The sequence below is a fragment of the Meridianimarinicoccus roseus genome (genome assembly GCF_003172915.1).
GTDB classification, from domain to species: Bacteria; Pseudomonadota; Alphaproteobacteria; order Rhodobacterales; family Rhodobacteraceae; genus Meridianimarinicoccus; species Meridianimarinicoccus roseus.
Map to the genome: position 1 here is coordinate 1 of NZ_QGKU01000052.1, position 56,011 is coordinate 56,011.

At 67.1% G+C, this 56,011-nt stretch carries 55 protein-coding genes (1 of these 55 cut by a window edge); 32 read left to right on the top strand and 23 right to left on the bottom strand.

Annotation, left to right across the window (positions count from 1 at the left end):
* The 4 genes from DKT77_RS17215 to dnaE all read right to left on the bottom strand — a co-directional run.
* Positions 1-391 (bottom strand): IS110 family transposase (locus tag DKT77_RS17215; protein ID WP_146205033.1); only part of this gene is annotated, 391 nt, incomplete at its 3' end.
* Between the two features lie 207 nt (positions 392-598).
* Positions 599-1,444: an SDR family NAD(P)-dependent oxidoreductase gene (locus tag DKT77_RS21165; protein ID WP_238547980.1), complete on the bottom strand. Its 846-nt coding sequence runs from the start codon at positions 1,442-1,444 to the stop codon at positions 599-601.
* Entirely contained in the window at positions 1,441-1,902 is a 462-nt protein-coding gene (locus tag DKT77_RS21170) for a Rossmann-fold NAD(P)-binding domain-containing protein (RefSeq protein ID WP_238547981.1), read from the bottom strand. Before DKT77_RS21170 ends, DKT77_RS21165 begins: the two co-directional genes overlap by 4 nt.
* 317 nt (positions 1,903-2,219) lie before the next feature.
* Positions 2,220-5,732, bottom strand: a complete 3,513-nt coding sequence (dnaE, locus tag DKT77_RS17225; RefSeq protein WP_109812914.1) for a DNA polymerase III subunit alpha — start codon at positions 5,730-5,732, stop codon at positions 2,220-2,222.
* A gap of 265 nt (positions 5,733-5,997) precedes the next feature.
* Between dnaE and xdhA the strand changes: the two genes are divergently transcribed.
* The 8 genes from xdhA to DKT77_RS17265 all read left to right on the top strand — a co-directional run bounded on the left by xdhA (position 5,998) and on the right by DKT77_RS17265 (position 16,314).
* On the top strand, positions 5,998-7,452 hold the full coding sequence (xdhA, locus tag DKT77_RS17230) for a xanthine dehydrogenase small subunit (protein ID WP_109812915.1): 1,455 nt from the start codon (positions 5,998-6,000) through the stop codon (positions 7,450-7,452).
* Entirely contained in the window at positions 7,449-9,842 is a 2,394-nt protein-coding gene (gene xdhB, locus DKT77_RS17235) for a xanthine dehydrogenase molybdopterin binding subunit (RefSeq protein WP_109812916.1), read from the top strand. The genes xdhA and xdhB overlap by 4 nt, the downstream gene beginning before the upstream one ends.
* Positions 9,839-10,789 (top strand): xanthine dehydrogenase accessory protein XdhC, encoded by a 951-nt coding sequence (gene xdhC / locus DKT77_RS17240; protein WP_109812917.1) that lies wholly within the window; start codon positions 9,839-9,841, stop codon positions 10,787-10,789. Before xdhB ends, xdhC begins: the two co-directional genes overlap by 4 nt.
* On the top strand, positions 10,786-12,309 hold the full coding sequence (locus tag DKT77_RS17245; protein WP_109812918.1) for an ABC transporter ATP-binding protein: 1,524 nt from the start codon (positions 10,786-10,788) through the stop codon (positions 12,307-12,309). The genes xdhC and DKT77_RS17245 overlap by 4 nt, the downstream gene beginning before the upstream one ends.
* Positions 12,310-12,399: 90 nt before the next feature.
* On the top strand, positions 12,400-13,485 hold the full coding sequence (locus tag DKT77_RS17250) for an ABC transporter permease (protein WP_109812919.1): 1,086 nt from the start codon (positions 12,400-12,402) through the stop codon (positions 13,483-13,485).
* The gene (locus tag DKT77_RS17255) at positions 13,485-14,411 is read left to right on the top strand and encodes an ABC transporter permease (protein WP_109812920.1); all 927 of its coding nucleotides are present in this window, start codon (positions 13,485-13,487) and stop codon (positions 14,409-14,411) included. Before DKT77_RS17250 ends, DKT77_RS17255 begins: the two co-directional genes overlap by 1 nt.
* A gap of 21 nt (positions 14,412-14,432) precedes the next feature.
* Positions 14,433-15,236 carry an ion transporter gene (locus DKT77_RS17260; protein ID WP_109812921.1) on the top strand — a complete coding sequence of 268 codons (804 nt, stop codon included), beginning with the start codon at positions 14,433-14,435 and terminating at the stop codon, positions 15,234-15,236.
* A gap of 1 nt (position 15,237) precedes the next feature.
* Complete coding sequence (locus DKT77_RS17265; protein WP_109812922.1) at positions 15,238-16,314, top strand: BMP family ABC transporter substrate-binding protein; 1,077 nt, start codon at positions 15,238-15,240, stop codon at positions 16,312-16,314.
* 69 nt (positions 16,315-16,383) lie between these two features.
* Here the strand turns inward: DKT77_RS17265 and DKT77_RS17270 are convergent, their stop codons facing one another.
* Positions 16,384-16,860, bottom strand: coding sequence for a CBS domain-containing protein (locus DKT77_RS17270; RefSeq protein WP_109812923.1), 477 nt, complete (start codon positions 16,858-16,860; stop codon positions 16,384-16,386).
* A gap of 212 nt (positions 16,861-17,072) precedes the next feature.
* On the opposite strand from DKT77_RS17270, the gene DKT77_RS17275 reads away from it, so the two are divergent.
* Together DKT77_RS17275 and DKT77_RS17280 are read left to right on the top strand one after the other, a co-directional pair.
* Complete coding sequence (locus DKT77_RS17275; protein ID WP_109812924.1) at positions 17,073-17,420, top strand: carboxymuconolactone decarboxylase family protein; 348 nt, start codon at positions 17,073-17,075, stop codon at positions 17,418-17,420.
* 85 nt (positions 17,421-17,505) lie between these two features.
* On the top strand, positions 17,506-18,216 hold the full coding sequence (locus DKT77_RS17280; protein WP_109812925.1) for a VPLPA-CTERM sorting domain-containing protein: 711 nt from the start codon (positions 17,506-17,508) through the stop codon (positions 18,214-18,216).
* 96 nt (positions 18,217-18,312) lie between these two features.
* On the opposite strand, the gene DKT77_RS17285 is transcribed toward DKT77_RS17280, so the two are convergent.
* From DKT77_RS17285 to DKT77_RS17290, 3 genes are all read right to left on the bottom strand, one after another.
* A complete protein-coding gene (locus DKT77_RS17285; RefSeq protein ID WP_109812926.1) occupies positions 18,313-18,723 on the bottom strand; it encodes a VPLPA-CTERM sorting domain-containing protein in 411 nt (136 codons plus the stop codon).
* Between the two features lie 111 nt (positions 18,724-18,834).
* Positions 18,835-18,969, bottom strand: coding sequence for a hypothetical protein (locus DKT77_RS21390; protein WP_274520100.1), 135 nt, complete (start codon positions 18,967-18,969; stop codon positions 18,835-18,837).
* A 167-nt stretch (positions 18,970-19,136) separates the two neighbouring features.
* The gene (locus tag DKT77_RS17290) at positions 19,137-21,671 is read right to left on the bottom strand and encodes a GcvT family protein (protein ID WP_109812927.1); all 2,535 of its coding nucleotides are present in this window, start codon (positions 21,669-21,671) and stop codon (positions 19,137-19,139) included.
* Positions 21,672-21,912: 241 nt separating this feature from the next.
* Here DKT77_RS17290 and DKT77_RS17295 point away from each other — a divergent pair, with 241 nt between their 5' ends.
* The 3 genes from DKT77_RS17295 to panB all read left to right on the top strand — a co-directional run bounded on the left by DKT77_RS17295 (position 21,913) and on the right by panB (position 24,043).
* Complete coding sequence (locus DKT77_RS17295) at positions 21,913-22,179, top strand: hypothetical protein (protein ID WP_109812928.1); 267 nt, start codon at positions 21,913-21,915, stop codon at positions 22,177-22,179.
* 179 nt (positions 22,180-22,358) lie between these two features.
* A complete protein-coding gene (panC, locus tag DKT77_RS17300; RefSeq protein ID WP_109812929.1) occupies positions 22,359-23,207 on the top strand; it encodes a pantoate--beta-alanine ligase in 849 nt (282 codons plus the stop codon).
* A 26-nt stretch (positions 23,208-23,233) separates the two neighbouring features.
* Positions 23,234-24,043, top strand: a complete 810-nt coding sequence (gene panB / locus DKT77_RS17305) for a 3-methyl-2-oxobutanoate hydroxymethyltransferase (protein ID WP_109812930.1) — start codon at positions 23,234-23,236, stop codon at positions 24,041-24,043.
* Here the strand turns inward: panB and DKT77_RS17310 are convergent.
* The 4 genes from DKT77_RS17310 to DKT77_RS17325 are packed head-to-tail and all read right to left on the bottom strand — an operon-like array spanning position 24,040 to position 26,724.
* Positions 24,040-24,924: a hypothetical protein gene (locus DKT77_RS17310; protein ID WP_109812931.1), complete on the bottom strand. Its 885-nt coding sequence runs from the start codon at positions 24,922-24,924 to the stop codon at positions 24,040-24,042. The genes panB and DKT77_RS17310 overlap by 4 nt on opposite strands.
* A complete protein-coding gene (locus DKT77_RS17315; protein WP_109812932.1) occupies positions 24,921-25,418 on the bottom strand; it encodes an asparaginase domain-containing protein in 498 nt (165 codons plus the stop codon). The genes DKT77_RS17310 and DKT77_RS17315 overlap by 4 nt, the downstream gene beginning before the upstream one ends.
* An 11-nt stretch (positions 25,419-25,429) precedes the next feature.
* Positions 25,430-25,738, bottom strand: coding sequence for a hypothetical protein (locus DKT77_RS17320; protein WP_109812933.1), 309 nt, complete (start codon positions 25,736-25,738; stop codon positions 25,430-25,432).
* A complete protein-coding gene (locus tag DKT77_RS17325; RefSeq protein ID WP_109812934.1) occupies positions 25,738-26,724 on the bottom strand; it encodes a 2-hydroxyacid dehydrogenase in 987 nt (328 codons plus the stop codon). Before DKT77_RS17325 ends, DKT77_RS17320 begins: the two co-directional genes overlap by 1 nt.
* Positions 26,725-26,861: 137 nt before the next feature.
* Here DKT77_RS17325 and DKT77_RS17330 point away from each other — a divergent pair, with 137 nt between their 5' ends.
* Both DKT77_RS17330 and DKT77_RS17335 read left to right on the top strand, forming a co-directional pair.
* Positions 26,862-27,398, top strand: a complete 537-nt coding sequence (locus tag DKT77_RS17330) for an SH3 domain-containing protein (RefSeq protein WP_109812995.1) — start codon at positions 26,862-26,864, stop codon at positions 27,396-27,398.
* A gap of 96 nt (positions 27,399-27,494) precedes the next feature.
* Positions 27,495-28,379 carry a cation diffusion facilitator family transporter gene (locus DKT77_RS17335; protein WP_109812935.1) on the top strand — a complete coding sequence of 295 codons (885 nt, stop codon included), beginning with the start codon at positions 27,495-27,497 and terminating at the stop codon, positions 28,377-28,379.
* Between the two features lie 114 nt (positions 28,380-28,493).
* Here DKT77_RS17335 and DKT77_RS17340 read toward each other — a convergent pair whose 3' ends face one another.
* The 6 genes from DKT77_RS17340 to DKT77_RS17365 are packed head-to-tail and all read right to left on the bottom strand — an operon-like array spanning position 28,494 to position 35,037.
* Positions 28,494-30,521 carry a M3 family metallopeptidase gene (locus DKT77_RS17340; RefSeq protein WP_109812936.1) on the bottom strand — a complete coding sequence of 676 codons (2,028 nt, stop codon included), beginning with the start codon at positions 30,519-30,521 and terminating at the stop codon, positions 28,494-28,496.
* Between the two features lie 31 nt (positions 30,522-30,552).
* Positions 30,553-31,614 (bottom strand): HesA/MoeB/ThiF family protein, encoded by a 1,062-nt coding sequence (locus DKT77_RS17345; RefSeq protein ID WP_109812937.1) that lies wholly within the window; start codon positions 31,612-31,614, stop codon positions 30,553-30,555.
* Positions 31,614-32,084: a dUTP diphosphatase gene (dut, locus tag DKT77_RS17350; RefSeq protein WP_109812938.1), complete on the bottom strand. Its 471-nt coding sequence runs from the start codon at positions 32,082-32,084 to the stop codon at positions 31,614-31,616. Before dut ends, DKT77_RS17345 begins: the two co-directional genes overlap by 1 nt.
* On the bottom strand, positions 32,081-33,277 hold the full coding sequence (gene coaBC, locus DKT77_RS17355; RefSeq protein WP_109812939.1) for a bifunctional phosphopantothenoylcysteine decarboxylase/phosphopantothenate--cysteine ligase CoaBC: 1,197 nt from the start codon (positions 33,275-33,277) through the stop codon (positions 32,081-32,083). Before coaBC ends, dut begins: the two co-directional genes overlap by 4 nt.
* Positions 33,278-33,323: 46 nt before the next feature.
* A complete protein-coding gene (locus DKT77_RS17360; RefSeq protein WP_109812996.1) occupies positions 33,324-34,136 on the bottom strand; it encodes a ChaN family lipoprotein in 813 nt (270 codons plus the stop codon).
* Between the two features lie 22 nt (positions 34,137-34,158).
* Positions 34,159-35,037 carry an RNA polymerase factor sigma-32 gene (locus DKT77_RS17365; RefSeq protein ID WP_109812940.1) on the bottom strand — a complete coding sequence of 293 codons (879 nt, stop codon included), beginning with the start codon at positions 35,035-35,037 and terminating at the stop codon, positions 34,159-34,161.
* A 122-nt stretch (positions 35,038-35,159) separates the two neighbouring features.
* Here DKT77_RS17365 and cobU point away from each other — a divergent pair, with 122 nt between their 5' ends.
* The 3 genes from cobU (at position 35,160) to DKT77_RS17380 (ending at position 37,846) form a co-directional block, all read left to right on the top strand.
* Positions 35,160-35,654 carry a bifunctional adenosylcobinamide kinase/adenosylcobinamide-phosphate guanylyltransferase gene (gene cobU, locus DKT77_RS17370; protein ID WP_338016091.1) on the top strand — a complete coding sequence of 165 codons (495 nt, stop codon included), beginning with the start codon at positions 35,160-35,162 and terminating at the stop codon, positions 35,652-35,654.
* On the top strand, positions 35,651-36,229 hold the full coding sequence (locus DKT77_RS17375) for a histidine phosphatase family protein (RefSeq protein ID WP_109812942.1): 579 nt from the start codon (positions 35,651-35,653) through the stop codon (positions 36,227-36,229). Before cobU ends, DKT77_RS17375 begins: the two co-directional genes overlap by 4 nt.
* A 108-nt stretch (positions 36,230-36,337) precedes the next feature.
* Complete coding sequence (locus tag DKT77_RS17380; protein WP_109812943.1) at positions 36,338-37,846, top strand: YifB family Mg chelatase-like AAA ATPase; 1,509 nt, start codon at positions 36,338-36,340, stop codon at positions 37,844-37,846.
* Here the strand turns inward: DKT77_RS17380 and gshB are convergent.
* The 3 genes from gshB to rsmI all read right to left on the bottom strand — a co-directional run bounded on the left by gshB (position 37,822) and on the right by rsmI (position 40,113).
* Complete coding sequence (gene gshB / locus DKT77_RS17385; RefSeq protein ID WP_109812944.1) at positions 37,822-38,790, bottom strand: glutathione synthase; 969 nt, start codon at positions 38,788-38,790, stop codon at positions 37,822-37,824. The two genes, DKT77_RS17380 and gshB, sit on opposite strands and share 25 nt — an antisense overlap.
* 92 nt (positions 38,791-38,882) lie before the next feature.
* Positions 38,883-39,245, bottom strand: a complete 363-nt coding sequence (locus DKT77_RS17390; RefSeq protein ID WP_109812945.1) for a YraN family protein — start codon at positions 39,243-39,245, stop codon at positions 38,883-38,885.
* Positions 39,238-40,113, bottom strand: a complete 876-nt coding sequence (gene rsmI / locus DKT77_RS17395; protein ID WP_109812946.1) for a 16S rRNA (cytidine(1402)-2'-O)-methyltransferase — start codon at positions 40,111-40,113, stop codon at positions 39,238-39,240. The genes DKT77_RS17390 and rsmI overlap by 8 nt, the downstream gene beginning before the upstream one ends.
* A gap of 134 nt (positions 40,114-40,247) precedes the next feature.
* On the opposite strand from rsmI, the gene DKT77_RS17400 reads away from it, so the two are divergent.
* The 3 genes from DKT77_RS17400 to murJ are packed head-to-tail and all read left to right on the top strand — an operon-like array spanning position 40,248 to position 45,803.
* Positions 40,248-41,414: a penicillin-binding protein activator gene (locus tag DKT77_RS17400; RefSeq protein ID WP_109812947.1), complete on the top strand. Its 1,167-nt coding sequence runs from the start codon at positions 40,248-40,250 to the stop codon at positions 41,412-41,414.
* Positions 41,415-41,451: 37 nt separating this feature from the next.
* Entirely contained in the window at positions 41,452-44,241 is a 2,790-nt protein-coding gene (locus tag DKT77_RS17405) for a [protein-PII] uridylyltransferase (RefSeq protein ID WP_420798330.1), read from the top strand.
* Positions 44,238-45,803, top strand: coding sequence for a murein biosynthesis integral membrane protein MurJ (murJ, locus tag DKT77_RS17410; protein WP_109812948.1), 1,566 nt, complete (start codon positions 44,238-44,240; stop codon positions 45,801-45,803). Before DKT77_RS17405 ends, murJ begins: the two co-directional genes overlap by 4 nt.
* Positions 45,804-45,816: 13 nt before the next feature.
* On the opposite strand, the gene DKT77_RS21175 is transcribed toward murJ, so the two are convergent.
* Positions 45,817-45,954 carry a hypothetical protein gene (locus DKT77_RS21175; protein ID WP_238547983.1) on the bottom strand — a complete coding sequence of 46 codons (138 nt, stop codon included), beginning with the start codon at positions 45,952-45,954 and terminating at the stop codon, positions 45,817-45,819.
* 209 nt (positions 45,955-46,163) lie between these two features.
* Positions 46,164-46,865, bottom strand: a complete 702-nt coding sequence (locus tag DKT77_RS17415; RefSeq protein ID WP_109812949.1) for a rhomboid family intramembrane serine protease — start codon at positions 46,863-46,865, stop codon at positions 46,164-46,166.
* 75 nt (positions 46,866-46,940) lie between these two features.
* Here DKT77_RS17415 and trpS point away from each other — a divergent pair, with 75 nt between their 5' ends.
* From trpS to DKT77_RS17470, 11 genes are all read left to right on the top strand, one after another.
* Complete coding sequence (trpS, locus tag DKT77_RS17420) at positions 46,941-47,993, top strand: tryptophan--tRNA ligase (protein ID WP_109812950.1); 1,053 nt, start codon at positions 46,941-46,943, stop codon at positions 47,991-47,993.
* Positions 47,994-48,092: 99 nt separating this feature from the next.
* Complete coding sequence (locus DKT77_RS17425; protein WP_109812951.1) at positions 48,093-48,578, top strand: VOC family protein; 486 nt, start codon at positions 48,093-48,095, stop codon at positions 48,576-48,578.
* Positions 48,579-48,638: 60 nt separating this feature from the next.
* Positions 48,639-49,094, top strand: a complete 456-nt coding sequence (locus DKT77_RS17430; protein WP_109812952.1) for a universal stress protein — start codon at positions 48,639-48,641, stop codon at positions 49,092-49,094.
* Between the two features lie 77 nt (positions 49,095-49,171).
* Positions 49,172-49,732, top strand: a complete 561-nt coding sequence (locus DKT77_RS17435) for a NifU family protein (protein ID WP_109812953.1) — start codon at positions 49,172-49,174, stop codon at positions 49,730-49,732.
* A 7-nt stretch (positions 49,733-49,739) separates the two neighbouring features.
* Positions 49,740-50,405, top strand: a complete 666-nt coding sequence (tsaB, locus tag DKT77_RS17440) for a tRNA (adenosine(37)-N6)-threonylcarbamoyltransferase complex dimerization subunit type 1 TsaB (RefSeq protein WP_109812954.1) — start codon at positions 49,740-49,742, stop codon at positions 50,403-50,405.
* Entirely contained in the window at positions 50,402-50,833 is a 432-nt protein-coding gene (gene rimI / locus DKT77_RS17445; protein WP_109812955.1) for a ribosomal protein S18-alanine N-acetyltransferase, read from the top strand. Before tsaB ends, rimI begins: the two co-directional genes overlap by 4 nt.
* Before the next feature lie 162 nt (positions 50,834-50,995).
* Positions 50,996-51,991, top strand: coding sequence for a BMP family lipoprotein (locus DKT77_RS17450; RefSeq protein ID WP_109812956.1), 996 nt, complete (start codon positions 50,996-50,998; stop codon positions 51,989-51,991).
* 5 nt (positions 51,992-51,996) lie between these two features.
* On the top strand, positions 51,997-53,577 hold the full coding sequence (locus DKT77_RS17455) for an ABC transporter ATP-binding protein (RefSeq protein WP_109812957.1): 1,581 nt from the start codon (positions 51,997-51,999) through the stop codon (positions 53,575-53,577).
* Position 53,578: 1 nt separating this feature from the next.
* The gene (locus DKT77_RS17460) at positions 53,579-54,670 is read left to right on the top strand and encodes an ABC transporter permease (protein ID WP_109812958.1); all 1,092 of its coding nucleotides are present in this window, start codon (positions 53,579-53,581) and stop codon (positions 54,668-54,670) included.
* A complete protein-coding gene (locus DKT77_RS17465) occupies positions 54,670-55,635 on the top strand; it encodes an ABC transporter permease (RefSeq protein ID WP_109812959.1) in 966 nt (321 codons plus the stop codon). Before DKT77_RS17460 ends, DKT77_RS17465 begins: the two co-directional genes overlap by 1 nt.
* Before the next feature lie 118 nt (positions 55,636-55,753).
* Positions 55,754-56,011 carry the beginning of a sulfite exporter TauE/SafE family protein gene (locus DKT77_RS17470; RefSeq protein ID WP_109812960.1) on the top strand. 657 nt of this gene lie beyond the right edge of the window, so the window shows 258 of its 915 coding nt (coding positions 1-258); it begins with the start codon at positions 55,754-55,756; its stop codon lies off the right edge, out of view.

The window sequence follows — 56,011 nt, forward strand, 5'->3', positions numbered from 1 at the left end:
GGACGAGCAATTCCCGGACGCGGAAGACGCTGGCCGCCCCCTGCGTTTCTTCGCTCTTCACGGGCACGAAGCGCATGTTCGGTCTCTGCGCAGCTTCGCGGATCGCCTCCGCGTCAGCTGCATCGTTCTTTTGCCGGTTGACGAACGGCTTCACGTAGGCAGGCGGGATCAGTCTGATGTCATGGCCGAGCCGTGCCAGCTCCCGCCCCCAGAAATGGGCGCCACCGCAGGCTTCCATCGCCACGAGACAGGGCGGTAACTTGGCGAAGAACTCAATCACTTGAGCTCTTCTGAGCTTCTTTCGTAAAACAGCTCTGCCTTCGCTGTCTGCGCCGTGGACCTGGAACACATTCTTCGCCAGATCCAGTCCGACCGTGATAATCTCCGACATGACCGCCTCCCAATACGGATTGTTGCGATCCCACCTCGGCACATCGATGACGCCGGGGGGCGGTTGCAGCATCAAGGCCGGTCCACACCATGAATGACCCAGAGTGGGTCTTCACGATGCCCAGAGTACCATACCGGCAGCACGTCGATTGCCCGGCTCTCGAACCTCAAGAATGCACCAAGCGCCGTCGCATACGGGGCGTTTCTCTCAGTAGGCCGTCCACCCACCGTCGGAGGCGACAAGCGCCCCGGTCATGTAGCTGGCGTCCCGAGAAGCGACGAAGAGGATGACCGCCGCCTGCTCCCAGACGGTGGAGACACGGCCGATGAGCGCCGAAGACTTCATCGTGGCGCGCGGCGTGTCCGGCTTGTCCTCCGTGTGGCGCGATCTCACGAACTCCATCGCGCGCTCCAGCATCGGCGTGTCCGTCGCGCACATGTTGACCGAGTTGCAGCGAACCCCGTGCGGCGCGTAGTCCATCGCGATGGCGCGGGTGAGCCCGCTGATCGCGTGCTTGCTGGCCACGTAGGCGGGCGTTCCCACGCTCCCCGTCAGGGCCGTGTGGGAGCCCACGTTGACGATGGCGCCGCCGCGCTGCTGCTCGACCATCCGGGAAAGTTCGGCCGCGCAGGCATACATGGTGCCCAGCACGTTGATCTCGATAGTGCCGCGAATATAGGTGTCGTTGGCAAGGTGCAGGGGCGCAGGCTGGCCGTCGCGGCCGCCATCCATCACGCCGGCGTTGTTGATCGCGACGTCGAGCCCGCCATAGGCCTCGACGACCGACTCGACCATGCGCGTGCAGTCGTCCCGGCTGGTGATGTCGGCTCCGATCCCGAGTGCCTGTCCGCCCGCGCCGGATATTTCCGCGGCGGCGGCCGTTGCAGCCTCCTCGTTGATGTCGGCAAGAACCACGGCGGCGCCCTCGCGCGCGGCGCGTGTCGCGCAGGCAAGGCCCATGCCCCCGCCACCGCCGGTCACAAGCATCACCTGACCGGCGAAGCGATCAGGAACGAACGTCGCGGGGTCGGTGGGAACATGGAACTGGGTCATGTAGGCTTCGTGAGTGAGGCGGGACCCTGACCGCCATGCTTGCGCGTGGCGTCGACGGTGTCCCGGATGGCTCTCGCGATGTCGTCGGGCGGGTATCCGAGCGCGGTCATCGCTGGGCCTGGGTCGAGAAACAGGTCCTGCTCCTGCCAGAGGGCGACATCGAGCGGATCGTAACCGGTCTCGATCCCCGCGTCGGCGAGACGGCGCCGCTGTGCTTCGGCCGCTGCGTGCGCAGCGCTTGTGTCCGCCGGGACGAAGTCGGGCGTGACCCCGAGCGCATCGGCGAACATGCCGTAGATCTCTCGGTACGAGAGGTTTTCGCCCCCGATCGGCCAGGCGGCATGCGGTCCGGAGCGCTCGACCGCGCCCGCCGCCGCCGCGCCGACCTGCTCTGCCGTAACGCAGGCCGTTCCGCCCGAAGGGACCTGCACCGGGCCCTCGGCCGCGACCTTGTCCATCGTGAAGCCCCACAGCGTGCCCCGCCATGTCAGCATCCTGGAGATGAACGGCGACAGCTATCGCCTCGCTCAAAGCATGGCCCGGCAGAACTACTGAACCAAGACCGAGTTTGGTCCTCGCGGACCAAGGCGCCTTGGCAACCGACTGCTATGTGCGGAGCGCATTTGCCAAGGCACCGATCACGCCCAGACCGGACGACTTTTGCTCCGCCCCGTGGCCGGATCTTGCGCCGACGTTGACAGAGGCCCACAAATGTCACGATTTCCGTCCACTGGAATAGATGAGCTTGAGCGCGCAGTCGGGACGAAAGGGTTTCCTACATGTCCTCGACCATGACGACGCCGTGAAGCGACTTCACCGCGCTTCGGATCTGGGGCGTGATCGCACATGGGTGTGGCAGCGGGATATCCACCTCGGCCAGATCGCCATCATTGACCAGAAGGCACAGGCTGACGGGCGCGCGCGCGCGGCGCGGGCTGTCCTTCGTCACCCGGTCGAGCAGAGACACTACCGGTCCGACATCGGCATGCGGGTCGAAATAGATCTTCAGGCCGGCCACGCCCGCCCCGGCAACGACATCGTCCACAGGGGTCACACCCTTGCACAGCAGCTTGAGCTGGTCGCTCTCGATTGTCGCTTCCACGCTTAGAACGACGTTGCAGCCCGGATCCAGATTCTCCCGCGCTGCCTCCAGCGTCTCGGAGAAGACGGTGACCTCGTACAGGCCCGACGGGTCCGAAAGACTGACGAAGGCATAGCGGTTGCCGCGCGCCGACTTGCGTTCCTGACGCGCAGCCACGGCCCCGGCCAACTTGGCAACCAGTGGAGCGCGCCGGGCGGCCTGCTCCACCTCTGCCAGCGTCTTCACGCCCGACCGTTTCAGCGCCGCCATGTAGTCGTCCAGCGGATGGCCGGACAGGTAGAAGCCGATCGCCATGTGTTCCTCGCCCAGTCGTTCCATCGGCAGCCAGTCGTCCACCTGCGGCAGCCGCGGTTCGGGCAGATCGTCCCCCGCCTCGCCGAACAGCGACACCTGCGCCGAAGCGCGCTGGTCGTGGATGGCGGCAGAATAGGCCATCAGCGCATCCATCGCACCGAAGACACGGCGGCGGTTGCGGTCCAGTTCGTCGAAGGCACCGGCGCGGGCCAGCATTTCAAGCGGGCGCTTGCCGATCCGCTTCAGGTCCACTCGCCTTGCGAAATCAAACAGCGTCACGAAGGGTTTGCCGCCCTCGGCGGCGCGGGCGTCCTCGATCAGGCGCATCGCCTCGATCCCGACATTCTTGAGCGCGCCCAGCCCGTAGACAAGCCGTCCCTCGGACACGGTGAAGCGCGAGGCGGAGCGGTTCACGCAGGGCGGTACGACCTCGATCCCCAGCCCGCGGCGAACCTCTTCGGCGAAGACGGCCAGCTTGTCGGTGAGGTGGATGTCGCAATTCATCACGCCGGCCATGAATTCCACCGGGTGGTTCGCCTTCAGCCATGCGGTCTGGTAGCTGACCACGGCATAGGCGGCGGCGTGCGACTTGTTGAAGCCGTAATTGGCGAACTTGTCGAGAAGGTTCCACACCTCCAGCGCCTTGTCCTTGTCCACCCCGTTCTTCGCGGCTCCCGCAAGAAACTTGGGTCGTTCGGCGTCCATTGCCTCCTGGATCTTCTTGCCCATGGCGCGGCGCAGAAGATCGGCGCCGCCCAGCGTGTAGCCCGCCATTTCCTGCGCGATCTGCATCACCTGTTCCTGGTAGACGATGATGCCCTGCGTCTCGTCCAGGATGTGGTCGATGCTGGGATGGATCGAGGCGCGCTCCCGCAGCCCGTTCTTGACCTCGCAGAAGGTCGGGATGTTCTCCATCGGGCCGGGACGGTAAAGCGCGACAAGGGCGATGATGTCCTCGATGCATGTCGGCTTCATGCGGCGCAGTGCGTCCATCATGCCCGAGCTTTCCACCTGGAACACCGCCACAGTCTTTGCGCTTGCGTAAAGCCGGTAGGTCTTTTCGTCGTCCAGGGGGATCTGGCCGATGTCGTTCTCCGCCCCCTCGAACGGCTCGTAGATCACCGTGCCGTCGGCGGCGACGTGCAGCGGGCGCCCCGCGCCGTGGATCAGTTCGATCGCGTTCTGGATTACCGTCAACGTTTTCAGGCCGAGGAAGTCGAACTTCACCAGCCCCGCCTGTTCGACCCATTTCATGTTGAACTGCGTTGCGGGCATGTCCGACCGTGGATCCTGGTAAAGCGGGACAAGCTCGTCGATCGGCCGATCGCCGATAACCACGCCGGCGGCATGGGTGGACGCGTTGCGCAGCAGCCCCTCGACCTGTTGGCCGTAGGTCAGCAGGCGGTTCACAACTTCCTCGCGGCGGGCTTCCTCGCGCAGGCGCGGTTCGTCCGCCAGCGCCTTCTCGATGCTGACAGGCTTCACACCCTCCACCGGAATCATCTTGGACAAGCGGTCCACCTGCCCGTAGGGCATCTGCAGCACGCGCCCGATATCGCGCACCGCCGCCTTGGACAGAAGCGCACCGAAGGTGATGATCTGCCCCACCCGGTCGCGGCCATACTTCTCCTGCACGTAGTGGATCACCTCCTCGCGGCGGTCCATGCAGAAGTCGATGTCGAAATCGGGCATCGATACGCGATCGGGGTTCAGGAACCGCTCGAACAGCAGCGAGTAACGCAGCGGGTCAAGGTCGGTGATCGTCAGTGCATAGGCGACAAGACTCCCAGCGCCGGACCCGCGCCCCGGCCCTACCGGAATGTCGTGCTCCTTCGCCCACTTGATGAAATCGGCGACGATCAGGAAGTAGCCCGGAAAGCCCATCCCCTCGATGATGCCCAGCTCGAACTCCAGCCGCGCCTCGTAATCCGGGACGGGCGCGGCATGGGGGATCACCGCCAACCGCGCGGCCAGCCCCGCGCGGGCCTGATTGCGCAGTTCTTCCACCTCGTTTTCGGCGAAGCGGGGCAGGATCGGGTCATGCGTCTTGGCACGGAAGGCACAGCGGCGTGCGATCTCGACCGTGTTTTCCAGCGCTTCGGGCAGATCGGCGAACAGCGTCGCCATCTCTTCGGGCGATTTCAGGTAATGCTGCGGGGTCAGCCGCCGCCGCGGTTGCGACTGGTCGACATAGGCCCCTTCGGCGATGCAGATCAGCGCGTCATGCGCTTCGTACATCTTCGCTTCGGGGAAATAGACGTCGTTCGTGGCCACCAGCGGCAAGCCCATCGCATACGCCATTTCCACGTGTCCCCGTTCGGTCGCCGTCTCGGCCTCTGGGGCGCCGTCCTCGCCGGGGTGGCGCTGCAACTCGATGTAAAGCCGCGCCGGGTAGATCTCGGACAGGCGCTGCACCAGCGCCTCGGCGCGGGCCCGGTGGCCACTGCGCAGCAGACGCCCGACCGGCCCGTCTGGCCCGCCAGTCAGCGCGATCAGCCCGTCCGAATGGGCCGCCAGGTCTTCGGACGTGACCTGCGGCAACTCCCCCGCCTTGCCAAGATAGAGCGCGGAGTTAAGCTTCAGCAGGTTGCGATAACCCACCTCGTTTTGCGCCAGCAGCACCAGCGGCGCGGGCGGCAGCGCCCGGCCTCCCGGTTCGGGCGGCGCATAGGCTAGGTCAAACTGGCAGCCGATGATCGGCTGGACCCCGGCCTTGGCCGCCCCGACCGAGAATTCAAGCGCGCCGAACATGTTGTTGGTGTCGGTCACGGCGACGGCCGGCATGCCCAGCCCCGCGATGAGACCGGGCAGCGATTTCAGTCGCACCGCTCCTTCCAGCAGGGAGTATTCGGTGTGCAGGCGCAGGTGGATGAATCGCGGTGTCTCGGGCATAGCACCACCATATCTTGGGGTGCGCCGCCGCAAAAGGCGTAATCAGGGCCGCCAGCACCCCGGAGCGCCGAAGCCTGCGCGGGCGAAACTGCCCGGCACGCGGGCAAGCGCGCGGGCGATGCCCGTTTTCGGGGCAGCTTCCCCTTGCCAAACGCGCAAATCGCCTGTCTTCTTGACCGCGCAAAAGGTCCGGGCTGGTCTACGCCGCATCGACCAGTCCCCTATGGGATCCACGAAACGGGTAAGGCGGCGAGATTTCTGCACCATGGTGGAGTTCACTCTGAACGGGGAGTCTGTGCGCATCGAGGGCGAGCCGCCCACGCGCACTCTTCTGGACTGGCTGCGCGAGGCGCGGGGCCTGACGGGAACCAAGGAAGGCTGCAACGAAGGCGATTGCGGGGCCTGCACGGTGATGGTCACAGACCGGACCGGCGCCCGTGCGCTAAACGCCTGCATCCTGTTTCTGCCGCAATTGGACGGCAAGGCCGTGCGGACGGTCGAAGGGCTGACTTCACCCGATGGTGCGCTGCACCCTGTGCAGCAGGCGATGATCGAACACCACGGCGCGCAATGCGGATTTTGCACGCCCGGCTTCGTGATGTCGATGGCGGTGGCGCATGCGAACGGCGCGCGGGACCACGACACGCAGCTTGCCGGCAATCTTTGCCGCTGCACGGGCTATGCGCCGATCGCGCGGGCGGCGGATGCCGCGGCGCTGATGCCTGTCCCGACGCATATCGCCGCCGAATGCGCACGCTTCCGCGCCCCGGACCTCGCCTCGCGCGGGGCCGCGGCAACCGGCACCGAAGGCGGCCACCCGGCGGCGGGCGCACCGGCGGCCACGGGCGGCGCGGCGGACGCCGCCGCTCCGGCCTGCCCCGGCAGCGCAGACGCGCTGGCCGACTGGTACCTCGCGAACCCTGGCGGCACACTGATCGCCGGTGCCACCGATGTCGGGCTTTGGGTGACCAAGCAGTTCCGCGACCTGGGGCCTGTCGCCTTCCTGAACGGCTGCGAGGATCTGCGCGGTATCACCGTCTCGGACGACACGATCCGGATCGGCGCGATGGCCACGCTCAGCGACCTTCTCCCTGTGATGGAGGCCCACCATCCCTCTTTCGCCGCCCTGATCCGCCGCTACGGATCGGTGCAGGTGCGCAACGCCGCCACCATCGGCGGCAACATCGCCAACGGCTCGCCGATCGGCGACAGCCCACCCGCGCTGATCGCGCTTGGCGCGACGCTGCATCTGCGCCGCGGCGGCGTCCGCCGCGCCCTGCCGCTTGAGGAATTCTTTCTCGACTACGGAAAGCAGGACCGCGCTCCCGGCGAATTCGTCGAGGCGGTGACGATCCCGCGCCAGCCGGACCGGCTGCGCTGCTACAAGATTTCCAAGCGGTTCGATCAGGACATCTCGGCGCTGTGCGGCTGCTTCCGCATCACCGTCGACGACGGCATCGTCACCGACGCGCGTATCGCCTTCGGCGGCATGGCCGGCATCCCCAAGCGCGCCGCAGCCGTCGAAGCCGCCCTGACCGGCCGCCCCTGGACCGACGCGAAGGTCGAAGCCGCCCTGCCCGCCTTCGCCAAGGATTTCCAGCCGCTCAGCGACATGCGGGCCAGCGCCGCCTACCGGCTTGAAAGCGCCCGCAACCTGCTGCGCCGCTGCCTTGCGGAGGATCGCGGCACCGCCGTCTCGGCGCTGGAGGTGACGCCATGAACGCAGATCCGAAGCTCCCGGCGCAGGCATCGCACGGCCCCGGCGCGGCGCTGCCCCATGACGCGGCCCGCCTGCACGTCACCGGCCAGGCCCGCTACGTGGACGACATCCCGCTGCCCGCGGGCGCGCTCCACCTTGCCTTCGGGCTCAGCGACATCGCCGCCGGGCGGTTGACGGGGCTGGACCTTGCGGCAGTGCGGGCCGCGCCCGGCGTGGTCGGGGCGTGGTCGGCAGCGGATCTGGGTTGCAACCCGGATTGCTCGCCCTCCAACCATGACGAACCCCTGTTGTCCGACGGCACGATCCACTATCTCGGACAGCCGCTGTTCCTCGTGGCCGCGCACAGCCACCTTGCCGCACGCCAGGCCGCCCGCGCCGCCAGTGCCGTGACCGACGCGGTCACCCCGATCCTCGGCATCGACGATGCGCTGGCCGCGGGCACCCGGTTCGAGGACGGCCCGCGGATCTATGGCCGCGGCGATCCGGCGGCCGCCATAGCCGCAGCCGCGCACCGGGTCGAAGGCCGGATCGAGATCGGCGGGCAGGAGCATTTCTACCTCGAAGGCCAGGCCGCCGCCGCTGTACCGCAGGAAGGTGGCGACATGCTGGTGCATGCCTCTACCCAGCACCCGACCGAGATCCAGCACAAAGTCGCCCACGCACTCGGTGTGCCGATGCATGCCGTGCGGGTCGAAACCCGGCGCATGGGCGGCGGGTTCGGCGGCAAGGAAAGCCAGGGCAACGCGCTGGCGATCGCCTGCGCGCTGGTCGCGGCGCGCACCGGCCGCCCGGCCAAGATGCGCTACGACCGCGATGACGACATGATGATCACCGGCAAACGCCACGATTTCCGGATCGACTACCACGCGGGCTTCGACGATGCCGGGCGGATCACGGGCATCGAATTCGTGCAATATGCGCGATGCGGCTGGGCGATGGACCTGTCTCTTCCGGTGGCCGATCGCGCCATGCTGCACGCCGACAATGCCTACTGGCTGCCGGCAGTGCGCATCACCTCGCACCGGCTGCGCACCAACACCCAAAGCGCGACGGCCTTCCGGGGCTTCGGCGGCCCGCAGGGAATGCTGGGCATCGAACGGGTGATGGACCATATCGCCCATGCGCTGGGGCGGGACGCACTGGAGATCCGGCAGGCCAACTTCTACCCCGAGGCAAGCAACGACACCGGACAGTCGGGGCAGTACGCGCGAGCCCGGGAGTCTTCCGATCAGAATACCGGGCGACACACCCCGTACGGGCAGGAGGTCACGGATTTCTGCCTGCACGACCTGACCGGTCGGCTGAAAGAGTCCTGCGACTATGCCGCCCGGCGCGCGGCAGTAGCGGAGTGGAACGCGCAGAATCCGGTTCTCAAGCGCGGGCTTGCCCTGACGCCTGTGAAGTTCGGAATTTCCTTCACGCTGACGCATCTCAATCAGGCGGGCGCCCTGGTGCATGTCTACCAAGACGGGTCCATCGCCATGAACCACGGCGGCACCGAGATGGGACAGGGCCTGTTCCAGAAGGTCGCGCAGGTCGCCGCAGCGCGTTTCGGGGTGAACGTGGGCGCGGTGAAGATCACCGCTACCGACACCGGCAAGGTGCCCAACACCTCGGCCACCGCCGCCTCCAGCGGGTCGGACCTGAACGGCATGGCCGTCGCCGCTGCCTGCGATACGATCCGGGGCCGCATGGCCGCCCATCTGGCCGAGGTGCGGCAGGCCGACCCGGCACAGGTCCGCTTCGAGGCGGGCCGCGTTCATGTCGGCGGCGACGTGATACCTTTCGAGGACGCGGCGGCGGAATGCTACATGGCGCGGATCAGCCTCAGCGCGACGGGCTTCTACCGCACGCCCGACATCCGTTGGGACCGGATCCGGGGCGAAGGACGCCCTTTCTATTATTTCGCCTACGGCGCGGCCTGCACAGAGGTGGTGCTCGACACGCTGACCGGCGAAAACCGCATCCTGCGCACCGACATCCTCCATGACGCGGGCACCTCGCTGAACCCGGCGCTGGACATCGGCCAGATCGAGGGCGGCTACGTGCAGGGCGCGGGCTGGCTGACGATGGAAGAACTTGTCTGGGACGACGCGGGTCGGCTTCGAACGCACGCGCCCTCCACCTACAAGATCCCTGCGATGGGCGATCGGCCCCGCATCTTCAACGTCGCGCTGCACGACGCCGCGAACCGCGCCGACACGATCTACCGCTCCAAGGCGGTGGGGGAGCCGCCCTTCATGCTGGGCATCTCGGCGCTTATGGCGCTTTCTGACGCGGTGGCCGCCTGCGCGCCGGACGGCAGGGGCCGTTACCCCGCACTCGATGCGCCGGCGACGCCCGAACGGCTTCTGACCGCCATCCGGCAGGTGCGGGAGGGCGCGGCATGAGCTTCGATCTGGCCGCCCTGCGCGCCACGGTGGCGGCCCGTGGCCGGGTGGCCCGCGTGGCTGTCGCCGCGGCGCAAGGCTCCGCCCCGCGGGAGCCGGGCGCAGCGATGCTAGTCTGGGACGGCGGGCAAAGCGGCACGATCGGCGGCGGCGCGCTGGAATACGACGCGGCCCGCCTTGCCCGAGAGTCGCTGGCGCAAGGCGGGCGCGACAGCCTGCGCCGTTGCCCGCTCGGTCCGTCGCTGGGGCAGTGCTGCGGCGGCGCGGTGAGTCTCGTGACCGAGATCTTCGATGCCGAGCGGCTGCAGACCATCGACCCGTCCGCGCCCTACCTGCGCCGCTTCGCCGGGCCCGACGCCCCGCCACTGGCGCTTCGGCGGGCGCTTCGGCGCGCGCGCGGCGAAGGGCTGGCCCCCGCCCCGCTTCTGTCGCAAGGCTGGTTCCTCGAACCGCTGCTTGCGCCGACGCGGACAGTCTGGATCTGGGGCGCGGGCCATGTCGGGCGGGCGCTAGTGGGCGTGCTTTCGCCGCTGCCAGACCTTGCGCTGACCTGGGTGGACACAGCCCTGGACCGCTTCCCGGCAGACGTGCCGTCCGGCGTGACGGTGCTGTCCGCGCCCGCACCCGCCACGCTGATGCCGCGCGCGCCGCGCGACGCCGACCACCTGATCCTGACCTATTCCCACGCGCTCGATCTGGAATTGTGCCACGCCGCGCTGTGCCACGGCTTCGCCGGGGCGGGGCTGATCGGGTCGGCCACCAAATGGGCCCGCTTCCGCACTCGGCTGGCCGCGCTCGGCCACACGCCCGACCGGATCGGCCGGATCACCTGCCCGATCGGCGATCCCTCGCTCGGCAAGCACCCGCAGGCCATCGCGCTGGGGGTGGGGGCCGCGTTGCTGGCCCGCGCCGCCCGGGCGCAACAGCCGGAGGAACGTGAGGCATGACCGACACGCTGCTTGCCCTTGACGGGCTGACGAAGGCCTATCCCGGCGTGATCGCCAATGACGGCGTAAGCTTTCGCATAGCGCCGGGCGAGGTCCATGCACTGCTGGGCGAGAACGGCGCCGGGAAGTCCACTCTGGTCAAGATGATCTATGGGCTCGTGAAGCCCGACGCCGGACGGATGGCCTTGCGCGGCGCACCCTATACGCCCGACCGCCCGTCCGAGGCACGGACCAACGGCGTGGCGATGGTGTTCCAGCACTTCTCGCTGTTCGAGGCGCTGGACGTGGCTGAGAACATCGCGCTTGGGATGGAAAATCCGCCACGGCGGCGCGAACTGGCGGCAAGCATCCGTCAGGTCAGCCATGATTACGGCCTGCCGCTCGATCCCGCGCGACTGGTGGGCGAGTTGTCGGCCGGCGAACGCCAGCGGGTGGAGATCATCCGCTGCCTGCTGCAGAACCCGCGCCTTCTGATCATGGACGAACCCACCAGCGTGCTCACCCCGCAGGAGGTAGAGATCCTGTTCGCCACCCTTCGCAAGCTGTCGTCGGAGGGCACCGCGATCCTCTACATCTCCCACAAGCTGGACGAGATCCGCGCGCTTTGCGACGCGGCCACCGTGCTGCGTCGGGGCAAGGTCGTCGGCACCTGCGTGCCGCGCGAGACCACCGCGCGCGAGATGGCCGAACTGATGGTCGGCACCACGCTGCACACGCCCGAACGCCGCCACCGCGAAAATGGCGAAACGCTGCTGGAACTGCGCGGCGTGTCCCTGCCTGCGGCCACGCCCTTCGGAACCAACCTGCACGCGCTGTCCCTCAAGGTGCAGGCCGGCGAGGTGATGGGCATCGGCGGCGTCGCAGGCAACGGACAGGACGAATTCCTTTCCGTGCTGTCGGGCGAAAGCCTGCAGGAGCCGGGGCGGGTATTCGTGGACGGCGTGGATATCGGCGCGCTTCCCCCGCAGACCCGACGCAGCCTTGGCGTGCTGGCCGCGCCCGAAGAACGGTTGGGCCATGCCGCCGCACCCGACATGACGCTGGTGGAAAACGCACTGCTGACCGGGTCGGTGCGCGAGAAACTCGCACCGCACGGGCTGGTCAACTGGGCCGCAACGCGCGCCTTCGCCGCCCGGATCATAGAAGCCTTCGACGTGCGTACGCCCAATGCCGACGTGGCCGCACGGGCCTTGTCTGGCGGCAACCTGCAGAAATTCGTGATCGGCCGCGAGATCCTTCAGGCGCCCCGCGTTCTGGTGGTGAACCAGCCGACATGGGGCGTGGACGCGGCGGCGGCGGCGACGATCCGGCAGGCGCTTCTGGACCTCGCAGGACAAGGCGCCGCCGTGATCGTCATCAGCCAGGACCTTGACGAGTTGATGGAGATCGCCGACCGCTTCGCCGCGCTCAACGCCGGACGGCTGACCGATCCGCGCGCCACCGCCGGGCTGAGTCTTGATGAGATCGGCCTGATGATGGGCGGCGCGCATGACATGGAGGTGGCCCATGCCGCACAGTGACCCCACCCCGAAGGCGCGGTGCGCCGGGCCGTCCGTCCCGTTGCATCGGCGCACGGACCATGCACACGCCGCCCATAAGGCCCGGCGCGCATGATCCGGCTGGAAAAGCGCCCCACCCCGTCGCAGGCATGGACCGTGCTGACCCCGCCGGTCGCCGTGCTGGCCACGATGGTGGCGGGCGGGCTGATGTTCGCCGCGCTTGGCAAGGACCCGTTCGAGGCGATCCGGACGATCTTCTACGACCCGCTGTTCAACGACCAGTTCGCCGCCTATTCGCGCCCCCAGCTTCTGGTCAAGGCCGGGCCGCTGATCCTGATCGCCATCGGCCTCAGCCTCGGGTTTCGCGCGGGCGTGTGGAACATCGGTGCGGAAGGGCAATATATCGTCGGCGCGCTTTGCGGGGCCGGCGTGGGGCTTGCGATGTATCCGTCGGGCAGCGTTCTGGTCTTCCCGGCAATGGTGATGGCGGGCGCGCTTGGGGGCTGGGCCTGGGCGATGATCCCGGCGATCCTGAAGACGCGGTTCAATACAAACGAAATCCTTGTGTCGCTGCTGCTTGTCTATGTGGCCGAACAACTCCTCGCCTCTGCGGCGCTGGGACTGCTGCGTAACCCCGAAGGCGGCGGCTTTCCCGGATCGCGCAACTTCCAGCAATGGCCCGCCGCGGCGAACCCGGAACTGATCACCGGGACGGGGATGCACTGGGGCGTGGTGGCCGCCTTCGTCGCCGTGATCGGTGCCTACGCGCTGCTGTCACGGCACCTTCTGGGCTTCCAGATCCGTCTGACAGGCGCCGCACCCCGCGCGGCACGCTTCGCCGGCGTGAACCCGACGCGGCTGGTGGTGATCTGCCTTGGTCTGTCGGGGCTGCTGGCCGGCATGGCGGGCCTGTTCGAGGTGACCGGCCCCGCGGGCCAGATCAGCATCGATTTCGGGTCGGGCTACGGCTTCACGGCGATCATCGTGGCCTTCCTCGGGCGGCTCCACCCGGTGGGCATCCTGCTGGCCGGGTTGCTGATGGCGTTGACCTATATCGGGGGCGAACTGGCGCAGTTCATGCTGGGTGTGCCCGCCGCCGCGATTCAGGCTTTCCAGGGCATGTTGCTGTTCTTCCTGCTGGCGGTGGACGTGCTGTCCAACTACCGCCTGCGCTTCGGTACGCGGGAGGTGGCGTGATGGCCGGGATTTCGATCGAACTGCTGCTCGCCTCGCTTATGGTGGCGGCCACGCCCATCCTGTTCGCCGCTATTGGCGAGATGGTGGTGGAAAAGTCCGGCGTGCTGAACCTCGGTGTCGAGGGGATGATGATCACCGGGGCGATCTGCGGCTTCGCCGTGGCGGTGGAAACCGGCAGCCCGGCTCTCGGTTTCGCGGGCGCGGCGCTTGGCGGCGCAGGGTTGTCGCTGGTTTTTGCGCTGCTCACGCAGGTGCTGCTGTCCAACCAGGTGGCAACAGGGCTCGCGCTGACGCTGTTCGGACTTGGGTTCTCGGCGCTGATCGGCCAGGGCTATGTCGGGATCAAGCCACCGCCGACCGGGTCGCTGGATTTCGGCCCGCTGTCGGACATCCCGCTGATCGGGCCGGTGCTGTTGCGCCATGACCTTCTGGTCTATGTCGCCATCGCGCTGACCGCGGCGGTCTGGGCCTTCCTCCGCTACACGCGGGCCGGGCTTATCCTGCGCGCGGTAGGTGAAAGCCACGACAGCGCGCACGCGCTCGGCTACAAGGTGGTACGCATCCGCGTGCTGGCGATCGTCTTCGGCGGGGCGATGGCGGGGCTTGGCGGGGCCTATGTCAGCCTCGTGCGGGTGCCGCAATGGACCGAGGGCATGACAGCCGGAGCGGGCTGGATCGCGCTTGCCCTGGTGGTGTTCGGCGCGTGGCGGCCGTGGCGCGTGCTGCTCGGGGCCTACCTTTTCGGCGGGATCACCGTGCTGCAACTGAACCTGCAGGCGGCGGGCGTGAGGGTGCCGGTCGAACTCTTGTCCATCTCTCCCTATCTGATAACCATTCTGGTGCTGGTCGTCATGTCGTCGGACCGGCGCAGGGTCGCCCTCAATGCGCCCGCCGCGCTTGGCCGGGTGTTCCACGCAAGCTCATGACCCGGGAAGGACGGCCCGCGCGTGCACCGCAGCGAGATACCGCAGATCCTGGATGGCACGCATCCGCGGGCCGGGCGTGGCATCGCACTGGCGCATCAGGCGCTGATCTTCCTGTCCGGGCTTGCGATCTCGCTCGAGACCGTGCCGGACCTGCCGGGCTGGGCGGAGCGCGGACTCTACCTGTTCGAATTCGCCGTGCTGTTGGTCTTCGCGGCGGAGTACCTCACGCGGCTGGTCTGCGCGCCGCAACCGCTGCGCTACGCGCTCAGCTTCTGGGGGATCGTCGACCTGCTGGCCGTTCTGCCGCTGCTCAGCTACGTGTCCCCGCAACTTGCGGCGGTGCGGTCGCTGCGACTGCTGCGCCTCGTGCGGCTGCTCAAGCTGCTGCACACCAACCGCGCGCTGATGCGGCTGGAAATAGCGTTGCGCCAGACGCGCGGGGAACTGGCGGTCTTTGCGTTCCTTGCGCTCATCATCCTCTACATCGCCGCGGTGGGCATCTACATCTTCGAACACGACGCCCAGCCCGAGGCGTTCTCGTCCATCCCGATGGCGCTTTGGTGGGCGGTCGTCAGCTTCACCACCGTGGGCTACGGCGACATCTACCCGATTACGGCCGAAGGACGCATGTTCACCACGGCGCTGCTGTTCATCGGGCTGGGAGTCATCGCCGTCCCCACGGCACTGATCACATCGGCGCTGATCCACACGGATGTCGCGCAGCAGGTCGAAAAGGAAATCGAGGCCGACCTGCGGGACGAAATCGAACGCGAGGTCCGCAGCGGCCTTGCCCCCTTGAAACGCAAACCAACACGGAGACGCTGACATGAACAGACTGACCACCCTTCTCACCGGCGCGCTGGTCGCCGCCGGACTGGCCGCCCCGGCCCTCGCACAGGATCCCGTCAAGGTCGGGTTCGTGTTCGTCGGCCCGGTCGGCGATGGCGGCTGGACCTACGAACACAACCAGGGCCGTCTGGCGGTCGAGCAGCATTTCGGCGACCAGGTCGAAACGGTGTTCCAGGAAAGCGTGCCCGAAGGGGCCGATGCGGAACGCGTTCTGACCCAGATGGCGCTGTCCGGCGCCGACCTGATCTTCACCACCTCGTTCGGCTACATGGACCCGACGATCAACGTGGCGGCAAAGTTCCCCAACGTGAAGTTCGAACACGCCACCGGCTACAAGACCGCCGACAACGTGTCGACCTATTCGGCCCGCTTCTATGAAGGCCGCGCAATCCAAGGGCACATCGCCGGCAAGATGACCGAAAGCAATATCATCGGTTATATCGGGTCGTTCCCGATCCCCGAGGTGATCCGCGGCATCAACGCGGCATTCATCCACGCGCGCAAGGCCAACCCGGAGGTGGAATTCAAGATCGTCTGGGCCAACACGTGGTATGATCCGGCCCGCGAGGCGGACGCCGCCACCGCGCTGATCGAACAGGGCGCCGACGTGATCCTTCAGCATACCGACAGCACCGCGCCGCTGTCCGCCGCCGAGAAGGCCGGCGGGGTGATCGGCTTCGGGCAGGCGTCGGACATGGCGCAGTACAAGCCCAGCCCGCGCGTCAGCTCGATCATCGACAACTGGGCTCCCTACTACATCGACCGCGTGCAGGCGGTGATGGACGGCACCTGGGAAAGCCAGCAGGTCTGGCACGGGATCGACGAGGGCATGGTCGAGATCGGCGAGATCACCGATGCCGTCCCCGAAGACGTGGCGAACGAGGCGCGCGCGCTGATGGACAGCATCGCCAGTGGCACCTACCACCCGTTCACCGGGCCGCTCACCAAGCAGGACGGCTCTGCGTGGCTGGCCGAAGGCGAGGTTGCCGATGACGGCACGCTCGCAGGCATGAACTTCTATGTCGAAGGTCTGACCGGCGCGATCCCGAACTGACCGGCGGTCCACCGCTCCCTTCGCAACGCCGCCGGGTCGACCCGGCGGCGTTGCCGTGTCCGGCGCCGGCTATTGCGCGGCGATGGCGGACCCATCGCCGACATGGCCCGCCCCGGCACCGACGGCGGCGGCCGGTCCGGCATATTCGCGGAACCGTTCGAACATCAGGCGATACTCGGTCGGGATGTCGCGCATCGACAGCATACCGACCGCGGCACCCGAGCGCGTGACCGGAAGGTGCCGGAAGCCGCCTGTCACCATCGCCCCCATGGCATCGGCCAGTGGCGCAGCGGCATCTATCGTTACGGGATCGGCGGTCATGATTTCGGCCACGCGCGTCTCGTCTGTGCGGCGCCCGCTAGCAAGGCATTTGCGGATCACGTCCCGCTCGCTCAGGATGCCGACAAGACGGCCCTGCGCCATGACGGCAAGCGCTCCGACATCGGCCTCCGCCATTTGCAGGCAGGCATCGCGCACGCTGCGATCGGGTGTGATGGTGTGAAACGGGCGATCACTCAGGATCGCTTCGATGCTGCGGATGATCATGGTCTTCTCCCTCCTCCGTCCACGTCGCGTTTGGAAACCGGACACTCGTCAACAACACTCTGGCCATGATGACCGGGCCAGACGGGTTCTACAGTGCGCCGCGACACACCACGAACCCAGGCGATTGCGCCCGGGTGTCACATTGGGTCACGGCGGGGTTCCGGCCAAGTATGCAATACCGGACCGGAGTTTCGGCGGCCAAGGAAGGCACTATGAACTGGACAGACAAGATCAAGGACATGCGCGGCGCGCTACGGGCGTTCAACACGCTGCAACCCGCAACTGCGAAAGGGTTTGGCGCGCTTGGCAAGGCGGCGAAGGAACCCAAAGCGCTGGACGCCAAGACGGTGGAGTTCGTCGCGCTGGGGATCGCCGTCGCAGACCGGTGCGAGCCGTGTATCGCGTTTCACATCGATGCACTGGTGCGCCTTGGGGCATCCCGCGACGAGATCGGCGAGGTGCTGTCGATGTGCGTTCAGATGGGCGGCGGGCCGTCGCTGATGTATGCCGCGAAGGCGCTGGAATGCTTCGACGAGCTGGCGGAACCGGCCCGGAACTGACGCAAAGTCCGGAAATCCGGATGCGCCGCTGTTTGCAACCCGTGGTATAATTTCCCTAGCGTAATCTTACATTGGGGATACTGCCATGGCTTTCCGTATCATGAACTGCATCGCCGCATTGGCGGCACCGATCGCGCTTTGGGGCCTGCCCGCAGCGGCGCTCCCGCTTGCGCCCGGCGGCGTGATCGCCCCGGCCGGGACCACGTCGGCGGCAAGGCCCGAACTCGGCGGGATCGTCATCAATGACAATCTTCTCGCATTCGCCATAGACCCGACACCGATCACTCCGTTCACGAATGTCGCAGGTGCCGTTCAGAACCGCGTCAGCGTCTCCAACGTAACCGGCGATCTGATCTTCGGGCCCAGAATCCGGGACACTCTGAACATCGACGGCGGAACCTTCTTCATCACCTCGTTCTTGATCGACGGCTGGGGCAGCTTCACCACGGATGTCGATTTCCGGACCGACGGAGACGGCGACACCGGCTTTTCGAGCGTCTCGCGCAGCGCAGACGGAAACCGCCTGACCTTCCGCTTCGACACGCCGCTGCAAATCGACGCCATCGCGCCGGGGGCGCAGGAGGAAAGCCTGTTCCCGGCGATCCTGACCGATGCGCGCAGCTTCAACACGAACGGGCGGATGCGGATCATCGGCTATCTCGGTGGCGATCCGAACACGATCTTCTCGACGGAGATCGGCGGGATCGCCGTTCCGCAAGTGCCGCTGCCCGCCGGGCTGTGGCTGAGCCTCGCGGCATTCGGCGCCCTTGGCGCAATGCGGCGCCGCCAGGGCTGACAGCGGCGGCGGACCTCTGCGGCGGCTCTGCCGATGCCAGTTCCGCCGCAACCTGCGACGGAGCCACCCGGTCCGGATCGTCGGCGCGGATCGCCCTCAGATGCGTCGGCGCAGCATCACCAGCGCGCCCAGGCCGGCAAGGACCAGCGGCAGACCTGCCGGAAGCGGCACCTGTGCGCCCGGAGCCGCCTGCGCGAAGAAGGCCATGTCGAATCCGTCGCTCGTTCCGCCGGAGAAGACGTTGACGACTGAGGTTGTCGGCGTAGCGAATTCGTAGAGGAAGTACGACGCTGTGTGCGACGTGTTCACCGTGAACCCCGTCGCTCCGCTGGCAGCGGTCGCGCCACCGAAATCGCACGGCGCAAATCCCAGGTCGATCCCGGTCAGCAAGGCGGTCCCGCCGTTCTCCGCATAGATCAGAAGCCGCGAGATTTCGCTGTCGAAACTGATTGTAAATTGGCGACCAACATGGACATGTTCGAAGGCTGGACTGCCCAGCCCGGTCACGCCCGGAAATTCAAAGGCTTGCGTCGCGCTTACATCCGCAAGGGGATCGTAGGCGAGAATAGAAAAGCCGATTGTGCTGCCTGTCAGACCCGAACGTCCAGTGTATCTACCCTAATTCGGCCCGGTCACGGCCTCGGTCTGGACGTCGAACACGAGTTGCGAAAGATCGAAATCCGAGATCGAGGCGGCCTGCGCGCAAGAGGCGGACAGGGCGACGGCAAGGACATGCGGTGAAAAACACTTCATTGACAATAATCTCCCCAAGACAAGAGTTATTGTGGGGAGATTATGCCATTGGTTAACGCTGGGGCAAAACGGAATTATTCGTTTCCGTCTGACCCGGTCGGGACAGGCACAAGGCACAGCCCGGCCCGACCCGGCAATCAGGGCCGGGCCGGCGTCGCACGCGCACCTTATTCCGCTGCGGCCTGCGCCGGCGCCACAAGCGCCGGGTCGTTGGCACGGATGCGCACGTTCTGCGGGTCGTAGGGGCTGTCCTCGGTCACCGTGGCGGTCCAAAGCCGGTCAAACATCTTCACCTGCAGCACCGTGCCCACCTCGGCGCAGTCCGGGCGCACATAGCCCATGCCGATCGACTTGCCGAATGCGGCGGACCAGCCGCCCGAGGTCAGCCGCCCGACATGTACGCCACCGGCATAGATCGCCTCGCGGCCCCACGGGTCGGCATCGTCCGGCCCGTCAACCAGCAGCGTGACGCATTTCGACCGGATGCCGAAATCCAGCATCGCCTGCTTGCCGTGGAAATCCTTGTCCAGATCCACGAACCGGTCCAGCCCGGCCTCCAGCGGGGTCGCGTCGCGGCCCAGCTCGTTGCCGAAAGCGCGATAGGATTTCTCCTGCCGCAGCCAGTTCTGGGCCCGTGCGCCCACCAGTTTCATGTCGAAAGCCGCGCCGGCCTTCTCAAGCAGGTCGAACAGGTAGTTCTGCATCTCGATCGGGTGATGCAGTTCCCAGCCCAGTTCGCCCGTATAGGCGACGCGGATGGCGCGCACCGGGCACATGCCAAGCTCGATCTGTTGCGCCGACAGCCAGGGAAAGCGTTTGTTGCCCAGCACGCTGTCCGGGTCCGCGTCCTTCACCACCGCCTTCAGCACATCGCGCGCGCGCGGCCCGGCGATTGCGAAAACACCCCACTGGCTGGTCACGTCCTGCACTTCGATCCGACCGAACTCGGCTTCCTTGTCGGCAATCGCCTTGCGCAGATAGTCGCCGTCATAGGCCGTCCAGGCCCCGGCGGACACAAGGTAGTACTCTTCCTCGGACAGCCGGACGATGGTGTATTCGGTTCGGGTGGTGCCCGCTGTGGTCAGCGCGTAGGTCAGGTTGATGCGGCCGACCTTCGGCAGCCGGTTCGTGGTGAACCAGTCAAGGAACGCGGTCGCCCCCGGCCCACTGACCCTGTGCTTGGTGAAAGCGGTCGCGTCGATCAGGCCCACACCCTCGCGGATCGCGCGTGCCTCGTCGGCGGCGTGTTGCCACCAACCGCCCCGGCGGAAGCTGCGCGCGTCGTGGTCGAAATCCTCCGGCGCATCCACCGGGCCAAAATAGTTGGGCCGTTCCCAGCCATTCACACAGCCGAACTGCGCCCCGCGCGCCTTCTGCCGGTCATAGGCCGGGGCGGTGCGCAGCGGGCGGCACGCCGGGCGCTCCTCGTCGGGATGGTGCAGCACGAACACGTGCTCATACGCCTCCTCGTTCTTGCGCGCGGCGTATTCGGTCGTCATCCAGTCGCCATAGCGGCGCGGATCGAGGCTGGCCATGTCGATCTCGGCCTCACCTTCCACCATCATCTGCGCGAGGTAGTAGCCGGTGCCGCCCGCAGCCGTGATGCCGAAGCTGAAGCCCTCGGCCAGCCACATGTTGCGCAACCCCGGCGCGGGGCCGACCAACGGGTTGCCGTCCGGCGTGTAGCAGATCGGTCCGTTGAAATCGTCCTTGAGCCCTACCGTTTCCGAGGTCGGGATGCGGTGGATCATCGCCATGTATTCTTCTTCGATCCGGTCCAGATCGAGCGGGAACAGATCGGCGCGGAAACTGTCCGGAACACCGTACTCGAAGCGCGCTGGCGCGCCCTTCTCGTATGGCCCGAGGATCCAGCCGCCGCGCTCCTCGCGGACATACCACTTGGCGTCGGCGTCGCGCAGCACAGGGTGCTCGCCATGGGTCTTGCGGTACTCGACCAGCGCCGGGTCGGGTTCGGTCACGATGAACTGGTGCTCCACCGGGATCGCGGGGATCTTGATGCCAAGCATCTTCGCGGTGCGCTGCGCGTGGTTGCCGGTTGCGGTTACGACATGCTCGGCGGTGATGACCACCTGCTCGTCGGTGGCAACAAGGTTGCCGCCTCGCTCTCCCATCTTGGTGCAAGTGACTTCCCAGGCGCTGCCGTTCCAGCGGTAGCCGTCCACCTGCCACTTGCGTTCGATCGCAACGCCGCGCTGCCGTGCGCCCTTGGCCATCGCCATGGTCACATCGGCTGGGTTGATGTAACCGTCAGTCGGGTGGTAGATCGCGCCGATCAGGTCGTCGGTGCGCACCAGCGGCCAGCGCTCGGCGATCTGGGCCGGGCTCATCCACTCATACGGCACGCCCGCCGTCTCTGCGGTGGTGGCATACACCATGTACTCGTCCATGCGGGCCTGCGACTGCGCCATGCGCAGGTTGCCCACGACCGAAAAGCCCGCGTTCAGGCCGGTCTCGGCCTCCAGCGTCTTGTAGAAATCGACCGAGTACTTGTGGATATGCGTGGTCGCGAAGGACATGTTGAACAGCGGCAGCAGCCCCGCCGCGTGCCATGTGGAACCGCTGGTCAGTTCGTCCCGCTCCAGCAGCATCACGTCGTCCCAGCCGGCCTTCGCCAGGTGATAGGCGATGGAAGTGCCGATGGCTCCCCCGCCCACGATCAGTGCCCGCACCTGCGTCTTCATCTCATGCCACTCCCGTGTTCACGCTAGGGCGCACAATGACTCGGGGCGCGATCCGGAAGCACGGCGCGCCCGACCCATCGCCATGAAAAAGCGACATCGCACGCGGAAGGCGCAGCGCATTTGACCCGCATCATGGCGACGGCGGCCTGAAACCGGCATACTTCGCGCCCGGACAGCGTTAAGGAGCCATTCACCTTACGCTGCCAAGCTCGGGTCACTCGGACAGGAGGAGGGCAGGACAATGCAGGCATATCGCAAAGGGACAACCCAGGCCGCACCCGTGCGGACAAGCGAAGGCAGCGCCAACCCGATCGGCGTGATCGGACTCGACGCACTGCTGACGCTGATCGTTCTGCTGGTCCTGCTCGAAATCGGCCTTCCGCTGGCCGCAAGCCTTGGGGCCGCGTGGATCGGCGGAGCGGTGGCGACCGTAGCGACGCTGGCGATGGCCGCGGGACTGGAGGACGGCTGCCGCCCGCAGGTCGGCAGCACGGCGCTGCTGCCCTGACTGCGCTTCGGAACCGGCATGCGCGCCGGAGGTGCGGTAGTTCAGGGGTCGCCCGACGGCGGGACGGCACATGGGTGTTGTAACAGCAGCAGCAAACCGGCCAGGGGCGCGACAGCGGCGGCCTTGTCAGGCCGGGCGCCTCGGACTACTCAGGGTTGGCGATCAACACCGGGGTGCCGATGGATATCTGCAGAACGAAGGCGCAGATGCGCCGTGCGCTCGCGCCCCTGCGCGGCGGCGGGGCAACGCTGGGCCTGGTGCCGACGATGGGCTACCTGCATGACGGTCACCTGGCGCTCGTGCGATCCGCCCGCGAGGCATGCGATCACGTCGCCGCCTCGATCTTCGTGAACCCGACGCAGTTCGGCCCGACCGAGGATCTGGCGAGCTATCCGCGCGACGCGGAACGCGATCTCGCGCTGCTGGAGGCCGAAGGCGTCGCCGCCGTGTTCCTGCCCGACCCGGCAGAGATGTATCACCCCGACAGCGAAACGGTGGTGGACACGACGCACTTGTCCGGCATCCTGATCGGCACGCTGCGGCCTGGCCATTTCCGCGGCGTGGCGACGGTGGTGACCAAGCTGTTCAACATCGTGCAGCCGACCCATGCCTTCTTCGGGCGTAAGGACTTCCAGCAGCTTGCCGTGATCCGCACGATGGTCCGCGACCTCGACATCCCGGTCGAGATCGTTGGCATCCCCACCCAACGCGCGCCCGACGGGCTGGCGCTGTCCTCGCGAAACGTGCGCCTGTCGCCCGAACACCGGGCCGCCGCACCCGCGCTGTTCGCCGCGCTGCACTGGGCGGAAACGACCCTGCCGCGCAACCCGATGACCATTGAAGAGCTTCAGGCGGCAATCACGACCCGCCTGTCCGGCACGCCCGGCGCGGCCGTCCAGTCGGTCGACATCCGCGATGCGGACACGCTTGCGGCACTGACCGGCCCGATCGCGGCGCCCGTCGTGATCCTGCTGGCCGTCCGTTTCGGCGACGTGCTGCTGATCGATCAGCGCGTCGTCAGCCCCTGATACCCACCCCGACCAGGAAGATCATCATGAGCACCCAGACCCGGATTCGCCGAACGACCGTGCCCCAGATCGCGGCCCGCAAGGGGGGCGAGCCCATCGTGTCGCTCACCTCGTACCACGCGCACACCGCCGCAATCGTGGACCGGCACGCCGATTTCATCCTCGTGGGCGACAGCCTTGGAATGGTGATGCACGGGATGGACAGCACGGTGGGCGTGCCTCTCGATCTGATGATCATGCATGGCCGGGCCGTGGTGCGCGGCACGCAGCGCGCGCTGATCGTGGTGGACATGCCATTCGGCACCTACGAGGAAAGCCCGAACATGGCGTTCCGCAACGCCGCCCGGATCATGAAGGAAACCGGCTGCGGCGCGGTCAAGCTGGAGGGCGGCACGCGCATGGCCGAAACCATCCGCTTCCTGACCGAACGCGGCGTACCGGTGATGGCGCATACCGGCCTGACCCCGCAAAGCAGCCACGTCATGGGCGGCTTCAAGACGCAGGGCCGGAACGAGGACACGTGGCCCGCTCACGAGGCCGACGCGAAGGCCGTGGCCGATGCCGGTGCCTTCGCCGTGGTTCTGGAAGGCATGGTCGAACCGCTGGCCGCAAAGATCACGAAGCAGATCGACATTCCGACTATCGGCATTGGCGCGAGCGCAGAGTGCGACGGACAGATCCTCGTGCTCGAGGACATGCTGGGCCTGAACCCCTGGACGCCCAAGTTCGTGAAGGTCTACGGCCAGCTTGGCCCTATGATCGAAAAGGCGGTGGAGGATTACGCGACAGACGTGAAGGCCCGCGCCTTTCCGACCGAAGACGAGGTGTACCGCTAGGACGCGAGAACTCGGCGTGTCAGGGTGAAGGCCAGCCAGAACAGCACGAACGGCAGGACGACAAGCCGGAAAACGTAGATGGCAATCAATGTGAGCGAGCTTTCCACGATCTCGCCGCCGCGCTGCTGCAGGTAATCAAGGTCTGGAACGGCGCCGCGAAGGGTATCGCCCGCCGCGTCGCCTGCTCCCACCGCGCCCTCCAGCACCCGTTCCATGAAAGACGGGTTTTCGTCGGAAGGGCCGCGTTCTGCACCAGCCTTCCCTGGCCTCGGTTCGGCCGCATCCTCCACGGCTGCGACGAGTTCCTGCGCCTCGCCACTGAGCCTTGCCTGCGCCGCGTGCCAGGCGTCTGCGGTCCAAAATGTGCCCAGCCTTCCGCCCAGTCCATACCCAAGCGGCAGCGCAAGGGCCAGCACGAGGCCTAACCCGCCGAGTGTCCGGCCGCCCGACCGAAGCGCGCCGAGGACGGATGGCGGAATGCCGACCCCAGCAAGTCCGGCCGCCCAGACTGCAAGAAAACCAAGCCCGGCCAGTAGCGCGCCCATCTGCGCCAACGGATCGAGGGCGACGGAAAGCACGCCGGATGCCGCCGCAAGCATGAAGACCGCATCGGCAACGCGCGCGACGGTTTCGTCGATCGGGTCCAGCACCATTCCGGGCTGCGTGGTCAGGGACCCGACGAATTGCACGCCGACCTCCGTTTCCTTTGCCACCGAGATCGCCGCGTTGATCCCCCGCAGAACGGCGTAGACGCGCAGCGCGCTTCCGAAGACCTCGCTGTTGAACCGTTCCGCAGGCGCGGTGAAAACCGGCTGCCAGACAAGAAGCGCGCAAAGCAGGGCCATCGGCAAGGCCCAGTTGCGGCGCAGCAGGCCGCTCATAGATCGAACCGGCCGGCCTCGACGTTCTTGTCCAGCCGCGCCGCCGGGATCACGCGGCCATTCATCACGCCATAGACTCCCTCGGGCAGCACCTGCGCAGCTACGACTGCGCCGCCAAGGTTGAAAGATCCGTCCGACGCACTGATCGAATGGGGCCGCATCGCGCCGGTCAGCACCACTGTCTTGCCCGGCACCCGCCCCTGCAGAAAGCGCGCCGTCGCCCCCATCGTGCCGGTGCCGTGAGTGATCACAAGCGCGGCCTCGGGCGCAGCCGCCGCCGCCGCCGCGATCGCCTCCCTGTCGGCATCGTCGAAATCCAGGCTGTCTTTAAGCATCACGATCTGCACCAGTGGGAAATGACAGCGTCCCATCGCCAGCATCTCTGGCACCAGCGTCGCGCCGTCGCGCGGGAACACCAGCGCCTCCACCCGCGGGTCATGCACCTTGTCGATGGTCCCGCCTGTCACCAGAATCCGCAGTGCGCCGTCCGTCATCGCCGACCCTTTCAGAACCGCCGCCTGCGGTCCACCGTCACATTCACCGCCTTCCCCGCCGGGTTGGTGAAGCAGTCATACCGCGTCCCGAAGCTGCCGGTGCCACTGACGATGCCGCGCTGTTCCTCGAAGATGTTCACGCTGGTGATGCGCACCAGTTCGCCCGACCGGCGCCAGATCTCGCGCTTGCAGTTCGTCAGCGCCGTTCCCTCCGCCACCGGGGCAGTCGAGGGCGCCGCGCTTCCGCCCGGAGGCGGCGCGCCCCCCGTGGCGCAGCCCGCCAGCAGGGCGGCGGCCAGCAGCGCGGCGCGGCGCGCCATCACATCACGCCCGGAACGACCTGGTCCGGCGGGCGGTGGCCGTCGGCATAGGTCTTGATGTTGATGATGACCTTCTCGCCCATCTCGATACGGCCTTCTTCGGTGGCCGAGGACATGTGCGGCAACAACACGACATTGCCCAGCTCGCGCAGGGCCGGGTTCACATCGGCGCCGTGTTCGTAGACATCGAGCCCCGCGCCCGCCAGTTCCCCTGCGCGCAACATCCGCACCAGCGCGTTCTCGTCGATCACCTCGCCCCGTGCGGTATTCACGATCACCGCCGTGGGCTTCATGAGCTTGAGCCGCCGCGCATTCATCAGATGGAACGTGTCGGGGGTCGAAGGGCAGTTGACCGACAGGATGTCGATCCGCTTGACCATCTCGTCCAGATCCTCCCAGTAGGTCGCGCCCAACTGCGTTTCGGTTTCGGCGGCCACCCGGCGGCGGTTGTGGTAATGAATCTGCATCCCGAACGCGGTCGCGCGCCGCGCCACCGCCTGTCCGATCCGCCCCATACCGAGAATACCCAGCCGCCGACCGCTGATCCGCCCGCCCAGCAGCGCCGTCGGGGCCCAGCCGCTCCATTGCCCGCGCTGCATCATCGCAAGCCCTTCGGGAATGCGCCGTGTCACCGAAAGCATCAGCGCCATCGCCATGTCCGCCGTGTCCTCTGTCACGACGCCGGGCGTGTTGCTGACCAGCACCCCGCGCTGGCGCGCCGAGGCCACATCGATATGGTCCACCCCCGCGCCGTAGCTGGCGATCAGGCGCAACTGTTCACCGGCCTGCGCCAGCATCGCCGCATCGATCTGGTCGGTCACCGTGGGCACCAGCACCTCGGCCTCCTGCATCGCCGCGACAAGCTCGGCCTTGCTCATCGGAGTGTCGTCATCCCGAAGCTGCACGTCGAACAGACCCTTGAGGCGGTTCTCGACCGGTTCGGGCAGACGTCGCGTGACGACAACACGCACGGGTTTTGCAGGCATTCGGGTAGCTCCTCGTCTTCACCTCTGTGTTCTTGTCTGGCAAACTGTCCTATAGTCAAACCGTGCACAAGCACGGCCACATAAAAGCGACAAAAAGCCTTCGACACAGGCCCGATGAGGCGAGCAGAGCCATGATCATGCCGATCCTGCGGTTTGCGGGCATCCTGACCCTTGCACTGATCTGTGCCGCCGGGCCCGGGCCCGGCCGCGCGCAATCGGACGCTTCGACCCCCACCGCCACCACAGGACCCTCCACCGGCCTGCCGATTCCGCGCTTCGTATCGATCAAGGCCAGCGAGGCGAACGTGCGCCGCGGCCCATCCACGACCCACCGGGTCGACTGGGTGTTCCGTCATCCCGGACTGCCGGTGATCGTGACCGCCGAATACGGGCACTGGCGCCGCGTGGTTGACCGCGACGGGCTGGGCGGCTGGGTGCACTACGCGCTGCTGTCGGGCAACCGGACCGTGATCGTGGATCTCGAAATGGCCGACCTGCGCCGCGACCCGGATCGCGCGGCTCCGGTCGAGGCCCGTCTGGAACGCGGCGTGATCGCACGGCTGATCGGCTGCGACGCGGGCTGGTGCGAAATCGTGGCGGGCGGGCATCGCGGCTGGGCCGAAGCGGCCGGACTGTGGGGCGTGGACCTGCGCGGCGGCGCGCCCGCGCAATAGGCGGCGAAGCCCGCGGCACGCGGTCTTTTCCTTGCATCCGCGCCCGGGTTGCTGGCACACCCGCGCCAGACGTGGCAACCAGACCGGACCCGCCCCATGACGCAGCCCTGCCACGATGCCCGCATGAACCTGTCCGCGACCCTCGCCTCGGTGTCGGTGGCGCTGATGCTGAGTGTGGCCAAGCTCTGGGCGCTGGGGCAGACCGGCGCGCTGTCGGTCGCGGCATCGCTGGCCGACAGCGGGCTCGACCTGATGATGTCGCTGGGCGGGCTGGCAGCGGTGCTCTATGCCGCGCGGCCCGCCGACGACGATCACACCTTCGGCCACACCTCGGTGGAGGATCTGGCGGCACTGGCGCAAAGCCTGTTCATCCTCGTCGCAGCGGGGGTTATCGCCATCGCCGCGGCAGCGCGCCTGACCGGCGATGCGCCCCCGCCGCTGGATGCGGAAGGGCGCGGGATCGCCGTTATGGTGCTGTCGATCCTCATGACGTTCGGGCTTGTGCTGTGGCAAGGCCGAGTGGCGCGGGCCACCGGCAGCCGCGTGGTCCAAGCCGACCGGCTTCATTATCTCGGGGATCTCGTTCCCAATGTCGGGGCCATCGTGGCGCTGCTGGCCTCGCGCTGGTTCGGGCTAGGCCTGATCGATGCGGTGGTCGCGCTCGCTGCCTCGGCGATGCTGGCGGCGGGGGCGATACGGATCGGCGTGGGCGCGTGGCACGCTTTGATGGACCGCGCGGCGGACCCTGCCACCGTCGCGGGGATCGAGGCGCTGGCCGAAGGCTGGCCCGGAGTGCACGGCTTTCACGACCTGCAGACCCGACAGGCAGGGTCCAAGGTGTTCGTAAACCTGCATGTGGAACTCGACGGTGATCTGCCCCTGCGCGAGGCCCACGACATAGGCGCGGGCCTGCGCGCGGCGATCCGTGAACGCTACCCGCGCTGCGAGGTCATCATCCACAAGGATGTGTGGAAGGGCTGACCCCGCCCAGCCCTTGCCTGTTTCACCCCGCGTAGCCCCTGTTCGGGACGCATCGATCCCAGCGAAACCCTACAGGTTAGGTTTCCCACCGCGTTCATATTCGCCTCGAAGCCATCACGCGGCGGTGTCGAATCCGCGTCCGCGCAGCAGCGCGTCCACCTCCGGCAGCTTGCCGCGGAACTTCAGATACAGCGCCTTCGGGTCCTCGGACCCGCCCGCCGACAGGATAAATCGCTCCAGCTTGGCCGCAGTGTCACGGTCGAAGGCGCTGCCCGCCTCCTCGAAGGCGGCGAAGGCATCAGCATCCATCACCTCCGACCACATGTAGCTGTAATAGCCCGAGGAATACCCGTCCCCGGTGAACACATGTGCAAAATGCGGGGTCGCGTGCCGCATCCGGATCGCCCGCGGCATCCCCAGACCGGCCAGAATCTCGTCCTGCCGCGCCATGATGTCCTCCGGTACCGGCCCGCTGTGAAATTCTAGATCGACCAGCGCCGAGGCGACATACTCCACCGTCGCGAACCCCTGGTCGGCGTTCTGCGCGGCGAGCAGCCGGTCAAGCAGTTCGGGCGGCATCGACGCGCCGGTTTCAGCATGGACGGCGAATTCCGACATGACTTCAGGCACTTCCAGCCAGTGTTCGTACAGCTGGCTGGGCAGTTCCACGAAATCGCGCGCCACCGACGTGCCCGAGATCGACCCATAGGTCACGTTCGACAGCATCTGATGGAGCGCATGGCCGAACTCGTGGAACAGCGTGCGCGCATCATCATAGGACAGCAGCGCCGGGTCGCCGGGCGCGGGCTTGGAAAAGTTGCACACGTTCAGCACGATCGGCCGCACGTCGCCGCCCAGCTTCTTCTGGCTGCGCAGCGCCGAACACCACGCCCCCGACCGTTTCGAGCCGCGTGCGAAATAGTCGCCGACAAACAGCGCCATGTGCTGCCCGTCGCGGGTCACTTCCCAGGCGCGGGCGTCCGGATGGTGCAGCGGCACGTCCACCTCGGCGAAGGACAGTCCGAACAGGCGGTGCGCGCAGGAGAACGCCGCTTCGATCATCCGGTCGAGTTGCAGGTACGGCTTCAGGTCCGCCTCGTCGAGGTCGTGGTCCGCCTTGCGCCGCTTCTCTGCGTAGTAGTGCCAGTCCCACGGCTCCAGGTCGCCATTGATCCCGTCCGCGCGCATGAGCGCGGTCAGCGCCTCGGTATCGGCCTCTGCCTTGGCGCGCGCGGGCGTCCAGACGGCCGTGAGCAAGTCGCGCACCGCATCCGGCGTGGCGGCCATTTCGGTTTCCAGCTTGTAGGCTGCGAAACTGTCATGGCCCAGAAGGCGGGCGCGTTCCTCGCGCAGCGCCAGCGTTTCAGCGGCGATCGCGCGGTTATCGGTCGGCCCGCCGCGCGCGCCGCGCGCGACATAGGCCTCGAATGCGCGGCGGCGCAGGTCGCGGCGTGGCGAGAATTGCAGGAACGGCGTGATCAGCGACCGCGACAGCGTCACCACCGGCACATCGAGCCCGCGTTCGGCTCCGGCCGCGCGCGCCGCCGCTTTCACGAAGGCGGGCAACCCCTCAAGGTCCGCTTCGGACAATTCCATGTGCCAGTCGCGTTCGTCCGACAGCAGGTTCTGGCCGAACTGCGTGCCCAGCACCGCCAGCCGTTCCTTGATGGCCGACAGCCTGTCGCGGTCCGCACCTTCCAGTTGAGCGCCCGCCCGCACGAAGCCACGCCGCGTCAGCATCAACACACGCTCCTGCTCGTCGGTCAGCCCAAGCGCGTCACGGCTCTGCCACAGCGCTTCGATCCGGGCGAAAAGCGCTGGGTTCATGGTGATCTCCGACCCGTAGGCGGCCAGCTTGGGCGAGATGTCCCGCATCAGCGCCTCGCGGGCCGCGTTGGAATCCGTGCCCGAAAGCGTGAAGAAGGCCGCCAGAACCCGGTCGAGTTGCGCATCGGAGCTTTCCAGCGCCTCGATCGTGTTGGCGAAAGTGGGCGGCGCGTCCTGATCGGCGATGGCCCGCACAGCGGCACGCGCACCATCCAGCGCAGCGTCGATGGCGGGCCCGAAATCGGCGTCGGTGATCAAGTCGAAGGGCGGCAGCGCATAGGGTGTTGCCCATTCGTCAAGCAGCGGGTTGGTCATGTCGGCTCCTGTCGTTTCGACTGATATAGGCTCAGCCGACGCCGCCGCAAACCGCGCAATCGGCCCGCTGCGTCACAGCGATACGGCGGCTTTCGCCTTCCAGCGCGTCATGGATCAGCAATTGGCCCCGCAGGGGCGTGCCCGCCCCCGCTATCAGCTTGATCGCCTCGGCAGCCATCATAGCCCCGATAATGCCCGGCAATGGGCCGATCACGCCCGCCTCGGCGCAGGAGGGGGCAAGGCCGGGCGCCGGAGCCTGCGGAAAGACGCAGGCGAAACACGGCGCGCCGTGGGCCGGGTCGTAGACGCTGACCTGCCCCTCCCACTGGGCGATGGCGCCAGACACCAGCGGCACGCCGGCTGCCGCACAGGCGGCGTTGACCATGTAGCGCGTATCGAAATTGTCCGACCCGTCGAGCACCAGATCGTAGTCCGCCACGAGATCGCGCGCGATCTCGGGCACAAGGCGCCGGTTGTAGGGGCGCACCGTCACATGCGGGTTCAGCGCCAGCATCGCGTCGCGGGCCGAAAACACCTTTGCCCGCCCGGTGTCGGCATCGCGGTGAATCACCTGCCGCTGGAGATTGGAGGCCGACACCGTGTCGTCATCAATGACCCCGATCGTGCCGACGCCCGCCCCGGCAAGGTATTGCAGCGCAGGCGCCCCCAGCCCGCCCGCGCCGATCACCAGCACTCGCGCCCGTTTCAACGCCCGCTGGCCGGTGCCTCCGACTTCGCGCAGCACGATGTGGCGGGCATAGCGGTCCAGTTCGGCATCGGTCAGGGGCGCGGCGGGATCTGCGGTCGCGTCGGCGCTTTCGGGCGCGCGGTTTTCCGGCCGAACCCGGGCGCGCAGTTTGCGCAGTCCGGCGGAATAGCCCAGTCCGACCACGACCAGCGCGCCGACGGCCAGCCAGTTGGCCGCAGAACCGCCCAGCGTCATGCGCAACGCCGCGCCCGGCGGCAGCACCACCAGCAGCGCCACCACCACGAGGTACAATAGTCCGATCATGATCCAGCGCGCCTGGGGCGGGGTCTTCATCAGCCAGCCGATGGCCCAGATCAGCCCGGCCAGCGCAAGGAACAGAAGCATCAGCGGGTCCCCGTCGATCCAAAGCCGCCGCTGCCCCGCGCGGTGTCGTCCAGCGTTTCGGCCAGCGTGAAGGACGCTTGCAGCACCGGCGCCACGACCAACTGTGCGATCCGGTCACCATGGGCGATGGTATAGGGCGTGTCCCCGCCATTCTGAACGATAACCCCGAGAGGGCCGCGATAATCGCTGTCGATGGTGCCGGGGCTGTTCGGCAGCGTCAGCCCATGCTTCAGCGCCAGCCCGGACCGGGGGCGCAGCTGCACCTCGTACCCCGCCGGGATGGCCAGCCGCAGGCCCGTCGGCACGAGCGCGCGCGCGCCGGGCGCCAGCGTGATACCCGTCGCGCGCAGCTCGCCCGGCAGGTTGGCGCGCAGATCTGCCCCTGCCGCGCCCGCTGTGGCATAGGACGGCAGCGGCACGGCGCGGTCCGCATCCTCCGTCCAGGCAAGTGTCAGCAAAGGGCCGGTCATGCCAGCGCCTCGGCGATTCTCGCAGCGAGGCGGCGGGCCACCTCCGTCTTGCTCAGGCTTGGCCATGGCTCGGGCCCGGTGTCGGAGATCAGGGTCACCGTGTTGTCTGAACCGCCCATGATGCCCGTCGCGGGCGATACATCATTGGCAACGATCCAGTCGCAGCCCTTGCGCGCGCGCTTGGCGGTGGCATGGGCGATAACGTTCTCGGTTTCCGCCGCGAAGCCGATGACCAGCGGCGGACGCCCGTGATCCATTTGCGCGACAGTTGCAAGAATGTCCGGATTCTCGGCGAATTGGAGCACGGGCAGCGCGCCGTTCCCAGCCTTCTTGAGCTTTTGCGCCCGTGCTTCGGCCATGCGCCAGTCAGCCACGGCGGCGGCGAACACGGCGGCGTCGGCGGGGAGCGCGCCCTGCACTGCGGCCAGCATCTCGCACGCGGTCTCAACGGCGATCACGTCCACCCCGGGCGGCGGTGGCACGCTGGCCGGACCGGTCACGAAGCTGACCCGCGCGCCCAAGGCGGCCAGCGCGCCCGCCAACGCCGTGCCCTGTGCCCCAGACGACCGGTTCGCGATGTAGCGCACCGGGTCGATGGGTTCGTGGGTCGGCCCCGACGTCACGATGACGTGACGCCCCCGCAGCGGGCCGCTTGCCAGCAGGTCGGCCGTCGCATCCACGATCGCGGCCGGTTCCGCCATCCGGCCGGGGCCGTATTCGCCGCAGGCCATGTCGCCGCTGTCGGGGCCGACCACGGACATGCCGTCGCCGCGCAACACCGACATGTTGCGCTGCGTCGCGGGGTGGTCCCACATGCGCACATTCATGGCGGGGGCGATCAGGACGCGCTTGTCGGTAGCCATCAACAGCGTTGTCGCAAGATCGTTCGCCAGTCCGGTCGCCATCTTGCCAATCAGATCAGCGGTCGCCGGTGCGACCACGACAAGATCCGCGGCGCGCGACAACTGGATATGGCCCATCTCAGCCTCGGAGGTGAGATCGAAAAGATCGGTGTGTACCTTCTCGGTGGCCAGTGCTGCGACCGACAGCGGTGTGACGAATTCTTGCCCGGCGCGGGTCAGAACCGGCACGACCGCCGCTCCCGCCTTGCGGTACTGGCGGATCAGGTCCAGCGATTTGTAGGCCGCGATCCCGCCGCCGATGATCAGAAGTATCCGTTTGCCTGCCAGCATCTGCCGCCCCTCCGCCCGCATTGATTAGGGGGCTGCGCGCGCGAACTCAACCGTTCTGCCCAGCACCCGCAAGACCCGCGCATGGGTCCGGACGCTCGGCCGGGGCGGTCACGAGCCACAGGTCGAACGGCGGCGCGGCAGGGTTCCCGTGATCCTCCAGTTGGCCGACCGACAACACACTTAGATCAGGCGCAGCGCGGCGCAGCGCGGCGGGTATGCCCCAGTCGGTGCGGGCGTGCCCCGATCCGGTGATAACGGCCACCGGGCCGCCGACCTCGGCCAGCGCGGTCAAGATGGTTTGAGCGAACGCGGCGTCGCGCAGGCGCTGCGCGGCGACCATGCCGGGTAGCATGTCGGCGGGCATCGCGTTGCAATGCGCCTCCATCTGCATCTGCTCGCGAGCTTCCTGTTCGTCGGCTGGCAGCGCCTCGTCCAGCCCGTATCGGCGGGCATCAGCGCCAAAGACAGCGGCAGGGCCGTTTCGAAAGGCTTGGCTGACTTCGGCGCGCGGCACGGCCATGCCATAGACGCGTGCCGCACCCGCTGCTTCGAACACAGGCCAGTACATCGCGAAGGGCGGCCAGCCCCCCGATGTCCAGTCAAGCGCGAGTCCAAGCGCCTCTCCGACGCGCGTGCCCTGATTGGCGATCGCCGCCTGTTCCGGACCAAGCATTTCGAAAACGACGGCTGCCGGTTTCAGCGCGCGCAATGCCGCAGCTTGGTTCAGGTGATGCTGCGGGTTATCATGCACCTCGCCAAGGATCACCACATCCACAGGTGGAAGCAGGCTCAATGCCTCCTGCGTGATCTCGCGGGCCTGAAGGGGACCGCCGAGCATAAGCCCGGCGGCCATCACCATCCCCAGCCCGCGCAGGGCGAGGTCACGCAAGGAAGGACTGCACCTCGGTCGAGCGGGACGACAGGCTCTTGCGCATCTTGCCGAATGCAGCCGCTTCGAGTTGCCGGACACGTTCCTTCGAAAGGCCAAGCTCCTGGCCCAGACTTTCAAGCGTGCGTGGGGCGTCGCGAAGCTTGCGCTCGCGGACGATGAACCGCTCGCGGTCGTTGAGTTCCTGCATGGCCGACACAAGCCACCCGCGCAGCGTATCGATGTCGCGGTCATGCTCCACAAGTTCCTGCGCCTGCTGGCTGTCATCTTCAAGTGTCTCGATCCATTCGCGCCCTTCGTCATCGGAGGACTGGGTTGCGTTCAGCGAGTAGTCCGACCCGGACAGCCGCCCCTCCATCATCTCGACGTCATGCAGTGGCACGCCGACTTCGGTGGCAATCATCTGGCGCAGCTGGTGCCGGTCCAGACGCTCGCCTCGCCCATCAGCTTCTCGCTCCAGACGAGCTTGGACGCGGCGCATGTTGAAGAAAAGCGATTTCTGGCTGGACGTGGATCCGGTGCGCACCATCGACCAGTTGCGCATCACATAATCCTGGATCGAAGCCTTGATCCACCACACCGCGTAAGTCGAGAAGCGCACGCCGCGGTCCGGGTCGAACTTGTCGGCCGCCTTCATCAGCCCCAACCCGGCTTCCTGGATAAGATCGTTCATCGGCGCGCCATAGCGCTTGAACTTGGCAGCCATCGAGATCGCAAGACGCATATAGGCCGTGATCAGCCTGTGCAGCGCTTCCTCGTCGCGCTCGTCGCGCCATGCATAGGCAAGTCGAAGCTCGGTTTCCGCGTCCAGCAATTCGGCCTTCATCGCGCGACGCGACAGGGATTGATCGGCGTATCCGTCCAGTGCCATAGGTGCTACTCCCGGTTTTATAATATGACGTCATTCTGTCGTCCTTATGCCGAGGGTTACGTCCGTCCTGAAAAACCGGATCACAGATAATGCATAAAACTTCCTTACCTCCGCTTTGTCTCGTGATCGGCGGCGCGGCCTCCGGAAAATCGCGCTTTGCCGAAAAAATCATAAACGACAGCGGCTTGAGCAAAGTGTATATCGCGACAGCGCAAGTATGGGACGACGAGATGCGCACAAAAATCGAGCAGCACAAGGCGCGCCGCAGCGGCTGGCGCGAGCTTGAGGCGCCAATGGACCTGCCCGGCGCTCTGGCGGGGATCGCCGCGGGCGAGGCGGCGCTGCTGGACTGCCTGACGCTTTGGCTGACCAACCATCTGCTGGCGGGGAGCGACATCGATGCGCAGACGGATCGCCTTTGCACGGCGCTGGCGGGTTGCACCGGTCCCGTGGTCGTGGTGAGCAACGAGGTCGGACAGGGCATCGTGCCGGACAACGCCCTGTCGCGCCGGTTCCGCGAGGCGCAGGGACGCGTGAACCAGCGCGTCGCCGCCCAGGCCGACAAGGTCACTGCGGTGATCGCCGGGTTGCCGCTTGTTCTAAAGGGAGCACCATGACCGAAACGCGCTACTGGTGGGTGCGGCACGGGCCGACCCATGCCAAGACGATGATCGGCTGGACCGACCTGCCCGCGGATCTGGGCGATCGCGCTGCGCTGGACCGGCTGGCGGCCCACCTTCCGTCCGGCGCGCCGGTGGTGTCGTCGGACCTGTCGCGCGCGGTCCAGACCGCCGATGCCATCGCGGACGGCCGCCGAAGGCTGCCGCATGACCCGGACCTGCGCGAATTGCATTTCGGCGCGTGGGAGAACCGCAGCTTTGCCGAGATCGACGCCGAGACGCCCGAACTGATCCGCGCCTTCTGGGAGACGCCCGGTCCGGTCCGGGCGCCCGGCGGCGAAGGCTGGCACGACCTGTCCGCGCGCGTCGGGGCCGCAGTGGACCGGCTGGCGGGGATGGCGCCGGACGTGATCGTCGTGGCGCATTTCGGCGCGATCCTGACACAACTGGAGCGCGCAACCGGCGCACCCACGACCGAGGTATTCGGCCAGAAGATCGACAACCTGTCGGTGACCTGCTTGGTACGCGGGCCGGATGGCTGGCGCGCCGCGGCTGTCAACCACCTGCCCTGAAGCCCATGTCGGAACCCTGTGTCCAAGGATTGATCCGAGGGGCCGCGTTAACACTTCCTAAACCTCGGGCGGGTCAGGTAACGAACGGGTAATCATGGCAGGACACCGATGATCGCGCGGGCCTTCACGGTCGCATTCGAGGGGCTAGAGGCGCGCATGGTCGAAGTGCAATGCGCGGTCACGCCGGGCCTTCCGGCCTTTTCCATCGTCGGGCTTCCGGACAAAGCTGTTTCAGAAGCCCGCGACCGGGTCCGCACCGCGCTTGGTGCCATGTCCATCGCGCTGCCGTCCAAGCGGATCACCGTGAATCTGTCACCCGCCGATCTTCCCAAGGAGGGCGCGCATTTCGACCTGCCCATCGCGCTTGCACTCATGGCCGCGCTGGAGATCCTGCCGCGCGAGGAAATCGCCGACACCGTCGCGCTTGGCGAGATGTCGCTGGACGGGGTGCTCCACCCGGTGATCGGCACGCTTCCCGCCGCGCTTGCCGCCGCCGCCGAGGGCCGCGCGCTTCTGTGTCCGCGCGCCTGCGGACGTGAGGCGGCCTGGGTCGGGGCGGCGCGCGTGCTGGCCGCCGCGTCGCTGGCCGAGGTCGTGCGCCATTTCACCGGGCAGGTGCTTCTGCCCGATGCCGAACCGGGCGAGGTCGTGACCGCGCCGCCGGGCGGCGATCTGCGCGACGTGAAAGGCCAGGAGCGGGCCAAGCGCGCGCTGGAGATCGCGGCTGCAGGGCGCCACCACCTGCTGATGACCGGCCCGCCCGGATCGGGCAAGAGCATGCTGGCGGCCCGGCTGCCGGGACTGTTGCCGCCGCTCGGCGCGGCAGAGGCGCTGGAAACGTCGATGGTGCATTCGCTGGCGGGGCTGCTGGACGAAGGCGGCATCTCGCGCACGCGGCCGTTCCGCAGGCCGCACCACACCGCGTCGGTCGCTTCCATCGTCGGTGGCGGGAAGGGGGCCAAGCCGGGCGAAATCAGCCTTGCCCATAACGGAGTTCTGTTCCTCGACGAATTGCCGGAGTTCCCGCGCGGGGTGCTGGAAACCCTGCGTCAGCCGATCGAGACAGGGGATGTCGTGGTCTCGCGCGCCAATGCCCATTGCCGATATCCCGCGCGCTTTCTGCTGGTCGCGGCCGCCAATCCATGCCGCTGCGGGCACATGGCCGACCCCGCGCAGGCCTGCGCCCGCGCGCCGAAATGCGGCTCAGATTACATGGGCCGCATCTCGGGCCCGCTGATGGACAGGTTTGATCTGCGCATCGAGGTGCCACCGGTTGCCTTTCAGGATCTCGACCTGCCCGCATCGGGCGATGACAGCCGCACGGTGGCGGCGCGGGTGGCAGCGGCGCGCGATGTACAGGCGGGCCGGTACGCCGGGCATGACGGGCTGCGGGTCAACGCCGATGCGGAAGGGGCGCTGCTGGAGGACGTCGCTACGCCCGATGCGGCGGGACGCGAGTTGTTGACCCGCGCTGCGGACCGGTTCGGGCTGACTGCGCGCGGCTATCATCGGGTGCTTCGGGTGGCCCGGACCATTGCGGATCTTGAATCGGCGGACCGCGTCGGGCGCACCCACGTGGCCGAAGCGCTGGGTTACCGGCTCAGCACGTTGGCCTGACCCGCTGCCGCCGCGCGCTTGGCCTCTATCACCTCCCAGATCCGGGCAGTCACATTGGTACCGTCGAACCGCTCCATCTCCTGAAGGCCGGTGGGAGAGGTCACATTGATCTCGGTCAGCCGGTCGCCAATCACGTCGATCCCCACGAAGACCTGCCCCGCCTCGCGAAGCGTCGGGCCGATGGCGGCACAGATCTCGCGATCGCGATCCGTCAGCACGGCCTTCTCGGGCTTGCCGCCCACATGCATGTTCGACCGCGTCTCGCCGGTTTGCGGCACGCGGTTGATGGCGCCTACCGGCTCCCCGTCGACGAGGATCACTCGCTTGTCGCCGTGGCGGATGGCGGGCAGGTATTCCTGCGCGATGATCGGCTCGCGGCTCATGGCCGAGAAGGTTTCGTGCAGCGAGCCAAGGTTGCGGTCGTCCGGCCCGAGACGGAACACCCCTGCGCCGCCATTGCCGTAAAGCGGCTTTACGATGATTTCGCCCCTTTCGGCCTTGAACGCCTTGAGCGCCTCGAGATCGCGGGTGATCAGCGTCGCAGGGATCAGGTCGGGAAACTTCAGGACCAGCAACTTTTCCGGGAAATTGCGCACCCAGAACGGGTCGTTCACCACCAGCGTGCGCGGATGCACGAGATCCAGAAGATGCGTATAGGTGATGTAGCCCATGTCGAAGGGCGGGTCCTGCCGCAGCCAGACCACGTCGAAATCGGACAGGTCCCGGGTTTCCTCGGGTCCGAGCGTGACATGGTTTCCGATCTCGCGGCGCAAGGTGAAAGGCTGACCCGTCGCCTGCACGCGCCCGTCATGGAACCGCAGCCGGTCGGGAAGGTAGAAGAACAACTCGTGGCCGCGCGCCTGCGCTTCCTCGGCCAGCCGGAACGTGCTGTCAGCGTTGATGTTGACAGTTTCGATCGGGTCCATCTGGAACGCGACGCGCATGTGCTGACCTTCCCTGTGCGATGTCGGCGCCGTGCGGTGCCGGTGTCGTCGCACTGAATGCCGCAATCCGCCGGGCACTGCAACGTGGCGCGTCAGGCGAAGGCGTTTTCCAGAACCTCCACATGGCCGCGATCATCCACAAGCGCGAGATCGAAACGGCAGTCGCGCGGCGCCGTGCCAGGCAGCGTGCCAAGGTATTCCTCGGCCGTCTGCCACAGCCGGGCCACCTGGTGCGGCCCGAGCCGCGTGGCAGCGGTGGCGAAACTGCCGGATTTCTTGACTTCCACGAAGACGGTCGCGCCTGCCAGTTCGAAAATCAGGTCGATCTCTCCGGCTTCGCCGCGCCAACGCATTGCCTGCAGGTCGGCCCCGACCCCGGCATAGCGGCGCGCAACAATGTCCTCGGCCGCAGCGCCGGCAAGATGTGCTGTCCGCCCGCGAACATGCCTAGTCATCACCCTTCGCTCCGCCGCGCCCGCGTTCCAGCGCCATCTGGTAAACCTGCTTGCGCGGCACGCCGAACCGCTGCGCCACGAGCGCGGCGGCATCCTTGACGCTGTGCGCCTCCAGCGCGGTGTCGAGCGCATCGGAGACGCTTTCGGCCGAGATTTCCTTCGCGGTCGGTGGACCGACCAGCACCACGCACTCGCCCTTGAGCGTGCGCCCCGCCAACGCGACGACAAGGTCGGCCAGCCGCGCGCGCTGCACTTCTTCGAAACGCTTGGTCAGTTCGCGGCACAGCGCAGCCTCCCGGTCAGGACCCAGACATGCCACGAGATCGGCTAACAAGGCATGAACGCGGCGTGGAGATTCGTAGAAAACCAGCGTCGCGGGCGTATCGGCGAAACCGTCGATGAGCGTGCGCCGCGCAGCGGCGCGGGCGGGGGCGAACCCGAGGAATACGAAGCGATCCGTGGGCAGCCCGGCCAGCGTCAGCGCCGCGATCACCGCCGAGGGACCGGGCGCCGTGGTCACCGCACCGCCTGCGGCCACGACGGCGCGCGCGAGCGCGAAGCCGGGATCGGACACCATCGGCGTGCCCGCTTCGGACGCATATGCAACACTGCGCCCTGCGCGCACCTCGGCCGCAATACTGGCCCGCGCACCGGGATCGCTGTGATCGTGATAGGCCCACACCGGCCGGTCCCCGAGCGGCACCCCGTGGATCGCCAGCAGCTTCTTGAGGCTGCGCGTGTCCTCTGCCACGAGGATCTGCGCCGAGGCCAGCACGTCCAGCGCCCGCAGCGTGATGTCGCGCGCCGTGCCGATGGGTGTCGCAACAAGATAGAGCCCCGGCTGAAGGGGGACGATCTGGTGATTCAAGGTTGGCCCCGCTTGCAGAGATGCGTAGGGTCTGCGTAGTTGAGCGGGCCACGTCCCGCAAGGCCGCCGCCGGGCACGGCAAGGGCAGCAACCGCATCCGGCCGGGCGCCGGAAGAGTACGGGAAGGATCGCGCATGGCACGCTTCAAGGGTCAGTTCGGACGCAGGGCCGTCATCAGGTCATTCGGCGCGCTGGCGCTGGTCGGCGGACTCGCCGCTTGTGACCCGGCCGCGATCGGCGCGATCGGGGGCGGCTCCGGGTCGGTGCAGGTGGCCCTGCTGGTCCCAACCGGCGCGGCGGACAGCAACGTGGCGTTTCTCGGGCAGAACCTGACCAATGCAGCCAGGCTCGCGGTGGCCGATCTCGAAGGGGTCGAAGTCGATCTTCGGGTCTACGACACCGCGGGCAACGCCGAACGCGCGGGCCAGGTCGCCACGCAGGCCATCGCCGAGGGCGCGGACGTGATCGTCGGCCCGCTTTTCGCCGAGGCCGCCAACGCGGCGGGGCTTGCCGCGGCCGCGAAGGGCATCCCGGTGATGAGCTTTTCGAACAACCCCACTGTGGCGGGCGGAAATGTCTTCGTGATGGGCCCGACCTTCGACAACACCGCGCGGCGGCTGATCGGCTACGCCCGCGGCCAAGGCAAGTCCAGCGTTCTGGTGATGTATGGCGAGACCGAGGCAGAGCGCCTTGGCCGGGACGCAGCGATGCGGGCGGCACAGGATTTCGGCATGTCCGTGGTCGGCACGTCGGGTTTCGCGATGTCGCAGGAAGGTGTTGTCGCTGCGGTGCCCGGCGTGGTGCAACAGGCCAAGTCCACCGGCGCGGACGTGCTTTTCCTGACCTCGAACACCGATACGGCTCTGCCGATCGTCACGCAACTTCTGCCCGAAAACGGGCTGCCACCGGAAGAAATCCAGTATGTCGGGCTGACGCGCTGGGACGTGCCCGCCTCCGCGCTGTCGTTGCCTGGGGTACAGGGCGGCTGGTTCGCGCTGCCCGACACCGCCGCGGTGAACAGCTTCGGCAGTCGCTATACCGCGGCCTATGGACAGGCACCGCACAGCATCGCCGGGCTAGGTTACGACGGAATCGCGGCGGTCGGCGCGCTTGTCGGGTCGGGCCAGCGCGTCACCCCGCAAACCCTGACGCAAGGGCGCGGCTTCGCCGGTGCCAGCGGCGCGTTCCGCTTCCTGCAGAACGGCAGCAACCAGAGGGCGCTGTCGGTCGCCACGGTGCAGGACAAAGCGCTGCGCATCGTCGATCCCGCGCCGTCCAACTTCGCGAGCGCGGGCCTCTGAACCGCCTCCCGCAGGAGAACCAACGCGCTTGACCGACATCACCCTGTCCGAACGGCCCGACCCCGCAGCCAACGCATTGCCGGACGACCTGATCCGCCCCCCCACAGAGATCTTCGACATGGCCGCGGCCCTGGCGGCACTGGATGCTGCCTCGGCACAGGCGGCGGACCCCAAGGCGGTCCGCGCCGCCACCGTGGAACGGCTCGCGGCGCTGCGCAAGGCGGGCATGGGCGCCATCGCCCGCGGCATCGCCGAACGTCCGCTGGAAGCCCGGCCCGCGGTACGGTCGTATGCCTGGCTGACGGACTGTCTTGTGCGGGCCTGCTTCCATGTCGCGATCAGGCACCTGCACCCGGCCCGGTCCGCCGATACCGAGGACCAGATCTCGGTCGTGGCGGTCGGCGGCTACGGCCGGGCGGAGATGTCCCCCTGCTCGGACGTGGACCTGCTGTTTCTGACGCCTTGGAAGATCACGCCCTGGGCCGAAAGCGTGATCGAGTCGATGCTCTACATGCTGTGGGACCTCCGACTGAAGGTCGGCCATGCCAGCCGTACCGTGGCCGACTGCCTGCGCCAGGCCCGCGACGACTACACCATCCGCACCGCGCTGCTGGAGCTGCGTCATCTCGACGGCAATGTCGCGTTGGCCAACGAACTGAAGGCGCGGCTGCGCGACGACCTGTTCCGCACCTCGGCGTCCGATTTCATCGAGGCCAAGCTGGAGGAACGCACCAGCCGCCACAAGAAGCAGGGTGGTCAGCGTTACGTGGTCGAACCCAACGTGAAAGAGGGCAAGGGCGGCCTGCGTGACCTTCAGACCCTGTTCTGGATCGCCAAGTACGTGCACACCGTCGACGAACCGCGCGAACTTGTGAAGCTTGGCGTCTTCACGGCCGATGAATACCGCTACTTCGACAAGGCGCAGAATTTCCTGTGGGCGGTGCGCAACCAGCTGCACCTCGTTACCGGACGGGCGATGGACCAGCTGACCTTCGATCTGCAGGTCGAGGTCGCCGACAAGTTGGGCTATGTCGACCGGGCCGGGCGCCGCGCGGTCGAACATTTCATGCAGGACTATTTTCGCCACGCCACCAGAGTGGGCGATCTGACCCGCGTATTCCTGACCGCGATGGAAGCCAACCACATCAAGCGGATGCCCAGCCTCCGGGGCTTCTTCACGCGGCGGCGCAAGGTCAAACCCGGCTTCCGCGTGGTGCAGAACCGCCTGTCGGTGGAGGACGAGGCGGCCTTTCTGTCCGACAAGCTGAACTTCCTGCGCCTGTTCGACGAGGCGTTGCGCACCGGCTACCCGCTGCACCCGGACGCGACGCGCATGGTCGTGGCGAACCTTTCGCTGATCGACGATACGATGCGCCGCGACCCAGAAGCGAACCGGATCTTCCTCGGGCTGTTGCTGAAGCGCGGCGAGCCGTCGCGCGCCCTGCACCGGATGAAGGAAACCGGCGTGCTCGGTGCCTTCCTGCCCGAGTTCCAGCCGATCGTGGCGATGATGCAGTTCAACATGTACCACCACTACACGGTGGACGAGCACACCATCATATGCATCAACGTGCTGGAACGGATCGAACGGGGCGAGCTGGCGGACGAGCTGCCGATGTCCACACGCATCCTGAAAGAAGGGGTGAACCGGCGCGTTCTCTACCTCGCACTGCTTTTGCATGACATCGGCAAGGGCCGCCCCGAGGACCACTCGGTTCTGGGTGCGCGCATTGCGCGCCGCATAGCGCCGCGGCTCGGCCTGAAGCCGCAGGAATGTGCCACGGTGGAATGGCTGGTGCGCTATCACCTTCTGATGTCGGACATGGCACAGAAACGCGACATCGCCGATCCACGCACGGTGCGCGATTTCGCCAAGGCGGTGAAGACGCAGAAGCGGCTGGACCTGCTGCTGGTGCTGACGTCCTGCGACATCATGGGCGTGGGACCGGGCGTCTGGAACAACTGGAAAGCGATGCTGTTGCGCAACCTTTACCGCCAGACGAGCGAGGCGCTGTCGAGCGGACTTGAGGACGTGAACCGAGAGGCCCGAGAGAGCGAGGCCAAGCGCGCGCTGCGAGAGGCTTTGGGCGACTGGGACAAGGGTCTCGTGCGGCACGAACTGTCGCGCCATTACGGCCCCTACTGGCAGGGATTGCAGACCGAAACGCAGGTCGTGTTCGCTCGGATGCTCGACGGGCTGGAGGACGACGAGATCCGCGTCGACCTGAAAGAGGACACGGACCGCGACGCGACGCGCGTGTGCTTCGTGATGGCGGACCATCCCGGCATATTCGCGCGGCTGGCGGGCTCGCTCGCGCTGGTCGGAGCCAACGTGGTGGACGCGCGCACCTATACCTCGAAGGACGGCTATGCCACCGCGGTATTCTGGGTGCAGGACGCGGACGGCGCACCCTATGACACGCACCGGATGGACCGTCTGAAGGCGATGATCCGCAAGACCCTGCACGGCGAAGTGGTGACCGGCGACGCGATGGTGCAGCGCGACAAGATCAAGAAGCGCGAACGCGCCTTCCGACACCCCACGACCATCGATTTCGACAACGAGGGGTCGGACATCTACACCATCATTGAAGTGGACACGCGCGACAGGACCGGCCTGCTCTACGATCTGGCGCGCACTCTGGCGGCGAACAACATCTACATTTCGTCGGCGCAGATCGCCACCTATGGCGCTCAGGCAGTGGACACGTTCTATGTCAAGGACATGTTCGGCCTGAAGATCATGGGCAAGGGCAAACTCGAATCGCTGGAACGCAAGCTGAAGGACGCGATCGAACGCGGCGCGACCAAGGCTGCCGCCGAATGAAGCCCATCCGGCTGCTGTCGGGCCTTCTGACCGTGGGCGGCTGGACCATGGCCAGCCGCGTGCTGGGGTTCGTGCGCGACGCGATGATCGTCGCATTGCTGGGCACCGGCCCGGCTTATTCCGCGTTCATCGTCGCCTTCTCGCTGCCCAACATGTTCCGCCGCTTCTTCGCGGAAGGCGCCTTCAACATGGCCTTCGTGCCGCTGTTCTCGAGGCGGCTGGAAACCGACGAGCGGCCCCACGCCTTCGCCCAGGAGGTGTTCTCCGCGCTGATGTGGCTGCTGATCGCCTTCACGCTGCTGGGCCAGCTTGGGATGCCGCTGCTGGTCCTTGCGATGGCAAGCGGCTTTGTCGGCGGGCCGGAGTTCGATCTCGCGGTCGATTTCGGGCGGATCACCTTCCCCTATATCCTGATCATCTCGCTGGCCGCGATGCTGTCGGGACTGCTGAACGCGACCGGGCGCTTCGCGGTCGCCGCCGCGGCGCCGCTGCTGCTGAACGTGATTTTCATCGCCTTCATGTGGGCCGCTCATGTGACCGGAAGCGACATCGCGCGCGCGTTGATCTGGGCGGTGCCCGCGTCGGGGCTCGCGCAGTTCGTGCTGCTGTGGACCGCCGCGGCGAAGGCGGGTTTTCGGCTCGTGCCGACCCTTCCGAAGCTCACGCCCGAGATCCGGACCCTGGCGGTAATCGCCGCGCCGGCCGCGCTGGCGTCTGGCGTGGTGCAGGTAAACCTGCTGGTTGGACGGCAGGTGGCCAGCTATTTCGATCGCGCGATCGACTGGATGTACACCGCCGACCGGCTTTACCAGTTGCCGCTGGGAGTGGTCGGCATCGCGGTCGGGATCGTGCTTCTGCCCGACCTGTCCCGACGGCTGGCCGCCGGGGACGATGCCGGCGGTCGCGCGGCGCTCAGCCGCGCGGGAGAGATCTCGCTCGCGCTGACGCTGCCCGCCGCCGTGGCGCTGTGCGTGATCCCCGAAGCGCTGGTGTCGGTGCTGTTCGAACGCGGCAGGTTCACCCCCGCCGACACCGCAGGGACCGCGCTGGCGGTGGCGATCTACGGCGCGGGACTGCCAGCTTTCGTGCTTCAGAAGGTGCTCCAACCGCTCTATTTCGCGCGGTCCGACACGCGCAGCCCGTTCCGGTTCGCGCTGTGGGCGATGGTGCTGAACGCGGCCTGCGCGATCGGGATGGCGCCGGTTCTCGGCTGGCCCGCCGCGGCACTGGCCACGACGCTGGCGGGCTGGGCGATGGTCGGGCTGCTGTGGCGCGGCGCCCGCCCGATGGGCGACGTCGCCCGCTTCGATGCGCGCTTCCGGCGCCGGGTGCCGCGGCTGGCGGCGTCGGCGGCGCTGATGGGCGCTGCGATCTGGGCCGGGGCGGCGGTGCTCAATGGCGCGCTGCACACGCCGGGCCTACGCTATGGCGCGCTGGCGCTTCTGGTGGGGGGCGGCGGCACGGTCTATTTCGCCGCCGCGCATCTTCTTGGCGGTCTGCCACTGACGGACTTGAAAGCGGCGTTCCGGCGGCCCCGCGGCGATCGCGGTACCGCCGGATAGACCATCCGCTGCGTCACCGCCCCTTTTTGGTGACGCCGGGCCCGGTCGGGATCTTGCCCACGACGCCCGGCGGAACCGCCGACGGCTTCGCCTTGACCTGTTTCGGTTTCTTCGCTTCGCGGTTGCCGCGCTGCTTGTCGCCCTTGCTCATTTCGATGCCTTCCAGACAAAGAGCCCCCGCGCGGCTCATGCCGAACGGGCCGGGAGTGGTGCCCTGCCCCTGCGGGACGGCACGCGGTGCGCGCGGTGCGCACCTGCGTCGGCCCCAAGGGTGCGCCGGGCACGCCGGGCGGGCGCGACTCGCGCCTTCCGGCCAATCAGCGTTGCGCGCCTTTCGCGTGCGCCGCAAGAGCAATCGCGTCAGCGGCGGCGGATCGCATCGCGCAGCCGCGCCCAGCCGCCCGGCACCAGCACGAAGCAAAGTGCGAAGCCGACCGCGAAGCCAGCCAGATCGGCCAGCCAGTCGTTGCGCGACCCGAACAGAAGCCCGAACAGAAGCTGTATACCGAGCAGCAGCCCGATCAGCCGGAACGCCATAACCTGGCTTTGCTGCAGCAGCCTCGCCTGCACCCACATCAGGAAGGTATAGCCGCCGATCAGCCCGTAGACGCCTGGATACCCGCCCACGAGCGGGAACGGATCGGTCAGCAAAAGACCATACACCAGCGCGCCCCCGATCGACGCACCGAAGAAGATCACGAGCACCGAAAGCTCGCCCAGAGCCTCGCCCACCATCTTGCCCATCGCCAGCACGAAAACGACAACGAAGAGCGCGTGGGTGAAGCTGAAATGCAGTAGCGGGTAGGTGACGAAGCGCACCAGCAGGTCTGGCGGGAAGCGGCTGTTCGCCAGCATCCATTGCAGCGCCTCGCCAAAAAAGCCGTAGTCGCGGATCGCACTGGCCCGCATCCCGACCCCGGTTGCGCCGCCGATGATGCCGCGGTCGGCAAGCCCGAACAGGATTTCGATCCCGACGATGATGACGGCCAGCGCCACAACCGATTTCGGAAGCGGGTTGACCGGGCCCTGCGGGATCGGCCGGGCGGGCTGTGGTGTGGGCATGTCATTCCCCTGATTGACGGCACGCAGGCCCCCCGATAAGCGAACCGGGCCAGAACTTCCAGACGGAGACACGCCATGACGGATGCGGTCCAAACGCCTCCCGTGACAGATGATGCCAACGCCGCCTTCACCCCGCGGGTCTTTTCCGGCATTCAGCCGACCAATCATCTGCAACTCGGCAACTACCTTGGCGCGGTCAAGCGCTTCGTCGACATGCAGAACAGCGGGATCGAGACGCTCTATTGCATTGTCGACCTGCACGCGATCACCGTCTGGCAGGACCCGGCCGACCTGACGCGCGCCACGCGCGAGCTTGCGGCGGGTTACCTGGCCTCGGGACTCGATCCGGCGAAGTCGATCCTGTTCAACCAGGCGCGCGTGCCCGAGCACGTGCAGTTGGCTTGGGTGTTCAACTGCGTGGCGCGGATGGGCTGGCTCAACCGGATGACCCAGTTCAAGGACAAGGCCGGCAAGAACCGCGAAGCGGCGAGCGTGGGCCTATTCACCTATCCCAGCCTCATGGCCGCCGACATCCTTGCCTACCACGCAACGAAGGTGCCCGTCGGCGAAGACCAGAAGCAGCATCTGGAACTGACCCGCGACATCGCCATCAAGTTCAACAACGACTACGGCGTGGATTTCTTCCCGGTGACCGAACCGGTGATCGAGGGCGTCGCGACGCGGGTCATGAGCCTGCGGGACGGCAGCAAGAAGATGAGCAAATCGGACCCGTCCGACATGAGCCGGATCAACCTGACCGACGATGCCGACACGATCGCGAAGAAGTTCCGCAAGGCCAAGACCGATCCCGAACCGCTGCCCGAAACGCTCGACGGGCTGGCGGACCGGCCCGAGGCGCGCAACCTTGTCAACATCTATGCCGCGCTTGGCGACAGCACCGCCGACGCGGTCATCGCCGAATTCGGCGGGCGCAGCTTTTCCGACTTCAAGCCGCGGCTGGCCGATCTCGCCGTCGAGAAGCTGTCGCCGCTGTCTTCCGAGATGAGCCGCCTGATGCAGGATCCGGCCGAGATCGACCGTGTTCTGGAAGGCGGCGCCGAGCGCGCTCGCGCCATCGCCGCGCCGATCCTGAAACGCACCTACGAGATCGTGGGAATGGTCACCTGACGCCCTGCGCGCCTGTGCACAGGTGCCGTTAGGAAAACGACCTGTGTGCAAATGCGCAATCCGCGTAGGACGGCGGGACGATCATGCAGGGAGGGTCCCATGCCATCCGACTACGTCACCCCCGCCAAACTTGGCCATGTTCATCTGAAGGTTGCCGATCTCGACCGGGCCGTCGCGTTCTACTCGGACGTGCTGGGCTTCGAGGTGCAGGTGCGGTGGCCGCAAGCCGCCTTCCTGTCCTCGGGCGGGTATCACCATCACATCGCGTTGAACATCTGGGACAGCGCGGGTGGGCTGCCGCCGGAACCTGACCGGACCGGGCTTTACCACGTCGCGTTTCTTTATCCCGACCGGGGGTCACTGGGACGCGCGGTGCAGCGGGTCATGGATGCGGGCATCCGCATCACCGGCAAGGCCGATCACGGCGTCAGCGAAGCGGTGTATTTCAACGATCCAGAAGGCAACGGTGTGGAGTTGTACCGCGACCGGGCCGAAGCGGACTGGCCGCGCGGCCCGGACGGGCGGATCAGACTGGGCAACGCGCCGCTGGACTTGCGCGCGCTGCTGGCCGACGCCACGCGCTGACGCAAGCCGCTTGCCTTGGGGCGCCCGGTGCTGTCATCGTGGTGGAGGGAGGGACCTGCCATGCGCACTTTTCTCGTCGTTCTAGATGACAGCCGCGAATGCCTGAACGCGATGCGCTTCGCAGCCATGCGCGCCGCCAAGACCGGCGGCGGGGTCGAGATCCTGTCGGTCATCCCGCCCGAGGAATTCAACCACTGGATCGGCGTCGGTGACATCATGCGTGAGGAAAGCCGCGAGCGGATCGAGGCGCATTTCGAAGTATTCGCGAAATGGATGCGGGACCGGCAGGGGGTCAATCCCTCGCTCGTGATCCGCGAGGGAGACCTGTTCCGCGAAGTGATGGCCCAGATTTCCGACAACCCGGAGATTGGCGTACTGGTGCTGGGCGCGGGCACCGACAAGAGCGGCCCCGGCCCGCTGATCACGCAGATCACCAAGTCGGCGGCGACGCTGCCGATACCTTTCACCGTGGTTCCGGGCAACCTGTCCAAGGAACAGTTGGAACAGGTCACCTGACCGCCAACTTGGAATCGTTCCAAACATTGACTTCGCGCCCCGCGATCCGCATATCGGTTGCAACGGAGGTTACCGCCATGTTCATCCAGACCGAATCCACACCGAACCCCGCGACGCTGAAATTTCTGCCCGGCATGACTGTGCTTGAAACCGGCACCGCCGATTTCCCCTCAGCGGACGTTGCGGGCAACTCGCCCCTTGCACGGCGCATCTTCGCGGTCGGCGGCGTGACCGGCGTGTTTTTCGGAAACGACTTCGTAACGGTGACCAAGGCCGAGGACGTGGACTGGGATCACGTCAAACCGGCGATCCTTGGCGCGGTAATGGAACATTTCCAGTCCGGCGAGGCGGTTCTGGACGGCGAAGGGCATAGCGCGGGGCATGCCGACCATGACGGCCCCGACGCGGAGATCGTGGGCCAGATCAAGGAACTGCTGGACACGCGGGTGCGCCCGGCGGTGGCGCAGGACGGCGGCGACATCACGTTTCACGGCTTCGACCGCGGTGTCGTCTATCTGCACATGCAGGGCGCCTGCGCAGGCTGCCCGTCCTCAACCTTGACGCTGAAGATGGGGATTGAGAACCTGCTGCGCCACTATATCCCGGAAGTGCTGGAGGTGCGGCCGGTCGCGGTGTGACCCGCCGGTGACGCCCGAACCATCGCGCCTGGTGCTGGCCTTCGATACAGCCGGACCCTATGTCTGCGCCGCCGTGCTGCGCGGCCCAGATGTTCTGGCCCATACCATTGAAGACCTGTCGCGAGGACAGGCCGAAAGGCTGATGCCGCTGCTTGAGGAAACCCTTGCGGCGGCGGGCGTCGGCTGGGATGCGCTTGATCTTCTTGGGGTCGGGATCGGCCCTGGCAACTTCACCGGAATCCGAATTTCGGTGGCAGCCGCGCGCGGACTCGCGCTGGCATTGGAGCGTCCGGCGATCGGGGTGAGCGGGCTGGACGCGCAGGCGGCGGACCTGCCCCGCCCTTGCCTTGCAACGGTCGCGGCGCGGCGCGGCGGCATCTATGTACAATTGCACGATACCGATCCGGGCATCTTTCACCCCCCTGCCCTGCTGGCCGAGGATGCGCTGAACGGCGCGCTCTTCCCGCGCGGCATACCGGTCACCGGCGACGGGGCCGAAGCGCTGGCCGCGCGGACCGGTGGCCCGGTTCTGGCGCCCACGCCACTGGCCATCGGCATCGCGCGGCTTGCCCTTTTGCGCGCGGACGAGGCGCCGGGGCGGCCCACACCTCTCTACCTGCGGGCGGCGGACGCGGCACCGGCCCGCGACCGACCACCGCCCATACTGGAATGACCCCGGACGAAATGGCCGCGCTGCACCGCCTCGGCTTCACGGTGCCGCGTCCCTGGACCGCCGGGGAATTCGCCGCGCTGCTGGACCAGCCCGGCACGGTACTTCTGACGGCTCCAAGCGGGTTTGCGCTGTGCCGTATCATCGCGGGCGAAGCGGAACTCCTGACCATCACCGTCGCCCCGTCGGCACGCCGGGCCGGTACCGGGCGGGAACTGATGGACCGCGTGTTGGAAGCCGCGCGGCGCGCCGGCGCGGAAAGCTGTTTTCTGGAAGTCGCGGCAGACAACGCACCTGCGCTGGCGTTGTACGCGGCCTGCGGCTTCCGCCCGGTCGGCAGGCGGCGGGCCTATTACCGCGCACCGGACGGGCGCTGCGCAGATGCGATGGTGATGGCCCATGACATGACCGGGCCGGAGCAGAACGCCTGAATTGGCGCCGACTGCGCCGCGACGCGGCGACCAAGCCCCAGAAAGCTATTGACCATCGCTCTGAGGTGCGGACTTATTCGCCAATGAAGCATGGCCGGAACAGGCCACGGCCAGCCGGGCGGCGCGCGGCGTGCCGGACGCATTCAACAGCGGGAGCAACCAATGACCATCATGAAATCCCTTTTCGGCGCGACGGCAATCGTGGCCCTTGGCGCGGCGGCGGCGACGGCCGAACCGGGGCTGATCATCGACCTGGGTGGCAAGTTCGACAAGTCATTCAACGAAAGCGCCTATAACGGCGCGCAGCGCTGGCTCGAGGAAAGTGGCGCAAGCTACCGCGAAACCGAACTGCAGTCCGAAGCGCAGCGCGAACAGTCCATGCGCCGCATGGCCGAAAGCGGCGCGAACCCGGTCGTGGTGCTGGGCTTTGCCAATGCCTCCACGCTGGAAAAGGTCGCACCGGACTATCCGGACACCAACTTCACCATCGTCGACATGGTCGTCGACCAGCCGAACGTACAATCCGTCGTGTTCAAGGAACACGAGGGCAGCTTCCTTGTAGGCGTGCTGGCGGCGATGGCATCGGATAGCGGCACCGTCAGCTTCATCGGCGGGATGGATGTGCCGCTGATCTCGAAGTTCGCCTGCGGCTATGCGCAGGGCGTGAAGGCCGTGAACCCCGACGCGAACGTGATCGTGAACATGACCGGTACCACCCCGACCGCGTGGAACGACCCGGTCAAGGGCGCCGAGTTGACCCGCGCGCAGATCAGCCAAGGCTCGGACGTGGTTTACGCTGCGGCGGGCGGCACTGGGATCGGTGTGCTTCAGGCAGCGGCCGACGAAGGCATCCTGTCGATCGGCGTGGACAGCAACCAGAACTACCTGCATCCGGGCTACGTGCTGACCTCGATGGTCAAGCGCGTGGACAATGCTGTCTACGAAGCATTCGAAGCAGGCGCGGCGGGCGAGTTCCAGCCGGGCATCAAGGTCATGGGCCTCGACAACAACGGCGTCGGCTGGGCGCTGGATGAAAACAACGAACCGCTCATCACCGAGTCGATGAAGGCCACCGTGGAAGAGACCAAGACCCGGATCATCGCCGGCGAGATTACGGTCCACGACTACACCACCGACGGCAGCTGCCCGGCCTACTGAGCGCCATGACGGCACCGACGCACACCGAGGGGCGGCCCGCTGCGGCCGCCCCTTCGCAAACCGCCCCCGCGATCGAACTGCGCGGGATCTCGAAGGCGTTCGGGGCGGTGCAGGCGAACAAGGACATCTCCATCCGGGTGGAACGGGGCACGATCCACGGCATCATCGGGGAGAACGGGGCTGGCAAGTCGACGCTGATGTCGATCCTCTACGGTTTCTACAAGGCCGACAGCGGCGAGATCCTGATCGGCGGGCAGCGTACCGACATTCCCGACAGCCAGGCTGCGATCCGCGCGGGCATCGGCATGGTGTTCCAGCATTTCAAGCTCGTGGAGAACTTCACCGTTCTGGAAAACGTTGTGCTGGGCGCCGAGGACGGTGCCTTCCTGCGCCCTTCGCTGGTCAAGGCGCGTCGCCTTCTGGTGGACCTGGCGCGCGAATACGAACTGAACGTGGACCCGGACGCGAAGATCGAGAACCTCGGCGTCGGGATGCAGCAGCGGGTGGAGATCCTCAAGGCGCTTTACCGGCAGGCCGACATCCTGATCCTGGACGAACCGACCGGCGTGCTGACACCGTCAGAGGCCGATCATCTGTTCCGTATCCTGCGCGGGCTGCGCGACGAGGGCAAGACGATCATCCTGATCACCCACAAGCTGCGCGAGATCATGGACGTGACCGACAATGTCAGCGTGATGCGGCGCGGCGAGATGACCGCGACCGTGCGCACGGCCGACACGTCGCCGTCGGAGCTGGCCGAACTGATGGTCGGGCGCAAGGTGCTGCTGCGGGTCGACAAGACCCCTGCCCGGCCCGGCCCCGTGGTGCTTAAGGTCGAGAACCTGAAGGTGACCGACGACAAGGGCGTGGAACGCCTGCGCGGCATCGACCTCGAAGTACGGGCGGGCGAGATCCTTGGCGTGGCCGGGGTCGCCGGCAACGGACAATCTGAACTGCTGGAAGTGCTGGGCGGCATCAGCGACGCGACCGGCACCGTCACCCTGAACGGCACACCGCTGGACCTGTCCGGTCCCCGCGCGGACGGGCGCAGCCGCCGCCATGCAGGCATTGCCCATGTTCCGGAGGACCGGCACCGGCTGGGCCTGATCCTGGACTTCACGGCATGGGAGAATACGGGCTTCGGCTACCACGATCTGCCCGATTACTGCCGTGGGGCGCTGATGGATCAGACCGCCCTGCGCAACGACACGCGCGGCAAGATGGAACGGTTCGATGTCCGGCCGGCCGACTGCTGGCTGCACGCAAAAAGCTTCTCGGGCGGCAATCAGCAGAAGATCGTGCTGGCGCGCGAGATCGAACGCAACCCGGACCTGCTGCTGGTCGGGCAACCGACCCGCGGTGTCGATATCGGTGCGATCGAATTCATCCATCAGCGCCTGATCGAATTGCGCGACGCGGGCAAGGCGATCCTGCTGGTGAGCGTCGAACTGGACGAGATTTTCGCCCTGTCGGACCGCATCGCGGTGATGTTCGACGGCCGGATCATGGGCGAGCGTCTGCCCGGCCAGACCGACGAGACGGAACTGGGCATGATGATGGCCGGGATGGACGGAAAGGCGCGCTGACATGGACACGATGCCCCGCTGGGCCGACATCGCCTTGATCCCGCTGATCAATCTGACCCTTGCGCTGCTGGTCTCGGCCCTGGTGATCGCCCTCATCGGCGAGAACCCGGCGCAAGCGATGGGCGTGATGATCCGCGGCGCGGTCGGCTCCGCCTATGGCTGGGGCTACACGCTGTACTACGCCACCAACTTCATATTCACCGGCCTCGCCGTCGCCGTCGCATTCCACGCGCGCCTGTTCAACATCGGCGGCGAAGGGCAGGCGGCGCTTGGCGGGCTGGGCGTCGCCATCGTCTGCCTGTCGGTGCCCTGGCCACACTGGACGCTCGCCCTGCCCGCAGCGGTGCTGGGCGGCGCGCTGTTCGGCGCGGCCTGGGCGGCGATACCCGCATGGTTGCAGGCCACGCGCGGCAGCCACATCGTCATTACGACGATCATGTTCAATTTCATCGCCTCTGCGCTGCTGGTCTATCTGCTCGTCAATGTGCTGAAGGTGCCCGGCTCCATGGCGCCCGAAACCGCGCGGTTTCCCGAAGGCGCGCGCCTGCCATCGGCTTATGACTGGGGCGCCTGGATGGGATTCGGCCGATCCGCGCCGCTGAACGTTGCGTTCTTCGTGGCGCTTGCCTGCTGCGTGGCCGTCTGGGTGCTGATCTGGAAGACGCGGCTCGGCTATGAAATCCGCGCCTTCGGCCAGTCCGAGGCGGCGGCGAAATATGCCGGGATACGGCCCGTGCGCACGATCATGATCACGATGCTGATCTCCGGCGGGCTGGCCGGGCTGATGGCCGTGAACGCGGTGCAGGGCGAAGCGGAGCGGCTGGTCATAGACAGCGTGCAGGGCGCGGGCTTCGTCGGCATCGCGGTGGCGCTGATGGGCCGGTCGCACCCGCTGGGTGTCTTGCTTGCTGCGCTTCTGTTCGGCGCGCTCTACCAGGGCGGGGCGGAACTGGAATTCGAGATGCCGGCCATCTCGCGCGAGATGATCGTGGTGATCCAGGCGCTGGTGATCCTGTTCACCGGCGCGCTTGACAACATGGTGCGCGGCCCGGTGGAAGGGTTGTTCCGCCGCCGCCGTAAGGGGGCCACGTGATGGATCTTGCGACCGTCATCCAGCTTCTGGACAGCACGCTGCGGCTGGCCACACCGCTGCTGCTGGCCTGCCTGGCCGGGCTCTTCTCCGAGCGGGCGGGGATCTTCGACATTGGGCTGGAAGGCAAGATGCTGGCCGCTGCCTTCTTCTCGGCGGCGGTGGCGGCGATGACAGGAAATGTCTGGATCGGGCTGCTGGCCGGCACCGCCGCATCGCTGGCGCTGGCCGCGCTGCATGGGCTGGCTTCGATCACGTTCCGGGGAAACCAGCTGATTTCGGGCGTGGCGATCAATTTCCTTGCATCGGGGCTGACGGTGCTGATCGGGCAGACCTGGTTCCAGCTTGGCGGGCGCACCCCGTCGCTGGAGGGCGCGGCACGCTTCCAGGAAATCACTCTGCCGCTGGCCGGTGTGCTGGAGCCGGTCCCGGTGATCGGCCCGCTTTATGCCAACGTGCTGTCAGGCCATACCATCCTTGTGTATGTCGGGCTGCTCGCGGTGCCTGCCACCTGGTACGTCCTGTTCCGCACCCGCTTCGGGCTGCGCCTGCGCGCGGTCGGCGAGAACCCCGGCGCGGTGGACACGGCCGGCGTGTCGGTGGTCGGGCTGCGCTTTTCGGCGGTCCTGATCTGCGGTCTGCTCTGCGGCCTTGCGGGCGCGTATCTCGCAACCGGCCTGTCGGCGGGCTTCGTGAAGGAAATGAGTGCCGGACGCGGCTTCATCGCGCTCGCGGCGCTGATCTTCGCCAAGTGGCGGCCATGGTACGCGCTGGCAGCCTGCCTGCTGTTCGGCCTGCTGGAGGCGCTTGGCAACCGCTTCCAAAGCCTCGAGGTGCTGGGCGTGACGCTGCCCACGCAATTCATGCAGGCGCTGCCCTATATCCTGACCGTGGTAATCTTGGCCGGCTTTGTCGGAAAGGCGATCCCGCCACGGGCTGGAGGCGCGGCTTACGTAAAGGAACGCTAGGGCGGGGATCCAGCGCCCCGCTCTTCCCGCGCCCTGCCCCGACGCGCCGCCCGGCGGGAACGGTTTTGCAATGCGGCGAACGCGGGTCTAGGCTCGGAGTCGAGGACGGATCGAGCGCATGCAAATCTACCTTCCCATTGCCGAGGTTTCGATCAACGCCTTCCTGCTGCTTGGGCTGGGCGGACTTGTCGGCGTGTTGTCGGGCCTGTTCGGCGTCGGTGGCGGCTTCCTGATGACGCCGCTTCTGTTCTTCATCGGCATCCCTCCCGCCGTCGCCGTGGCGACCGGCGCGAACCAGATCGTCGCCTCGTCCTTCTCGGCGGTGCTGGCCCATTTCCGCCGAAAGACCGTGGACCTGCGCATGGGCAGCGTGCTG

Bases quoted from the DNA above. Each gene is read 5' to 3' on its own strand.
- DKT77_RS21165 (WP_238547980.1), bottom strand. From the start codon at position 1,444: ATGACCCAGTTCCATGTTCCCACCGACCCCGCGACGTTCGTTCCTGAT.
- DKT77_RS21170 (WP_238547981.1), bottom strand. From the start codon at position 1,902: ATGGACAAGGTCGCGGCCGAGGGCCCGGTGCAGGTCCCTTCGGGCGGA.
- dnaE (WP_109812914.1), bottom strand. From the start codon at position 5,732: ATGCCCGAGACACCGCGATTCATCCACCTGCGCCTGCACACCGAATAC.
- xdhA (WP_109812915.1), top strand. From the start codon at position 5,998: ATGGTGGAGTTCACTCTGAACGGGGAGTCTGTGCGCATCGAGGGCGAG.
- xdhB (WP_109812916.1), top strand. From the start codon at position 7,449: ATGAACGCAGATCCGAAGCTCCCGGCGCAGGCATCGCACGGCCCCGGC.
- xdhC (WP_109812917.1), top strand. From the start codon at position 9,839: ATGAGCTTCGATCTGGCCGCCCTGCGCGCCACGGTGGCGGCCCGTGGC.
- DKT77_RS17245 (WP_109812918.1), top strand. From the start codon at position 10,786: ATGACCGACACGCTGCTTGCCCTTGACGGGCTGACGAAGGCCTATCCC.
- DKT77_RS17250 (WP_109812919.1), top strand. From the start codon at position 12,400: ATGATCCGGCTGGAAAAGCGCCCCACCCCGTCGCAGGCATGGACCGTG.
- DKT77_RS17255 (WP_109812920.1), top strand. From the start codon at position 13,485: ATGGCCGGGATTTCGATCGAACTGCTGCTCGCCTCGCTTATGGTGGCG.
- DKT77_RS17265 (WP_109812922.1), top strand. From the start codon at position 15,238: ATGAACAGACTGACCACCCTTCTCACCGGCGCGCTGGTCGCCGCCGGA.
- DKT77_RS17270 (WP_109812923.1), bottom strand. From the start codon at position 16,860: ATGATCATCCGCAGCATCGAAGCGATCCTGAGTGATCGCCCGTTTCAC.
- DKT77_RS17275 (WP_109812924.1), top strand. From the start codon at position 17,073: ATGAACTGGACAGACAAGATCAAGGACATGCGCGGCGCGCTACGGGCG.
- DKT77_RS17280 (WP_109812925.1), top strand. From the start codon at position 17,506: ATGGCTTTCCGTATCATGAACTGCATCGCCGCATTGGCGGCACCGATC.
- DKT77_RS21390 (WP_274520100.1), bottom strand. From the start codon at position 18,969: ATGAAGTGTTTTTCACCGCATGTCCTTGCCGTCGCCCTGTCCGCCTCT.
- DKT77_RS17290 (WP_109812927.1), bottom strand. From the start codon at position 21,671: ATGAAGACGCAGGTGCGGGCACTGATCGTGGGCGGGGGAGCCATCGGC.
- DKT77_RS17295 (WP_109812928.1), top strand. From the start codon at position 21,913: ATGCAGGCATATCGCAAAGGGACAACCCAGGCCGCACCCGTGCGGACA.
- panC (WP_109812929.1), top strand. From the start codon at position 22,359: ATGGATATCTGCAGAACGAAGGCGCAGATGCGCCGTGCGCTCGCGCCC.
- panB (WP_109812930.1), top strand. From the start codon at position 23,234: ATGAGCACCCAGACCCGGATTCGCCGAACGACCGTGCCCCAGATCGCG.
- DKT77_RS17310 (WP_109812931.1), bottom strand. From the start codon at position 24,924: ATGAGCGGCCTGCTGCGCCGCAACTGGGCCTTGCCGATGGCCCTGCTT.
- DKT77_RS17315 (WP_109812932.1), bottom strand. From the start codon at position 25,418: ATGACGGACGGCGCACTGCGGATTCTGGTGACAGGCGGGACCATCGAC.
- DKT77_RS17320 (WP_109812933.1), bottom strand. From the start codon at position 25,738: ATGGCGCGCCGCGCCGCGCTGCTGGCCGCCGCCCTGCTGGCGGGCTGC.
- DKT77_RS17325 (WP_109812934.1), bottom strand. From the start codon at position 26,724: ATGCCTGCAAAACCCGTGCGTGTTGTCGTCACGCGACGTCTGCCCGAA.
- DKT77_RS17330 (WP_109812995.1), top strand. From the start codon at position 26,862: ATGCCGATCCTGCGGTTTGCGGGCATCCTGACCCTTGCACTGATCTGT.
- DKT77_RS17335 (WP_109812935.1), top strand. From the start codon at position 27,495: ATGACGCAGCCCTGCCACGATGCCCGCATGAACCTGTCCGCGACCCTC.
- DKT77_RS17340 (WP_109812936.1), bottom strand. From the start codon at position 30,521: ATGACCAACCCGCTGCTTGACGAATGGGCAACACCCTATGCGCTGCCG.
- DKT77_RS17345 (WP_109812937.1), bottom strand. From the start codon at position 31,614: ATGCTTCTGTTCCTTGCGCTGGCCGGGCTGATCTGGGCCATCGGCTGG.
- dut (WP_109812938.1), bottom strand. From the start codon at position 32,084: ATGACCGGCCCTTTGCTGACACTTGCCTGGACGGAGGATGCGGACCGC.
- coaBC (WP_109812939.1), bottom strand. From the start codon at position 33,277: ATGCTGGCAGGCAAACGGATACTTCTGATCATCGGCGGCGGGATCGCG.
- DKT77_RS17360 (WP_109812996.1), bottom strand. From the start codon at position 34,136: ATGGTGATGGCCGCCGGGCTTATGCTCGGCGGTCCCCTTCAGGCCCGC.
- DKT77_RS17365 (WP_109812940.1), bottom strand. From the start codon at position 35,037: ATGGCACTGGACGGATACGCCGATCAATCCCTGTCGCGTCGCGCGATG.
- DKT77_RS17375 (WP_109812942.1), top strand. From the start codon at position 35,651: ATGACCGAAACGCGCTACTGGTGGGTGCGGCACGGGCCGACCCATGCC.
- DKT77_RS17380 (WP_109812943.1), top strand. From the start codon at position 36,338: ATGATCGCGCGGGCCTTCACGGTCGCATTCGAGGGGCTAGAGGCGCGC.
- gshB (WP_109812944.1), bottom strand. From the start codon at position 38,790: ATGCGCGTCGCGTTCCAGATGGACCCGATCGAAACTGTCAACATCAAC.
- DKT77_RS17390 (WP_109812945.1), bottom strand. From the start codon at position 39,245: ATGACTAGGCATGTTCGCGGGCGGACAGCACATCTTGCCGGCGCTGCG.
- DKT77_RS17400 (WP_109812947.1), top strand. From the start codon at position 40,248: ATGGCACGCTTCAAGGGTCAGTTCGGACGCAGGGCCGTCATCAGGTCA.
- murJ (WP_109812948.1), top strand. From the start codon at position 44,238: ATGAAGCCCATCCGGCTGCTGTCGGGCCTTCTGACCGTGGGCGGCTGG.
- DKT77_RS21175 (WP_238547983.1), bottom strand. From the start codon at position 45,954: ATGAGCAAGGGCGACAAGCAGCGCGGCAACCGCGAAGCGAAGAAACCG.
- DKT77_RS17415 (WP_109812949.1), bottom strand. From the start codon at position 46,865: ATGCCCACACCACAGCCCGCCCGGCCGATCCCGCAGGGCCCGGTCAAC.
- trpS (WP_109812950.1), top strand. From the start codon at position 46,941: ATGACGGATGCGGTCCAAACGCCTCCCGTGACAGATGATGCCAACGCC.
- DKT77_RS17425 (WP_109812951.1), top strand. From the start codon at position 48,093: ATGCCATCCGACTACGTCACCCCCGCCAAACTTGGCCATGTTCATCTG.
- DKT77_RS17430 (WP_109812952.1), top strand. From the start codon at position 48,639: ATGCGCACTTTTCTCGTCGTTCTAGATGACAGCCGCGAATGCCTGAAC.
- DKT77_RS17435 (WP_109812953.1), top strand. From the start codon at position 49,172: ATGTTCATCCAGACCGAATCCACACCGAACCCCGCGACGCTGAAATTT.
- rimI (WP_109812955.1), top strand. From the start codon at position 50,402: ATGACCCCGGACGAAATGGCCGCGCTGCACCGCCTCGGCTTCACGGTG.
- DKT77_RS17450 (WP_109812956.1), top strand. From the start codon at position 50,996: ATGACCATCATGAAATCCCTTTTCGGCGCGACGGCAATCGTGGCCCTT.
- DKT77_RS17455 (WP_109812957.1), top strand. From the start codon at position 51,997: ATGACGGCACCGACGCACACCGAGGGGCGGCCCGCTGCGGCCGCCCCT.
- DKT77_RS17460 (WP_109812958.1), top strand. From the start codon at position 53,579: ATGGACACGATGCCCCGCTGGGCCGACATCGCCTTGATCCCGCTGATC.
- DKT77_RS17465 (WP_109812959.1), top strand. From the start codon at position 54,670: ATGGATCTTGCGACCGTCATCCAGCTTCTGGACAGCACGCTGCGGCTG.